We start from the raw sequence: 57,671 nt of genomic DNA, 5'->3' as shown, positions 1-57,671 counted from the left end.
CTGGGGCATCAATCGTGGGCCGAAGAGTTGGAAAACTTATTGAAAGTGTATCCCCAATTCGATGAAACGCCGCATATTCCGATGCCCAACAAATATGAATGGCCCAATGAACATGGCTTATACTGCAAAAGCTATTGCCCCCTACATCCGGATGTACACAAGGTCGTTTTTTCCCTTGTTGATGAGCTGATGGAAGCCTTTGAAGCCACCGCTTTTCATGCTGGTCTGGACGAGGTATTCTACATTGGTGATGATAACTGTCCGCGCTGCAGTGGGCATGATAAAGCCGTTCTTTATGCTAATGAGGTGACTAAGATTCGGAATCATCTGGCCATCAAAAACCGCAAGCTGTGGATGTGGGGTGATCGCTTAATTGATGGTAAAACCACAGGCATGGGTATGTGGGAAGCAAGCATGAATAATACGCACCGTGCCATCGATATGATTCCCAAAGATATATTCATCTGCGACTGGCACTACGAAAGACCCGATAAAACTGCCGTGTATTTTGCCATGAAGGGCTTTAAGGTGGCTACATGCTCTTGGAATAAACCGGATGTATCAGCTGTGCAGGTGGAAGATATGTTAAAATTCAGAGCCGAATCAACGCCTGCTATGCGCGATAATTTCCAGGGTAACATTCTTACCGTATGGTCAGGAGCTGAGAATTTTATCGATAGCTATTACAAGTCTGACGATAATGAACAGCGTCAGATGTTGAAAATGTTTAAAGCCCTTTAAAAATTCCATAAAGCGGTCTTCAGGGAGTTTGATATTACGCAGCTCACCCTACCATTCAGTCATTTTGCCAATTCGTGCTTTTATCACGATGCAATTCTACATACCTTAGTTTCACATTTTTATTACCATTTAAAATCAAATTATCATGAACCCGGAAAGAAATCATAACAAACGCGGCCTGTTAGGCACCTTTTTAATCATTATTGGTGTCATTCTCTTATTGGGTAATCTGGGCTACCTGCCCTATCAGCTGACTGATATATTATTTCGCTGGCCCATGATTTTCGTGGCGATTGGTATTTACAACCTACTAAAGAAGCAATATACAGGCGCAATTATCACCCTTGCCATTGGGGGCTTATACCTATTACCCCACTTTATTGACGACCTGAGCTACCGCGATATTTTCAAGTTCTGGCCGGTCTTCTTAATACTTATCGGAGTTACCTTTTACTTCAAGCGTCGTGAGCTGATGCCTGCTAATCAGCGGGGGGCCAGGGTGGATGAGTACATCGATGAGATGGACATCTTTGGTGGCGGCGTTACCCAGGTGGAGTCCCATAACTTCAAAGGAGGACGCGTAACGGCCATCTTCGGGGGAGGAGAGGTGTATCTCGATCGTTGTCAGCTATCGCCCGATGGTGCGGTACTGGATGTAGCCATGATTTTTGGCGGATCGAAAATAATGGTGCCCCGCGACTGGAATGTTAAAACGGAAGTAGTTTCTATCTTTGGTGGCTTTGCCGATAAACGTAATTTCTTTGCCGACACACCACCAGAGACCTCCAGAACATTAGTTATTAAGGGTCTTGCCCTATTCGGTGGCGGCGAAATACGAAGCCTGTAGAATTGATATAATTACTGAAGGATGAGGGATTATGTTAGATAGCTGTGGTTCATGGGAATAAATAGACTGGGAACATTGACTTTAGGTTCAAGCGGAGATTTTGTAAATTTGTATAGGTGTAAAATTAAAGAAATTCGATAATGCCAAAGATATTTGAATATTTCGGGATTCTTATTTTCTTCTATTCAAATGAGCACGAACCAATTCATGTTCATGCAAAGAAAGGAGAATTTGAAAGTAAAGCAGAGTTCTATATCATTAATGGTGAGATTTCAGAGATAAAGATTACAAATATTTAAGGAGCACGACCACTAAAAGGAAAAGACCTTAAAGATTTTGAGGCTTTTCTTCAGAAATATGTTGACAAAATAGTTGAAAAATGGGTAAACTATTTTGTTTATCATAGGGATGTTGAATTTGAAAAAATTACAAAAAGATTAAAATGAGAATAATTGTTGACTATAAGGATTCAGAATCTGGATTTAACCAGTTGAAAATTGATTCTGCAAAATATCTGTCGGATTATGCAATACGCATAAGGTTTAATGATGGTAATGAAAAACTTGTTGATTTCAAGCCATTTTTATCAAAATCACTTCATCCATCAATTAAAAAATATTTGGACGAAAATATGTTCTCGAACTTTTCATTGACTGATGGAAATTTAAACTGGAACGATTATGACTTAATTTTTCCAATTTCTGATTTATACAATGGCGAAATAGGTTCATAAACCACGAAACCACAACATTTTGTATAGTACATTGGGCGCTATGCCGTATTTTAAACATTTGCGATTTCTTCAACCCCGCCGAAGCGCAGCTTCGACGGTTCGTTAAATTGCGAGTGTCTAACCTGCGCTTCGGCTACTTAAAGGTTAGACGGGCAGGTGCAATCTAATGCCTTACGCAATATACAATTAACCGTTGGCATTCATTTGCCCATTACTTACTGAAATTAAACACTTGTCACAAATACCAATATTTGGTATATTTGTAAAAAAACAAGCTATGAATAAGAATACATCAATAACGTTAGGAAACCATTTTGACGATTTTGTAAAAAGCAGTATTTCGGCTGGACGCTATAAAAATGTAAGTGAAGTAGTTCGAGCTGGTTTAAGATTGCTTGAGGAAGAAGAGAGCAAAGTTATTGCACTAAAAAATGCAATCCAAGAAGGACTAAATAGTCCACTTGTTGAGGACTTTGACTTTGATAACCATCTCAAAAAATTAAAAGAACAAAGAAAGAAAAATGGCTAAAGTAATTTTAAGACAAAAAGCCATTAATGACTTATCAGATATCTGGAGTTACACATCATTTAAATGGTCTGAAAATCAAGCTGACAAATATTATCAATCATTAAAGTTAGCTTGTAAAGAGATTGGCACCAACCCTAATATTGGGAAAAGATATTATGAAATAAGTGGCCAATTATTAGGTTTTAAAAAAGGAAGGCACATTCTCTTTTATCAAGTTGTTTCTGAAAGCAGAATTGAGGTTATCAGAATTCTACATGAACAAATGGACTTGAAGAGTAGATTGAAAGAATAAACTACACCCAACAAACCGCAATAGCCTAGCGCATAAGGCATTCGATGCGTTTTGCAAAGTCCGCTGCTTCGGCAATCAGCGCCAAATCATTGATTTGGCTTTAGAAATGAAAAGATAAAATAATTGGCTCAGAGCAGTTTTGATAGCTTTGGTTCGTTAAAATGCCACTCGCTTCATCTAGCCAACGTTATGGTGCCTTTTGACTAAAAGCTACAATGAAACATAGAAACATTAAAATAGACGGATTTTTATCCAATTTCATAAATTGCTTTTGGGAACATGACAACATTCAGAAGGAAGTTGAATTTACCATATTACCAGATGGTTATTTTGACTTAATTTTCGAAATAAGGAATAACGAGATTTTAAACATTTCATTGACAGGCATATGGACTAATCAAATCAATGTTAGGATTAAAGAAAATACTAAACTGATTGGAATTCAGTTCAAACTAATCGCTTCAGAATACATTTTTAAGGAATCAATAAAGAATATTTTAAATTCAGAAACAATTTTGCCTACTGACTTTTGGGGAGCGAAAAAACTTCCTTTTGATAATCTTGAAAAATTTACTGATACATTAACTAAAACAATACATTACGGACTGAAAAACCTAAAAGAAATCGATAACAGAAAATTCAAATTATTCAATTCGCTTTACGGACAGAAAGGCAATATTAGCGTAAAAGAATTATCTGAAACCGTTTCTTGGAGCAGCAGGCAAATAAACAGATACTTCAACCAACAATTTGGATTTTCGTTAAAAACATTTTTAAATATTCTAAAATGTAAATCATCCTACGGCGACATAGCAAAGGGAAAATTATCACCAACACAAGATTATTACGACCAAGCACATTACATAAAAGAAATCAAAAGATATACCGGAAATACACCAAAAGAACTATATAAAAACGAAAACGACCGATTCTTACAATTATTAACCCTCGGTGAAAAGTAATTTTGCTTATTATTAACTTAAAAAGTTAGCATTATGACTTTCAACAAACTTACACCGAATCTTGAAGTGCAAAATATCAAGAAAACAGTTGATTTTTATGTGAATGTATTAGGGTTTTCACTTGTTATGGCAGTTCCCGAAACTCAAGATGGAATTGAACAATCAATTGCAGATGACAAAAAATACGTTTTTGCAATGGTTTTGAAAGACAAAGTAGAATTAATGTTTCAGGAAACAGAAAGTTTTAAAAATGATTTAAAATTTGCAAAAGGACTTTCTATTGCTGCTTCAATTTCGTTCTATATGGAGGTTAACGAAGTTGACAAATTGTACAATGATTTAAAAAACAAGATTTCGGAGATATCTGAACTTAAAACTGCATGGCACGGTATGAGAGAGTTTTATGTCAAAGATATTAATGGATATATACTTGGCTTTGCTGAAAAAGTGTAATAGATTTCAAAACAGATGAATATAGAATACTATAGAAAAAAAGTTAGAATAAAAACAGCACAACAATTGCAAATTAAGCATCATAAACGGACTAATTTTGTACGGTTCTTTATAAGCATCTTACAAAAGAGAACTGTTCCCTAAAACGTATTGGCGGCTCTACCCGATACTGCCTTTGGCATCAAAACTTCCGGGTTTTATCTTGACTCTTGCATCTTAAATGGTATTTTTGCTCAAAAATTTATTGTGAAAGTACATTCCGATTTCTCTTCGTTTAAAGCCCATAAGCCGGTTATAACCATTGGCATGTTTGATGGTGTTCACACCGGGCATCGCGTGTTGCTGGGGCAATTGGTTGATAAAGCTAAAGCGCTGGGCGGAGAATCAGTGGTGATTACTTTCTGGCCCCATCCCCGGATGGTACTCAAGCAAGATGCCGACAAACTCCGTTTTCTCACTTCACCCGAAGAACGCACCAAACTATTTAGCGAGCTGGGCATCGATCACCTGGTACTCATCCCTTTTTCACTGGAACTGGCAGGCCTGACTGCTGAAGATTTCATCCAGGAGGTGCTGATTGACAAACTAAACATCCATCATTTAATGGTGGGCTATAACCACCGCTTTGGCAAGGGTCGTCAACACAGCTACGAAGAATATCAGGCTTTCGCTAAAAAGTATAACTTTTCCATCTCCATGGTAGAGGCTGTATTAACCGACGGTATGCAAACCAGTTCAACAGATATTCGTAATCACCTGCTGGAAGGCAACATGAAGGCGGCCAACAGAATTCTGGGCTATGAGTATACCGTATCGGGTCGCGTGGTTGGAGGGCAGCGATTGGGTCGTCGCCTGGGCTATCCCACCGCCAATATCGAGGTGGAGGAACCCCACAAGCTAATTCCACCTGATGGCGTGTATGCCGTAAAGGTGCGTGTTGAAGGAAAGCATTACGGTGGCATGCTGAATATCGGCTACCGCCCAACGGTAAGCCATAATGTGGATCAGCGCTCGCTGGAAGTACATATCTTTGACTTTAACCACGATATCTATTCCGAAGAGGTGGAGCTACAGTTTGTACAGCGGGTACGTGCCGAACAGAAATTTAAGAATGTGGAAGCCCTGAAGGAACAGCTGATGCAGGATGAGGCGATCATACGCGCCATCGTAGAACAATTCTAACAGGGTGAACTTTAATTGTAAAATTCAGAATCATTAAACAGTGTTTTTACCACTGATGATGCTACTGATTAATTTGTAGCGCGGAAACTGATCAAGGACTATCTTGATAAACACCGTGATGGGAATGGATAAGATAAGGCCGGGAATACCCCACAAATAACCCCAGAACATAAGCATTACAAGGATAACAATAATATTCACCGAGAAGGTTTTACCCATAAAAACAGGCTCCAAAACACCGCCCATTAAAGCTTGCACGCCGGTAATGGTTAAGATAAATAAAAGAAGAGTGCCACTGGGATCCAACTCCACAAGAGCAAAAATAGTGAGGAGAACCACCGAAATGATGGAGCCAATCATTTGAACAAAATTGATGGCAAAGGCAAACAAGCCCCAAAAAACAGGAAAGCTTACATCGAAAAATAAACAAGCCAAACTGAAGCCAAGACCCGTAAGCAGGCTGATAATAAACTTCACCTGAACGAACTTAATAATATCTTTCTCCACTCGCCGGAAAGCCTTTACCGAAGAGTATTTGATCCTAAAGAGTGTGGAGTTGAGCAACTGCTCGAAATTCATGGCTCCGGAAAGCAGCAATACAACAAAAAAAGCGGTGGTGAGGGTTAGCGACAGCGCATTGCCAATAAAATCGATGGTAATACCAATGTTGCCCAGCATATTATCGCTCTTAAAGTAATGACTAAAGACCGACTCATCCTGCATGCGTGTTACTCCAAAAAAATCTTCTACGGCCACCACCAGATCTACAATCTTGGTTTCAGCCTGCTGAAAAAAATGGTTATCGGCCGATAAAATTTCCTGACTGGATACTTTGATGAGCTCACCCCCGATCTTAAATACAGCTGTGATGATTAGCACCACAAAGGCAATACTTAATACTTTGGGCAATTTCTTGCGCGCAAACCAGCGCATCACGGGCAGGAATAAAAGAGCGATAAACATGGCTAGCACCAAGGGCACAAAAATAAAAGCCAGCACTTTTAACAAATAGAAGATAAAAGGAATCACCAGCATCATTAAGAGTCTATTTGTTGTCTTTAAGTCGTTCATCGGGGCGCGTATAAGCTTGTTGTATATTCTTTATCTGAGTTGGCAAAGATAAGCGATTAAAACGGATGAAAGGCTAGGCTGATAAAATCCACGGAACAAAAAACGGCTGCCCCCAAAGGAAGCAACCGCTTTAAATAGAAATATTGATTGGGTATGAGAGATTTTATTGCAGACCGCGCTGACGCAGCAAGGCTTCAATCTTTGGCTCGCGACCTCGGAAATTCTTATACATCTCCATGGCATCAACAGTACCACCACGCTCCAGTATATTGCTGCGGAACGACTGTGCGGTGGCCTGATCATACAGACTAGTCTCTTTGAAGGCTTCAAAGGCATCGGCATCGAGCACGCCTGACCAGATGTAGCTGTAGTAACCGGCGGTGTATCCACTACTGGCGAAAATGTGCATGAAATAAGTAGACTTATAGCGCGAGATAATCTCGGGGATAAGGCCAATACTCTTCAGGTAATCATCTTCAAACTGATTCACATCAATGCTCTTCACTTCCTTTTGTGTGTGGTAATTCATGTCCAGAAGAGCAGCTGCCAGATACTCGGTAGTGGCAAATCCCTGATTAAAATGACCACTATTTTGAAGCTTTTCAACCAACGCATCGGGAATTACCTCACCCGTTTTATAATGGCGGGCATACTCCTTCATCACAGCAGGATCGCCGGCCCAGTTTTCCATTACCTGCGAGGGCAATTCCACAAAGTCGCGGGGTACAGATGTGCCAGACAGGCTGTTATAGGTACAATCACTCAGCAGCTGGTGCAGTCCATGGCCAAACTCGTGGAAAAGGGTCATGGTTTCATCATAGCTAAGTAAGGCAGGCTGATCGCCCACTGGCTTGGAGAAGTTACACACAATTGTTACCACCGGTGGAATATCTTTACCGCCACGACGGCTCTGCTTACGGAAAGCGCCACACCAGGCACCTTGCTTCTTAGTGGCACGCGGATGCCAGTCCATGTACAAAATACCCTTGTGTGATCCATCGGCTTCAGTCACCTTAAATACTTGCGCATCGGCATGCGGCTTTGGAAAATCACCGGTAATTTCTTCAAACTGCAAGCCGTATAACTTTGTAGCCACAGCAAAAGCACCATCGCGCACATTGTTCAGCTCAAAATAAGGACGTACTTCATTTTCATCCAGGTTATATTTCTCCTTACGCACTTTCTCGGCATAATACCACCAGTCCCACGATGCCAGCTGAAAGCCTCCTTTTTCGCGATCGATAATGGCTTGCATAGCTGCACGTTCTTTCTTGGCCACCGGCAGGGCACGATCCCACAGTTGCTCCAGCAACTCGTATACCTTATCTGAAGTCTTCGCCATGCGCTCCTCCAGCACATAGTCGGCATAACAGTCATAACCCAGTAAATTGGCTTTTTCAATGCGAAGCTTTACAATCTCTTCAATAATCTTTTTATTATCAAACTCATTGTTGTTGTTACCACGCATGTAGTAGCCTTTATACAATTTTTCTCGCAACTCACGCTTATCGGCATAAGATAAGAAGGGCAGCATGCTGGGCTTTTGTGTAGTGAACACCCACTTACCCTCCATGCCCATTTCAGTGGCTGTTTCAGCAGCTCCTAAAATGGCTGACTGGGGCAATCCGGCCAAATCAGCTTCGTCCTCAATTACCAATTTAAAGGCGTTGGTCTCCTTCAATACATTGGTCGAAAACTGATTGAATAGCTCTGATAAACGAGAATTGATCTGACGCAGTGTTGTTTTCTTATCCTCAGCCAAACTCACACCACTGCGCACAAAACCTTTGTAGGTATCATCCAGCAGCATAGCTTGCTCACCGTTCAGCTGCAAAGCATCCTTCTGCTCATAAACAGCCTTCACACGGGCAAATAGAGCAGGATTAAGATTGATATCATCGCTGTGAGCACTCATTTTCTTACCCACTTCGGAAGCGATAGCCATTATCCCCTCAGTACCATCGGCTGACTTTAAAGAGTAATACACCGACATCACTTCTGACAGCATCTTACCGGCATCATCTAAAGCCACAATGGTATTCTCAAAGCTAGGAGCATCAGCATTATTAATAATGGCATCTACCTCCTGCTTATGGGCAGCCATAGCTTTGTCGATAGCCGGCATATAATGCTCCGCCTTTATCTGCTCGAAAGGAGGTACATTATACGGGGTGTTATACTCACTAAAAAAGGGGTTCTCACCCTCTGTGTCTTTCTTATTTGACGTTTGACAGGACGTAACCGCAACTGCCAAAGCCAGGGAAAGCAATACAATTTGTTTCATCGCTCTATAATTATAAATGAATAAATAACTTATCTTTTAAAAAAGGATGCAATATAAATAAAATAGAGGGCTTAGCCATACGCATCCACTGGTTTGAAACATGTCGTATAACAGATAAGACACCTTGCCAAACATGAACAATGTTACCCATCAGATGTTTTTTTACGAAAAGCTGATAAACAGAATGGTTTAATGATGATAGGTACCCATAAAGCTCATTTTTTAGACCATTATTTTTAAGTAATATTGCTTGCTGATTTCGGCTTAAACAGATAATGAAATGGTGAAAATTAAAAGTAAGATCGTTAAACCCGACTGGCTTAAGATACAACTTCCCAATACCGGTGATTACAAATGGATGCACAATACCATACGCGACCATAAACTGCACACAATATGTACGAGTGGTAAATGTCCGAATGCGGCAGAATGCTGGGCGGCAGGCACAGCCACCTTTATGATATTAGGCGATATATGTACCCGTGCCTGTAAATTTTGCAATGTAAAAACCGGTAAACCGGATGCCGTGGATATTAAGGAACCACTCCGCATTGCCCGTTCCATCCAAATAATGAAGCTAAAACATGCCGTGATCACTTCGGTTGATCGTGACGACCTGGAAGATGGCGGTGCCGGAATATGGGCAGCCACCATACGCAAGACCAAGGAGCTAAACCCAAACACCAGTATGGAGGTGCTCATTCCTGACTTTAACGGTTTACATCCCTTGATACAACAAGTGATGGATGCACAACCCGAGGTAATTTCGCACAACCTGGAGACGGTACGACGCCTGACACCCCTCATCCGCACCAAAGCCAAGTATGACCTGAGTCTGAAGGTATTAAAATACATTGCCGATGGTGGTATGGTTGCCAAATCGGGCATTATGTTGGGACTGGGTGAAAAGGAGGAAGAGGTATTTGAAACCATGGATGATCTGCTGGCGGCTGGTGTAACCGTAATGACCATTGGCCAATACCTGCAACCTACAAAAAACCATCTTCCAGTATCGGAATATGTTACCCCCGAGCAGTTTGAAAAATACAAACGCGTAGGACTCGAAAAAGGATTTAAATACGTTGAGAGTGGCCCTTTGGTACGTTCATCATATCATGCCGAGAAACACATTAATGCCTTAAACAAACAACATGAACAACAATAATACACGCTTTCAGGATCTGGGCGTCAGCGATTATAAGAAAGTTTGGGACTACCAGGAGGAGCTGTTTGCCAATGTGGTAGATGTGAAATTGTATAACCGCAATGCGCCCGAAGACCCAAAGCCCATAACCAACCACCTGCTGTTTGTTGAACACCCTCATGTATATACACTGGGGAAGAGTGGTGTACAGAATAACCTGCTGATTAATGAGCAGTTTCTAAAGCAGATCGATGCTACCTTCTATAAGATTAACCGGGGTGGCGACATCACTTATCATGGACCCGGGCAATTGGTGGGGTATCCCATACTCGATTTGGAAGCCCTGAACCTGCAAGTAAGAAGCTATATATTTAAGCTGGAAGAAGCCATTATTCGTACCCTGGAAAATTATGGCATAAAAAGTGAACGACTGGAGGGTGCCACTGGTGTATGGCTCGATACTAAAGGACCTGGTAAATCGCGTAAAATATGCGCCATTGGTGTGAAAGCCAGCCGTTATGTGTCCATGCACGGTTTTGCCCTTAATGTTAATACCGACCTTTCGTACTTCAATCATATTAACCCATGCGGCTTTGTAGATAAAGGTGTTACCTCAATGGAAAAAGAGTTAGGCCACAAACTGAATATGGAAGACATAAAAGCAGAACTGCGAAAAAATTTAAGCGATATTTTTGAACTACAATTAAAGGAGTGAGGGTAAGTAATATAGCCGACTAATTTAAAAGATTTGTATTAATTTTTATTAACAATCATGCATTAGGCTTTTGATTTAAGATAATTTTTCGAAAAATTTATGCTCTAATTGGGCAAAAAAGGGAGATGGAAAAACGGTGGAGCATAAAACCCGAGGGTGATCAGAATACAATTAATCACCTGTCTGAGGTACTAAACATAAATCACGTATTGGCAAACCTTCTTGCTCAAAGAGGCGTTAGCAACTACGATGAGGCAAAGGCGTTTTTTCGACCTAAACTAACCGATTTGCACAACCCCTTCCTGATGAAGGACATGGAAGAGGCGGTGCTTCGCATTGTGAAGGCCTTCGACAATGAGGAACGCATATTGATTTATGGTGATTATGATGTGGATGGCACCACCAGCGTGGCTTTGGTATATTCTTTTCTGAGCCTCCACTACAATCGCATTGACTATTACATCCCCAATCGTTATGAGGAGGGTTATGGTATCTCCTACAAAGGAATTGATTACGCAGCTGATAATGATATTACGCTGGTAATTGCCCTTGATTGTGGCATTAAGGCGGTAGAAAAGATGGATTATGCCCGTACAAAAGGCATAGATTTTATCATCTGCGATCACCACACACCCGGCGAAATACTACCCAAAGCGGCGGCCTGTCTTGATCCGAAACGATCGGATTGTCACTATCCTGAAAAGAACCTGTCGGGTTGCGGAGTAGGTTTTAAGCTGATGCAGGGCTTCTGCCGCTATAAGGACTATAAAGAATCGCAGTTATATGCCCTCATTGACCTGGTAGCCGTCAGCATAGCCTCCGATATTGTGCCCATCACAGGTGAAAACCGTATTCTGGCCTATTACGGACTCGAAAAGTTAAATTCCAACCCTGTTATCGGACTGCGTTCCATCATTAAAATAGCGGGACTGGAAGGACGTGAAATCACCATCAGCGATATTGTATTTAAAATAGGTCCTCGCATCAATGCGGCAGGGCGTATCGATGCCGGCAGCGATGCGGTTGATCTGCTGGTGAGCCGCGACTCAGGTAACGCCGGCCTGATGAGTAAGGACATTGATGAATGCAACGAGACACGCAAAGACCTGGATCGTAGCATTACTGTAGAGGCGCATGATTTAATTGCCAACAATCCGGATTTACTCAATAAAAAATCCACCGTTATATACAACAAAGATTGGCACAAAGGGGTGATTGGTATTGTGGCCTCGCGCCTTACCGAATCCTTCTATCGACCTACCATCGTATTAACCGAATCGAAAGGACTCGCTACCGGTAGCGCACGCTCTGTTGAAGGCTTTGATCTTTACAAGGCCATCGAGTCGTGTAACGACTTACTCGAGAATTTTGGCGGTCATATGTATGCCGCCGGCCTTACGCTTAAGATTGAAAACATACCGGCCTTTCAGGAGCGCTTCGAAAAATTTGTAGAAGCCCATATCCTTCCTGAACAACTGATACCGCAAATAGAAATCGATTCCAAGCTACACCTGAAGGATATTACACCCAAATTCTTCCGAATTCTCAAGCAGTTTCAGCCTTTTGGTCCCGGTAATATGAAACCGGTATTTGTATCGGAGCGCGTTTTTGACTACGGAACAAGTAAATGCGTTGGCAAAGATCGTGATCATTTAAAGCTGGAAATCATAGAGGAACACTCTGCGGCCATTAAACAGGGCATAGCCTTTTCTATGGGGCACATTATCGACAAAGTTAAATCAAACGATCCCTTTGATATATGCTATACGGTAGAAGAGAACGTGTATAACGGTATTACCAGCCTTCAAACAATGGTGAAAGACATTAAGTTTCCCTACTCTGAATAACTAATTATTATTTTGATTGCTTATAAATTAGGCCTCTCATCGGCAGATAGGTTGCCAATTCAACTTTGGGGCTCATTTATATATTTTACTACTTTATTAGTATGAACATCATTTTTTAAGGGGTGCATCAATAAAAAATACATTTTAACACTTTTTTAGATATTATTTTTTAGGGGTATTCTTAAAACATTACCCTATATATAAAATCAAATAATTAATTATTAGCCATTTAAGAGCTGTGAATTTTTAAACAGAAAGTTTTCCGAACCAATATTTTATCTATATTTAGTCCGAGAAAGTTAAGCCCTTTCCCTTAAAATCAGATAAAATCCAGATGAAAAAAGGTTCGGTTATGCCGGACCTTTTTGCGTATAGTAAACATTCCTTATTTAGCGGCGTTTAAAAACAAAGATATTCCCCAATGAAAGAAATCTGGAACGATCGCTATAGTGATAAGGATTATTTCTATGGCATAGCGCCAAACCCTCAGTTTAAATCCTTTATCGATAATAATAAGCCCGGCAAAATACTATTACCGGCTGAAGGCGAAGGCAGAAATGCCGTTTATGCGGCATCAAAAGGCTGGGAAGTAACGGCACTTGACTTTAGCGTTACAGCTAAAACAAAAGCCTTACAATTAGCTAAGATTAACCAAACCTCAATTCAGTATACAATCATTGATGTTTTAAGCTTTCAGGCACCTCCAAAGAGTTTCGACTATATTGCCTGTGTATTTATGCACCTGCCTTTTCATGAACTTACGAAGGTAAATAAGCACCTGCTATCCCTGCTAAAAACCAACGGCAAGTTATTGATCGTTGGGTTTAATAAGCACCAATTACAGCATTGTAGCGGTGGTCCTAAAAATAAAGATTGGTTATTTTCGGCCCAACAATTTGAAAATGAATTTGCATCCTATAAACTTCCCCAATGCACTGATATTACAACAAGTCTATCGGAAGGGAAAGGTCACACCGGGAAGGCCGCAATAACCGTTGTAGAACTCATAAAATAAAAAATCCCGCCATGGCGGGATTTTTTATCTCTTGTAAAATACGTTTACTGAGGATTCACTTCAGCTAAAGCTTCTGTTACATTAATCACATAATCGGCCAGCTTTTCGCACTCCGAAAATAAATCGTTGAAAATAATACCGGCTTCATAAGTATAAACACCATTTTTAAGGTTATCAAGATGTTCGACTTTTAACTGATTGCGGTAGTTATTAATTTCGTCCTCCAGTTGACGCGCCTTGGTCATGTGTATATCTTCATTAATATCATCCAGGTTACTAATCATTACCTGCAGCGAAGCATCTACCAAATCGAACATCAAATCAAGCTTTTTAAGCACCTCGTCGGAAAATTTAATATTGGCATTACGCATGCGGTTGATGGTTTTCGCAAGATTGTAGTTGCAATCACCGATACTCTCTAAATCATCCACAAGCTTAAGCATCGAACGCACTCGTTTACGCCCTACATCGCTTAATTTGCCCTGATTCACCTGCGACAGATAATTGGCAATCTCAACCTCAATATTATCGCAAATACCCTCGTATTTTTCGATACGCGCAAATTGCTTACTGAATTTACTGTCCTTATCCTGAACCATTAGTTTACGAATAAAACCAAACATCTTCTGGCTATGCTTACCAAACCAATGTACTTCTTTACGTGCCTGCATCAGCGACAGCTCGGAAGTAGATAACATACCGGTAGTGATAAATTTAAGACGAAACTCCTCTTCTTCCAGTTCGGAGGAGGGTACCATGCGGATCACAATCTTCTCGAAGAACTTAACAAACCACACAAAAATAAGCACATTCATCACGTTAAAACTGGTGTGAAAAATGGATAGGGCAGTGGGTATAGCCGATACAGACTCGGTTGGCGACACGCCGTTACTCTTCGATACAAAATGAACAATGGCATCTACAAACCAGGGGAAAACCATCAACATCCAGGTAACACCCAAAAGGTTAAAGATAAGATGAACGCGGGCCGCACGTTTGGCCGATACATTACCTACCGAAGCCGCAATATTAGCAGTAATAGTAGTACCAATATTCTCACCCATCACCATGGCTGCCGCCAGATGGAAAGGTATCCACCCCTGATTACACATCACAAAAGTAAGCGCCATGGTAGCACTCGATGATTGAATAACAACCGTTAAAATAGATCCGATAATCAGAAATAAAACCGTTGAGCCAAAGCCAAGGTTGGTGTAATTTTGAAGGAAACTAAGTACCTCTGGGCTTTGTTTTATATCCGGCACTGAACCTTTCAGATACTCAAGTCCCAAAAACAGAAGGGCAAAACCTACTAAAAATTCGCCCCACGAGCGCCGTGTTGAATTTTTGGAAAAAATAAGTGGCAAACCCAAACCAATCATTGGCAAAGCATAGGCACTAATTTTCACTTTAAAGCCCAACAGGGTAATCATCCACCCCGTAATAGTAGTGCCAATATTGGCTCCCATTATTACACCAATGGATTCTACCAAGGACATTAGGCCGGCGTTAACAAAACTCACAACCATCACCGTGGTAGCCGATGAAGACTGAATAATGGTAGTTACCAAAAAGCCGGTTAAAACCCCAAAGAAGCGATTCGATGTCATGGCGGATAAGATCTTACGCATCCGGTCACCTGCCACTTTTTGAAGCGCCTCACTCATCATCTTCATACCGAAGAGAAATAACCCCAAAGATCCGATCAGGGTTAGAAAGTCAAAAAACGAATAATTCATAATAAAATGTCTGTAAAGGCCTTATGCCTTTCCAATTAGAATGTTGTTTATACATCTGCAATTTGAGCCCAAAGATGTAATTTTTTTTTTAGGTCTTAAGCCTTAATTAATATTGTTTTAGTGTTTTTTTAACATTAAAACAGCATTTAGAATATATCTAAATTCACGGCCTTCATTGAAATAGTAAAACATGCATTTCTACTCCTTTACCCCACTATTTTGAACCTCTGACTACCTGTATATTGCACATCTATTTGTTACTTTGTTTTAACAGTTAAATCAATTTTAAGCTCGAAACTGAATATGATAGCAAAAATATCATCGTACTAAAGTGAAATATTAATAGGAATTGACAGTTCGATCTTATTGACAACTGTTTAAAAACTGGCGGAAATAACAAAGAATATGAAACGACCATGCAAATTTGATGATCTAAAATACCACACCTACAGATGATCATATTTAATTGGGAGTTCCATCTGACCATTGAAAAATAAATTTGAACAGATGAAACATCTAGCAACGGTTTTGATTAGCCTAATATTTTTAACATTATTGGGCTGTGTGAGTCCCGAAAAGGAAGACAACGAACGATTAACCTCCTATGTAAATCCATTTATGGGTACCGACGGACCAGGAAATACCTACCCCGGGGCAACCATGCCATTTGGTATGGTTCAGTTAAGTCCTGACATTGGTGTGCCCGGATGGGATCGTATAGCCGGTTATTTCTATCCCGACACCATCATTACCGGTTTTAGTCACCTTCACCTTACGGGCACCGGAGCCGGCGATTTATATGATATTCTGATCAGTCCTATCAACTCGCGAGCCACGAAGACCATTCCTGAAAATGGCAACCGCCCATATAGTACTTTTTCGCATGATAATGAACAAGCCGAACCCGGCTATTATCAAGTCTATTTGCAGGATTATGGCATTAACACGGAACTAACCGCTACACAGCGCACCGGCATTCACCGCTATACCTTTCCGCAGGACGAACAGTCGGGTTTTATCATTGATCTGGGTTATGCCTTAAACTGGGATGCACCTACCGATACGCATCTTAAAATAGTGAATAACACCACTATAGAAGGATACCGCTTTTCAAGCGGATGGGCAGCCGACCAGCGTGTCTTCTTCACCGTGCATTTCTCCAAACCCTTTGAAACGGCTACTCTTTTTGCAAATGATAAAGAGCAGCAAAAAGATGCTGTGAGTGGTAAAAACACCAAGGTGAAAGTTGTGTTTCCTACCCATAAGGACGAACAGGTGCTTGTGAAGGTAGGCTTATCCACAGCAAGCATGGAAGGCTCCCTGCTCAGCCTGCAACGAGAGGCACCCCATAACGACTTTGACCAGTATCGCCAGGCAACTTCAACTACCTGGGAAAACGAACTGAGTAAAATAAAAGTTGAATCAGACAACGAAGAGTGGAAGAAAACTTTTTACACAACTCTTTATCAGTCGATGCTGGCACCCACCCTGCTGAGCGACACCAATGGTGATTATAAGGGGGCGGATGGAAAATACCACCAGGCAGAAGGATACGACAAATACGACACCTTCTCGCTATGGGATACTTTTAGAGCAGCACATCCCCTTTACACTATCATGCATACCAACCGTGTAAGGGATTTTGTAAGCAGCATGCTGAGCCATTATGAGCAAACCGGCCTTACACCCGTATGGTCCATGCAGGGTAACGAAACCAATATGATGATTGGCTACCACGCAATTCCCGTTATTGTGGATGCATACTTTAAAGGCTTACTCAATGATTTTGACAGCGAACTGCTATATGCCGCCTGTCGCTCTAACGCCATGGATGATGCGCATGGCATTAAGGAATACCGCGAACTGGGCTATGTGCCCGTATCTTACGATCACGAAAACTGGTCGGTATCGAAAACCCTGGAATATGCCTACGACGATTGGTGCATTGCCCAACTGGCAAAGGCACTGAACAAAGACGAAGAATACGCCTATTTTATGCAACGCGCTGACAACTGGCAGAATCATTACGACAATACCTCCTCGTTTCTACGTCCTCGTCAGGCCAACGGCACCTTTGTTGCTGACTTTGTGGCGAAAGATTATACCGATCATTTTTGCGAAAGTAATGCCTGGCACTATTTCTGGTTTGTTCCCCACAACCTGCAAGGCCTTATTGATAAAACCGGCGGGGCAGAGCGATTTGAGGAAAAGCTGGACAGCATGTTTACCTATCATCCCAGCGATGATGATGAGTTACCCATTTTCAGTACCGGTATGATTGGCCAGTATGCCCATGGTAACGAGCCGAGCCATCATGTGGCCTATTTATATAACTATTTGGGTAAACCATGGAAGAGTCAGGAACGAGTGCGTGAGATTATGGAGACCCAATATGCACCCATCCCCAATGGGCATTGCGGCAACGAAGACTGCGGACAGATGTCATCGTGGTACATCTTCAGCTCCTTAGGATTTTATCCTGTTAACCCGGCTGACGGCATTTATGTAATCGGCACTCCACTGTGGCACAAGGCGAGCATAGAACTTCCCAAAGGCAAGCAATTTACCATTGAATGCAGCAATGCCTCGAAGGAAAACAAATACATTAAAGAAGTACAGCTGAACGGACAAACATTGCAACGCAGTTACATCCATCATCGGGAAATTATGAATGGCGGTAATCTGAAATTTGTGATGGATAAATACCCCAATAAAAAACTTTGGAACACACCCGAAGCCTTTCCGCAATCGGCACAATAAAAAACAGCAAAGCGGAATAGTGACTCAGACTATTCCGCTTTGCCATTTTCAAAAAACAATTAACACTAACAGCACTGACAAAATAACTACCTGCAACACCAGAAAGCGAACAGGTATTTCAATGCTTTGCAATCGCTTTTTTACCGTAACCAAATTTCGAGTCATCATAGCACCTTGGGTTACGCCAAATTTCTTTGGCCATTAATAACTATTACAACTCCCGATTCACAAAGGGTAGACGAGCAAAAATCAAATAGGTTGCAAAATTACTTCTAGAAAAGTCCTATTGATAAGCGTCTGTCATTTTTAACGCACTGATTAGCCCTTTATTATATCTCAATTAAAAAAAGTATTACTCATAGTATTTGAATTTAAGAGAAAAATCTCTTTATTTGTACTTCATGAAGCAACAATTCTTGCATACTAGCTACTCTTTGTTAACTGCCGGTTCGGCAATTAATCAGGCTTCTTATACGATGATGTATATGATGATGACACGCTAAGTGTCACAACGCATCGCATCTGATAATCAAACAAATATTTAGGACAGACCGGTGCGTTGAGCACAGGTAAGAAGGGTTAAAAAACAGAACATTAACCATAAAAACTAAATATTATGTCTGAATTAAAGTTTGAAACACTGCAACTACATGCCGGTCACGAAGTAGACGACAACACCTTATCGCGCGCAGTACCCATTTACCAAACCAGTTCTTATCTTTTTAAAGATGCGGATCACGCAGCTAATCTATTCGGATTAAAGGAGTTTGGGAACATTTATACCCGCATTCAAAACCCCACTACCGATGTATTTGAGAAACGCATTGCCGCCCTGGAAGGTGGTGTAGGGGCCGTGGCTGTTTCCTCAGGACAGGCTGCTCAATTTATTGCACTTACCAACTTTCTGGAAGCCGGTGATAATTTTGTATCCAGCTCGTACCTTTATGGCGGTACTTACAATCAATTTAAAGTACAATTCAAACGCCTGGGCATTCAGGTTAAATTTGTTGAGGGTGATAACCCTCAGGATTTTGAGGCGGCCATCGATGAAAAAACCAAAGCCATCTATATAGAGACCATCGGCAACCCCCAGTTTAATATACCTGATTTTGAAGCCATTGCCAATATTGCCCAAAAACATGATATCCCATTAGTAGTAGATAATACATTTGGCGCAGGAGGTTACCTTTTCCGACCTCTGGAGCACGGTGCTAACATTGTTGTTGAATCAGCTACCAAATGGATTGGCGGGCATGGTACATCGATTGGTGGTGTAATTGTAGATGGTGGTAATTTTAACTGGGGCAATGGTAAGTTTCCCTCATTTACCGAGCCATCGGAAGGCTATCACGGACTTAAATACTGGGAAGTATTCGGTGCAGACAGTCAGTTTGGGAACATCGCTTTCATTATACGAGCGCGCGTTGAAGGCTTACGCGATTATGGATCAGCACTGAGTCCTTTCAATTCCTTCCTGCTTATTCAGGGGCTGGAAACCCTGTCATTGCGCGTAGATCGCCACGTGAGTAATGCGCTTGCCATCGCCCAATGGCTGGAAAAACACCCCAGCGTAGAGTATGTTAAATATCCGGGCCTTACATCGAGCCCCTACCACCAACTGGCACAGAAATACCTTAAGAAAGGCTTCGGCGGCGTGATGAGTTTTAAAATTAAAGGCGATGCCAAGGCAGCCGATCGTTTTATCGATAGCTTATCTTTGATCAGCCACCTGGCCAATATTGGTGATGCTAAGTCATTGATTATACACCCCAGCTCTACCACCCATGAGCAACTTAGTATTGAAGAACAGAAAGCAGCCGGCGTAGAGCCCGGTCTGTTGCGCCTATCGGTAGGTATTGAGCACATCGATGATATAAAAGCAGATTTAGAAAATGCTTTTTCTAAGCTTTAACACCAAATACAAGGCAAACACTATTAAATTTAAAATAATCCTGCCCCTCATGAATTATAGTAGGGGCAGGATTTACATCATTTTCTTGCTTTGAAACCAGGTGTACCCCATTGTGATGAGCAGGATAAGAATATTAATTGCTTTTCCCATTCCATCCGGTTTTATTCTAAGGGTATCCGATGGTGATTTTTCCTTACTTTTGTCAGGCAAAACATTTACCAATCAGCAGACAAACGAGCGTTTGCAGAAAAAATTAACCATGAAACAAAAACTTAACATCGGCCTGTTTGGCTTTGGTGTAGTAGGGCAGGGGCTGTATGAAGTGCTAAAAACAAGCCCATCCTTTGATTCTGAGATCGCAAAAATATGTGTTAAAAACAAAAAAGAGCGTGCCTTACCCGAGCACTTCTTTTGTTACAATGCCGACGACATATTGGAAGATGATTCCATTAACACGGTTGTTGAGCTAATTGACAATGCCGATGAAGCCTATCGTATTGTAAAGAAAGCCCTGCAGAAGGGGAAACATGTAGTATCGGCCAACAAAAAAATGCTGGCTGAAAATATGGCTGAGATGATTCAGCTGCAAAAGGACAACAAAGTATCTCTACTGTATGAGGCTTCGGCGTGTGGTAGCATACCCGTAATTCGTAACCTGGAGGAATATTACGACAACGACCTCTTACTCTCTGTGACCGGAATATTAAACGGTTCGTCCAACTACATTCTTTCTAAAATTTTTGATCACGACCAATCGTATGAAACAGCATTAAAAGACGCGCAAGACCTGGGCTTTGCCGAGAGTGATCCTACCTTTGATGTGGAAGGCTTCGATTCGCTGTATAAGCTGATCATCCTTACTTTACATAGCTTTGGAACCATTATCCATCCCGATGACGTGCTTACCTACGGCATTTCCAATATATCGGATTTTGATATACAATATGCCCGCGAGAAACGCTACAAAATAAAATTGGTGGCGCAGGTAGAACGATTGGAAGGCAATGACATCACACTATTTGTATTACCTCGCTTTGTACGCAAAGACAAGTATATTTATAGTGTAGAGGACGAATTTAACGGCGTTGTAATCAAAGGAAAAGCCTACGATAAGCAGTTTATGTTTGGAAAAGGTGCCGGTGCTCATCCTACGGGCTCAGCGGTTCTTTCTGATATAACAGCCCTGGCTCATTACTATGCCTATGAGTACAAAAAAATGAAGTATGCTGATGATTTCAATTATTCTAAAGAGCATCAGGTAGAACTATATCTGAGATACTCAGATGACTCCGTACTGAAAAAATTTGATTTTGAATCTATTTCTGAAGAATACAAGGGTCCACAGTATAGCTATAAGATTGGGTATATCCGCCTGTCGAGCTTACTGAAGATCAAAGATCAACTGCGCGATTTAGACATTTTTATGGCCATCACAGGAGCTTCACTAAACTACTAGTATCAGTTCAATATTAATTTTCAACTAAGTTATATTAAGATAATTTTTCGAGCGAATCAATATGCACGGTAGCCTGTATATTGGTTCGCTCTTTTATTATTTGCTCGTAGGCAGTGGCTATCTCATGCGCATGATGAATGGTATAATCAGCTGGTAATCGGATGTGAAGAGTCATCTCAGTATGGTTACCATATTGATGCACTAAAAAATGATGGGGATACAAATCAATGTCAGCCACATCGCCGGCCATGGTTATTATCTCTTTACGCAAATCATCCTCAATAGACTCACCCAGCAAGTGACTCAGGTTGTCTTTTAATATAGAGTAACTCGTGTAAAAGAGAAGTAAAGATACCAGAATACCCAGCACACCATCAATCCACCAATAGTAACGTCCCAGGAAAATACCCACCAGTATAACCAGTGAAGAAATGGCGTCTGAGCGATGATGCCAACCATCGGCCACCATAGATTTTGAATTTGTTTTCTTGCCAATACGAATGGAATACTGTGCCATGAACTCCTTAATAAGCATGGAAACGAAAGTAACGACGAGGGCAAGGGTTCCATAATTCACATCACTTCTGTCCTGCAGCTTCACTACGGATTCCTTTAAAAAGCTGAACCCAATGATGGCCAGCAGCATACTGACGATAACAGAAGCCAGCACTTCGGCACGACCATGACCAAAAGGATGCTGCCGATCCGCAGGCTTGGCCGATACCTTAAGTCCAATAAGCACAGCCACCGATGAAATACTATCACTTAAAGTATGCCAGGCGTCGGCAATAATGGCGACCGAAGAACTAACCATGCCGGCCCAAAACTTAATAATAAAGAGAAATACATTTAAGAAAATTGAGCCGTAAGTGGCCAATATTCCCTTCTTATTTTCCATAGCTAAAGTATCTTTAATAGTTTATTCACTTAGCATTCATTTTTTTTGAGAAATATTTTTGCTCCCCTTAAATCCTTATCTGAATAGATAAAACTGGGGATAATACAATCTTAAAGAACATTTGTTTACTCAGCATTCACATAAAAAAAGTCGGCAATAATACCATCGGTAATCATTTTTTTACCGGCAGCTACGCAGCAGAAACCCTCTACTATTTGCACATTACCAGCTACCTTCTGCCTGTGCAACTGCTGATTAAAATACTGTACTATTTCCTTATTAAAAGATTCAACTAAGCGTAGATCAAAACCATTCTTCACCCTTAAACCAAGCATTATCAACTCATTATACCGATCCACTTCATCCAGTAACTCTTGCTCTTGATATTTAGCACCGTCATTAATCGCTGTACAATAACGTTTTATATCGCGTACATTCCAACTTCGGTTTTGCCCATCGAAAGAATGGGCAGAAGGACCCAACCCCAGGTATTTTTGTCCACTCCAATAGCTACTGTTATGTTTGGATTCACATCCCGGTAATGCAAAATTAGAAATCTCATAATTAATATAACCAGCCCGTTCAAGGGCTTCTACCAGGTATTCAAATTGTTGCACACTTGTTTCTTCGGGTATCTCCTTCAGCTTTCCTTTCTTCAGGTAATCGTAGTATAAGGTCCCTTTCTCAAAAGTAAGATGATAGGCCGATATATGTTGAACACCACTATCAATAGCCTGTTGCACATTGCTTTGCCACTCGTCAAAGGTCATATAAGGCAAGCCATAGATTAAATCAATACTCATATTATCAATTCCATTTTCGCGAGCTATGCGAATAGCATCATGGGCCTGACGAGCATTATGTCGCCGGTTCATTTTTCGTAAATGCGCATCAAAAAAACTCTGCACACCCATACTTAAACGATTGAAGCCCAGCGATACAAGCTGCTTGATATACTGATCAGACACATCATCGGGATTGATCTCTAAAGTCAACTCTTCAATGATATTACCGGAAGTATAGGCGAATAATTTATCGAGAATAATTTTCAGCTCCGAAGCACTCAGTGTAGAAGGCGTTCCACCCCCAAAGTAAAGCGTACGAATATCTTCTTCCTGTAAAAAAGAACGGTTAATACTGATCTCTTTACACAAAGCTTTAATATATTCGCCCTTAAATTGTTGTTCTGTTGTTTTATAAAAATCACAATACGAACACCGTGTGTAACAAAACGGAACATGTATGTAAATGCCTGCCATAACTGGGATTGTTTCACGTGAAACACTGACGAACAGTGTTTTATTAACGGGTTATCAACACTTTTTAAACAGAAAATCTTTGCTTACTAACATTTTATAGTATGTACTATATAAAGAAATATCATAAAACGCTGAGTATAATCACTATCATCACACTTCTGAGTCTTTTAAACACATCAGACATACAGCCGCGTAACATTCGATTATTCCCTCATTTTGACAAGGTGGTGCATTTTCTCATGTATTTCACACTGGCCTTTATTTTCATGCTCGAATATTACATCCATCACCACAAAACCATTAGTAAAATTTCGAAAATACTGATTCTACCATTATTTTATGGTGGACTAATGGAACTATTGCAATTGCTAATAACCGCTAATCGTAGCGGTGAATGGTGGGACATGCTGGCCAATGCCTGTGGAATCATCACAGCTTACTTCGCTGTTCTTCTGTTCAGGAACAGTCCACTGGTACATAAGTGGATGCTATTCCCTTTGAAAAAACCTATGTTTAAAGCTTAATATAATCACCCTTTGTTTCCATATTAGACAAAATACGGGCGATGGTTTCTGTTGAGAAAAAATCATACATCTGCTTACGAATGGCGCTATATTGCTCATGAACAGGACAAGCGTAGCCCTCCTCATTATTACTTTTGCAGGAATGTAAACCAATTAAACAATTGGTGAATACGTCGCTTCCATCAATGATCGATACAATGTCGAATAGTGTGATGTCCTCAGCAGGCCGTCCAATACTGAAACCTCCGTGTGGCCCTTTAGTGCTGTTTAATAACTTTTGTTTGGCCAGGCTCTGAAGAATCTTACCTAGAAAAGGAGTGGGGATATCCAGATCCTTGGAAATTTGCTTGATTCCAATTTTCTTCTCCCCTTCGTCGTTGACAGCCAAATAAATAACTGCCCGAATAGCATATTTGCACGTATTTGATAACATGATCTAATGAGTTTGTCGCTAAGGTAAGAAAATCATTAAAAAACCTTTATCTCTTTTTATGCTTTTTCCATTGTTCATTAAATGTTTTCGGGGCAAAGTCGGGTAATCTTTTTTCGCCCTTCATCACTTGAGAACTAACAAGACGAGCCACTGAGTTTTTTACTACACCACCTTTCATATTCATCAGCTGTCGATTACTCAAAGAGGCGTAAAGCAATTTATTAATAAAACTTTCGGGCAAGGATGCAGTCTTTTGAGCTTGCTGCCGATTATGCAAGAGTAAATGGGTAAGTGGAATATTTACAGGGCACACCGTATTGCATTTCCCACATAAAGAAGAGGCAAAACTCAAATGGTTAAAATCACCAAAATCCTTGAAATGCGGTGTCAGTACAGAACCGATGGGACCACTGTAGGTTGTATTGTAGGTATACCCGCCAATATTTCGATACACCGGACAGGCATTAAGGCAGGCACCACAACGAATACATTTAAGTGCCTCCCGCAGAACCTTATCTGCATACACTGACGAACGTCCATTATCCAGCAGAAAAATGATCATACGCTTTGGACCATCCTTTTCATTGCCTTTGCGCGGACCAAAAAAGAGATTGCTGTAAACCGTTTGCTGCTGACCGGTACCATGAGCAGCTAACAGGGGCCAGAATAAGGCCAGGTCGGAAATGGATGGCAGCACTTTTTCGATACCCGCGATCACAATGTGTAAATTGGGATTGGCACCCGATAAAAAAGCATTCCCTTCATTTTCAGTAACTGCAACAGCTCCTTCAGCGGCACATAAAAAATTAGCTCCGGTAATACCAACATCGGCGTTCAGAAACTTTTTACGCAGCAACTTCCTGACAAAACCCGTCATTTCCTCCGCTGATAAGTCTAAATCGGTATCGAAATGCTTATTGAACAGCTCAGCAATATCTTGTTTGGACTTATGCATGGCAGGCGTTACAATATGATAGGGTTTCTCACCTGCCACCTGCACTATAAATTCACCCAAATCCGTTTCAACCGATTCTATCCCTTCTTTTTCAAGCGCAGCGTTCAAATCAATTTCTTCAGTTACCATGGACTTACTCTTCACAAGCATTTTGGCCTGCTCTCCATGCAGTACATCCACGAGGTGCTCAATCAACTGATCGCCCGTAGCCGCCCAATACACTTCTGCACCATTCTTCTGTGCATTCCTTTCAAAGGTTTCCAACAAATAAGGCAGCTCACCAAGTACTTCGTTTTTCACTTCAGCTGCACAGTACTTGGCTCGCGACAAATCTGAATATCGTTCCTTACCCGCTTCTACAGCCGATTCGTACTTCGACATATTAAATTGTATAATACGCCGATGCCGCAAATCGGCTGATACACGCTGCGCCTCCTTTTTAAAGCGTTTTTTCCGGTTCAAAGCACACCTTATTTAAGGGGTATCTTATCAATTCGTTTCTGATGGCGACCTCCTTCAAAAGACGTATTAACAAACTTATCAACAATGTTGATAGCCTCTTCATGACTAACGTAACGACCTGGTACCGTGCAGATGTTCGCATCATTGTGCAAACGTGCCATCTCTGCTATTTCAACATTCCAACACAGTGCGGCACGAATACCCTGGTGTTTATTAACCGTCATGTTAATACCGTTTCCACTGCCACATATAGCAATTCCTATCTCATACTCTCCCTGCTCAACGGCAGCCGCCATAGGATGGGCATAATCGGCATAATCAGTACTTGCTTCGGAGTCTGTGCCATAGTCTTTTACACGCACTCCTAGTCCTTCAAAGTGCTTTTTTATAAGTTCTTTTACAGGATAACCGGCGTGATCGGCAGCCAATGCGATTGTTTTAAATATCATGCTGTTTTTTTTACAAAGATAAGCATGCTTCACGCATTTAAAAACATGTTAAAAAACCACTTATTAAATGTTTAAAACCTGTGGAAGGGCTGGGATTAAATATTAATAAAAGACATTGCTTATTCAATATTTTTTTCCAATACAATTGCTTAAGTCAATAAATGATGTTGGTAAGCGAAATATTTTAATCCCTTTTTTGAACCGATTTTAACGTCCCTTTAAACATTAACAACCAAAGAATTTATTAAATTTGAATCGTATTAACACATTGTTGAAACAGTTTTAAAAGTGATTACCTTCAATGAATTAACAGATTACAAACATGTTAATAAGGAGTTAGCTACTGTTTATCTAAGGATCATAAGTAAATTAGCAACGATTATTCAATAAAAATACCAACCTTGCTAACAGGATATTATCATTACTATATTTTTTTTAAATTCTTTCTATTATATAAATATGAGTATAAAAGATAGTTGGTTGAAAAAAGGATATGTGGACGAAGTGGTTCCAACTGATATCGACATAAAAAGCGAGATTAATCGCTTGAAGAAGGAGAAGGATGCTATTATAATGGCTCATTTCTATCAAAAGAACGCGATACAGGACATCGCAGACTTTGTTGGGGATAGTCTAGCTCTTGCTCAGGAAGCGGCCAAAACAGACGCTAAAATCATTGTTTTAGCCGGAGTACATTTTATGGGTGAAACAGCGAAGATATTATCACCTGATAAAAAAGTGTTGGTGCCTGACTTGAATGCAGGTTGTAGTTTGGCCGATAGTTGTCCTGCTGATAGTTTTAAACAATTTGTTGAAAAGCATCCTGATCATACCGTATTAACCTATGTGAATACTACGGCTAAAATCAAGGCTTTATCGGATATTGTGGTCACTTCAACCAATGCGAAGACGATTGTTGATAGCCTGCCGAAGGACGAAAAGATTATCTTTGGTCCGGATCGTAACCTTGGAAATTACCTGAACAGTATTACAGGTAGGGAGATGCTTTTATGGGACGGTGCGTGTCATGTGCATGAGAAATTTTCGGTGGAGAAAATTGTTGAGCTTAAAAAAGCCCACCCTGAAGCGAAAGTACTAGCCCATCCTGAATGTAAAAAGCCGCTTTTATTGTTGGCCGATTATGTGGGAAGTACAGCTGCTTTACTAAAATATTCGATAAATGATGATGCCCGTGAGTTTATTGTGGCTACCGAATCCGGTATTATTCATCAGATGCAAAAGGAGAGTCCCAATAAAACATTTATACCGGCACCACCCAATGATTCAACTTGTGCATGCAACGATTGCGAGTATATGAAGCTGAACTCATTGGAAAAACTGTATAACACGTTAAAATATGAATGGCCTACTATTGATGTGGAAGAAGCCATTCGAATTGATGCGGTTAAGCCCATTAATAGAATGTTAGACATATCCCGCGAAGCCGGACTCTAATATAGAAACAACCTTACCCAGAATGGAAAAACTCGAACAACCTGTATCCGTATTATTGGTGGAAGATAACGTTTTGAATCAAAAGCTCATCTTCCTTAACCTTTCCAGGTACGGCTTTAAGATTGATATTGCCAACCATGGGAGGGAAGCCCTGGAGAAATTAGAACATGGCCATTATGACCTGGTACTGATGGATCTGATGATGCCGGTGATGGATGGATTGGAAACTACCCGTGCCATTCGTCATAAGGAGAAGGACAGTAAGACGCACCTGCCTATTGTCGGCCTCACTGCGAATACCTATGATGCTGATCGTGAAAAATGTCTCTCTACAGGAATGGACGAATATATGGCGAAACCTTTCGATTTACAGGAGTTCTTTAAAAATTTAAAAAAGTTAGACATAATCTGATATTTATGAGTTTCGACATTAGGGGAAATGGAGATACGGAGAAGGAATTAGAAAGGGCCTTGAGGCCCCTGTCATTCGATGATTTTAAGGGGCAGGATAAGATTGTCGAAAACCTTGAAATATTTGTGCAAGCTGCCAGAATGCGCGGGGATGCCCTGGATCATGTACTGCTACACGGGCCTCCGGGACTGGGTAAAACGACCTTATCTAATATTATTGCCCATCAGCTGGGGGTAGGCTTTAAATTAACCAGTGGACCCGTGTTGGATAAGCCTGGTGATTTGGCCGGTATTCTTACCAGCTTGGATGAGAATGATGTACTTTTTATTGATGAGATACACCGGCTCAGCCCTGTTGTGGAAGAATATCTCTATAGTGCCATGGAAGATTTTCGCATTGATATTGTAATCGATAAAGGACCGGGTGCGCGCAGTATTCAAATTGACCTTAATCCATTTACGCTGATTGGTGCTACCACACGTAGTGGACTTTTAACCGCGCCACTCCGTGCCCGCTTTGGTATTAATAGTCATTTGGAGTATTATAATTCCGATACCATTGCCCATATCATTGAGCGTTCGGCTGACATACTGGAAGTGCGAATTCACGAGAATGCAGCCAATGAAATTGCCCGGCGTAGCCGGGGTACACCGCGTATTGCCAATGCCCTTTTGCGCCGTGTTCGCGACTTTGCACAGGTAAAAGGCAACGGTATTATCGATATTGATATTAGTCGACTGGCATTAAATGCCCTTAATATTGATACGCACGGATTAGATACCATGGATCATAAAATACTGATGACGCTAATTGATAAGTTTAATGGTGGCCCTGTGGGGGTTAACACCATTGCTACAGCTGTGGGTGAAGATGCCGGTACTATCGAAGAGGTGTATGAGCCTTTCCTGATAATGGAAGGATTTATCAAACGAACACCACGCGGGCGTATGGTAACCGCCAATGCTTATCAGCATCTGGGCTTGGAAAATAATTTGAATCAAGGGACACTTTTTTCTTAACATCTTGGGTAAATTAAAAAAATTAGCCGGCGATACCATTATTTATGGTGCAAGTACAATTGTAGGGCGTCTGCTCAACTGGCTGTTAATGCCTTTCTATATTCGCACCCTGGATCCTGTGCAGTTCGGTGGTGTAGTTAATATTTACAGTTATATAGCAGTCGTTTTGGTTATTCTTACTTTTGGTTTTGAAACCGGCTATTTTCGTTTCGCCAAAAAGACCAATCGCCAGGATTTACTCAGTACCTTGGGCGGTTTTGTTACGATGCTATCGCTGTTTTTTGTATTGCTCGTTTATTTCTTAAAAGATAGTATTGCATCCTTACTTGGCAATGAGCATCTTACATCGGAGTATTTTTTTATTGGGGCGCTCATTGTGTCGCTCGATGCTATAACGAGTATCCCTTTTGCCGATTTGCGCATTCGCAACAAAACGATGCGATATGCTACGCTGAAGTTTGTATCGGTACTTTTGAATATCGTTTTTAATGTATTCTTCCTGGTTATTTGCCCTTATTTATACAAAGAAGGGTATACGCCCGTAAACTACATTTACGATCCCAATAACAAGCTCCTATACGTTTTTATCGCCAATCTTTTAAGTTCATTAATAATTAGTGTGTTTTTGATACCACAGCTGTTTAAAGGACATTTCGTTGTGCGCAAAGAGCTATTAAGAGCTGTACTACGTTATTCTTATCCCGTTATGATAGTGGGTCTCTTTGGCATGCTTATTCAGAATATCGACAAAATACTGATGCCCCATCTGATTGGTGAAAATGCCATGGAGGCGCTGGCGATTTATGGCGCCAATTATAAGATTGGAGTACTTATGGCTCTGTTCATTCAGTCCTACCGTCTTGCTTTTGAACCTTTCTTTTTTAAGGAGGGGAAGGAGAAAGCTTCCACCGAACTTTATGCACGCATTCTTAAGTACTTTGTTATTTTTGGTATGATTGTGTTTGTGGGTGTTTTGGTCTTTATAGATCTCATTAACGTATTGCTGTTACCCGAGTATTACGAAGGCAATCGCATTATCCCATTGATTCTATTAGGGCAGTTGTTTTTTGGTATTTATTACTCACTATCGCTATGGTATAAATTAACCGATAAAACACATTTTGGGGCTATAATAAGTGGTATTGGTGCTGTTCTCGCCATTGTTGCTAACCTTATTTTTGTGCCTTCCATGGGCTATATGGGTGCTGCTCTTAGTAGTCTTCTGTGTTTCCTGTTGATGACTATCATCTCTTATTTTCTGGGTCAGAAATATTATCCGGTCAATTACCCCGTTGCCAATATTATTTTCCACATTGTCAGCGGTATGGCCGTGGTTGTTATAAGTCAGTTATATACATCAGATAATCAATTATTTCATTTCGGTTTTAAAGGCACTATATTTGTAGCCTATTTTGTATTCCTTTATTTCACCGAACGGAAAGAGTTTAATAAGATTCTATCATGACGCAAGTACAAATTATTAATAAAAGTAAACATCAATTACCCAGTTACAGTACCGAGCACTCTGCAGGCATGGATCTGCGGGCTAATATCGATGGCCCTGTAGTTTTAAAGCCCCTTCAAAGAGTACTGATCCCAACAGGAATTTATATTCAGCTGCCCGATGGTCATGAGGCACAGATAAGACCCAGAAGCGGTCTTGCTGCTAAATTTGGTGTGACGGTTCTTAACACGCCGGGAACCATCGATGCCGATTATCGAGGTGAGATCAAAGTTATTTTGGTGAACCTTTCAAATGAAGACTTCACTATTAGCGATGGAGAGCGCATTTGCCAGATGGTGATTGCCCGTTATACCAAAGTATCGCTCAATGAAGTTGAGATTCTTGAGGAGAGTGTGCGTGGTAGTGGTGGCTTTGGTCACACCGGAACCAACTAAAAAAAATTAAAGCAAGAATGACATATAAAATATATCGCTATCTATCGTTTGTGCTAGCGCTGAGCATAGTAAGCTGTGCCACGCTCAAAAAGACAGATAGTCCTGCTGTTACAAGCGAGCAAATAAAAAAGGTACAGTTGACGGATTTGCAAAAGCGCAAATTCGATTATTTTTTCTATGAGGCCAGTCGAGAAAAGATGAAAGGAAATCTTGAAAAGTCTGCGATGTACCTCAGTGAGTGCCTAAAGATTGACGCTACCAGTAGTGCCGCCATGTATGAGTTAGCCAATATTCTGGTGGCTGGTAAAGAAGGTGTAAAAGCCCAGGGACTGCTTGAGAGAGCTGTTCAGATTGAGCCCACTAATATTTGGTATAAACTAATGCTGGCCGAATTGTATCAGCAAAATAAGCTCGGCGTTAAGGCGATTGCTTTATATGAGCAAATTGTAGCTGAGCATCCTGATAATGAAGAGTATCTCTACGGTTTGGCGCAGGTCTATCAGCGCAATGGTGAACTGGATAAGGCCATTGATGCCTACAACAGGCTGGAAAAGAAAATGGGCTTAAATGAAGTGATCGTGCTCGAAAAGCAACAGCTTTTTCTGAAAGCGGGGAAAAACAAACCTGCTTTGCAGGAGTTGAACAAGCTGGTTGAGAAATACCCCGAGGAAGCGCGTTACTATGGTTTTATCGCCGATTACTACCTGTATCTGGAAGATCATGAAAAGGCACGAGAATACTATAACATGGTGTTGCAAAAGGATCCGGATAACAGCATGGCCTACTTCAGTTTAGGTAATTTGGCGATTCAGCAGAATGATACAAGCAATTTCATCACCTACTACGAGCAGGCCTTAGCTGTAAAGCATACGCCTTTCGAGTTAAAATTCCAAAGGATTCTACCTTTTCTAATGGATAACGCAGCATTGGTAAAAAACGCAGATTTCCTTGAAGATTTTTTCGATGTAATCATTGACGCACACCCTTATGAAGCCATGGCCTACGTTTACAAAGGTAATTTTTATCGGGCCTTAAATGATAGCCCTAATGCTCTTGAAGCTTATCGTAAGGCCATTTCTTTAGAAGAGAAGAATGAATTGATATGGCAGGATTATCTGCTTTTAATGATTGACACGCAGGACTTTAAAAAGATATATGGTAATGCGCGTATTGCCTTAGAGCATTTTCCTAATAATGCCTTTTTTTATCTGCTAGCAGGCAGTTCCGCAGGTCAGCTTAATGAACATGAGGAAGCGCTTGACTTATTGGAGAAAGGTTTAAATAAAGTTGGTGAGAACCGTGCCCTTGAAGCACAACTGTATGCCAATATAGGAGATATAGCCTATGCTGCAGGGCAGACGAGTCGAGCCTTTGATTCATACGATAAGTCACTGGCCATTGACGAGCTGAATATTGTTGTGCTCAACAATTATAGTTATTATCTAACGCTTGAAAACAAAGATTTGGATAAAGCAGAGCGCATGAGTAGCAAATGTATCGAAATGGAGCCTGGTAATGCTACATACCTCGATACTTATGCCTGGGTACTTTTCAAGCGTGAGCGATATTTTGAGGCCAAGTATATTATTGAACGTGCCCTTGATAATGGTGGTGATAGTAGTGCTGTAATCGTTGAGCATTATGGTGATATACTATACAAAAATGGAGATCTCGAAGCTGCACTCGAACAATGGAATAAAGCGCTGGACATGGGCGCCGATAGTACTTTATTACGACAGAAGATTGAACAACAAACGTACCTCGAAAAGTGAAATTAAATAGCTATTTACTCGCTCTTATTCTGGTAATCCTTGGCATTAGCTGCCGGTCAACCCGTGATGTCTATACCGCAAAGGGCGAATTAAAGAACATTCCAGATGCTAAGCTCATTAGCTCTGTTGAAGAGGGTTATCTTGACTTTAATACGCTCTTTCTGAAGAAGTTTAAAGCAGAACTTACTTTTAATGGCGAAAAAAAATCGTTTAAAGGTAATATGTTTATCAATCGCGATTCTTCCATAACAGTTTCTATTAATCCGCTGATGGGAATAGAATTGTTTCGGGTCAGGTTATCGCCTGGAAATGTTGAAATTATTGACCGTACCAAGAAACAATATTCGCAAGGGGATTATAAAATTCTGTGGGAAAAATTTCTCATTGAGCTGGACTATTACACCTTGCAGCACATCTTAACCAATCAGTTATTTCCTTATCCAATCGGTGACTTTGATAAAACCATTAAGCGTTATAAGCACTATGTTGGACAGGATGCTTATCAGTTACAATCCCTTAAGGAAGGACGTTATAACCGCATCTATAAAAAGGACAAAACAGATAATGTTGTATTTCACCAGTTTTCAATTCTTCCTGATGTGTTTCGCATTCGAGATGTTAGCATCCGAGATTTTGAAGTTAATAGTCAGGTAAGTATTGCCTATGAAGATTTTCAGCTGCGAAATAATGCCTTATTTCCATCGAAAATAGTGATAGATGGCAAGCGGGGATGGGATAGCTTTAGCCTTGGAATAAGTTTCGAACATATTGATATTGATGGAGAACATTCATTGGGTTTTAAAATATCTAATAAGTATAAAAAAACACAGTTTTAATGGTCGCACGTAAGGTCGTCATATTGTTTTTTACTGTTGTACTCTTTTCTAAGCCGGTCATTTCTCAATCACTAGACGAGTTGCAGGCACAGAAAGCCAGCATTGAAAAGCGCATTGAAGATGCTAATAACTTAATTGCCTCCTATGCCAAAAGTAAAACAGCAAATATGCGCAATGTAAACGTGCTCAACAGGCAAATTGCCGATCGTGAAAAGCTCATTGGCCTTTACGAAGACGAAATTGGTCTATTGAAAGGCGATATTACTGTGCTAGAGGCTGAAATAAGTGATAATGAACATCAGTTGGAGCAGCTTAAGGAGCAGTACGTAAAGCTTATTCAAACCACCTATAATAACAAAAAGCGTTATAATGAGTTATCGTTTTTTTTGGGGGCAAAAAGTTTTAATGAGTTTTATCGCCGTTATATTATGCTGAAGGAGTACAATAAATTCAGGTATAATCAAGGCCTTTTGATCGATGAAAAGAGGCTGGAATTGAAAGATAGTTACGGGTTACTCAACACTAAGCTTAAAGTGCAGAATAACGCCCTTAAAAAGATTCTTAATGAGCGGGAACGTTTAGTCGGCGACAAAGCATCGCTCAACGCTAATATTCAAGAATTAAAACGTAAAGAAAGTCGGCTCAAGCGTGACATACAACGTCAAAAAAAGACCTTGCAAAAGCTTGAAACCACCATCGTTAATCTAATTGCTGAATTATCCAAAGAAACTGTAGAAGCTTCTGATTTTCATCTGGCTAAGGGTCAGTTAATTAATCCTGTTGAAAATGGTGTTATTGTAAGTAAGTTTGGAGAACATGCGCACCCTGTTTTGAAATACGTAAAGGTAAAGAATAATGGGGTGGATATTCAAAGTTCAAATAATATTGCTGCTAAGGCCGTTTTTAGTGGAAAAGTGTCGCGTATCGTTTCAATACCCGGCTATAATAAAGCTGTTCTGATTCGTCATGGAAGATTTTTGACTGTTTATGCTAACCTCGACTCCGTTCGTGTAAAAAAAGGAGAAAATGTAACTAAAAATTCTCTAATTGGTACAATCTATAATGGTCAGGGTGAAAATTCTGGTGTGCTGCACTTTGAAATTTGGGAAGAAAGTAAGAAATTAAACCCCGAACATTGGTTGATGAAATGATTATGGCAGTAGAAACACAACATTTTTTTATTTCTTTCGTACAATTAATCGTTTGAAAGGGGAATGTTGGGTATGTCAGGCTTGCACATAAAAGGGATTTAAATGGAATTGACTGTGAATAGGATAGAATTTAGCTCCGAGACAAAAAACATCAATATTGTTGAAAAACTTATTGATGATTTATGTTTGGAATATAATCTACATAATGATATATACGGTAAACTTCTATTGGCCGTAGTTGAAGGTGTTAACAACGCCATTGTTCACGGTAATAAGCTTGACAGAGATAAGAAGGTTGTTGTCTTATATAGGATTGATAATAAAGCGATTGAGTTTACTATTATTGACGAAGGCACTGGTTTTGATTACACAAATATACCAGACCCTACAAAACCTGAAAATCTGGAAAAAACGCATGGTCGAGGTATATTTTTAATGCATCACTTAGCTGATGATATAGAATTTGAGAATGAAGGTAGTCGGGTTACTATGTTTTTTTATATTCCTGAATGATAGAATTTTGCGCTGAAGATGTAAGGCTTCCTGAGGTTTGTAATCAACAAACGAAAGCCTGGATAGAACGGGTTGTATCCTCTTTCGATAAGAAGGTAGGAATACTTACTTATGTCTTCTGCTCTGATGCTTATATTTTAGAAGTAAATAGAAATTATCTTCAACATAATTATTACACAGATATCATTACTTTTGATTACTGCAAGAATCAAACAATTGCTGGTGATCTAGTAATTAGTGTGGATACGGTACGGAGTAATTCACAACTTTTTAACCGTCCCTTTGAGGAAGAATTGCATCGTGTCATTATTCATGGCATCCTCCACCTGCTCGGTTTTAAGGATGCCACCGAAGAAGAAAAGTTAGAAATGCGTCGTCAGGAAGATCGCGCATTATCAATCTTATCAACTTTTCATTAAATTTGCTGTTTATCTTACAGTAAATCAATAATCAAATATATGAAATTTAGTTACGATGTCATCGTCGTAGGAGGTGGGCATGCCGGCTGCGAAGCTGCTGCCGCCGCCGCAAACCTGGGCAGTAAAGTGCTGTTAATTACGATGGACATGGGTCGTTTTGCTCAAATGTCCTGTAATCCTGCCATTGGAGGTATTGCTAAGGGGCAGATTGTTAGGGAGATAGATGCCTTGGGTGGCTATACGGGTATCATTACTGATAAATCCTCAATCCAGTTCAGAATGTTGAATCGTTCGAAAGGACCGGCCATGTGGAGTCCACGAGCGCAGTGCGACCGTATGGTATTTTCATCCGAATGGCGCACACAGTTGGAAAATATTCCGAATGTGGATTTCTGGCAGGATGCTGTTACGGAATTTGTCTTCGAAGATAACATAATTAAGGGCCTTAGGACGGCAAATAATGTTACCTTCTTAACGGAGGCACTTGTGCTGACAACTGGAACCTTCCTAAATGGGCTAATGCACGTTGGCTCAGTGCAATCGGAGGGTGGGCGAGTAGCTGAACCAGCGTCAAAAGGACTTTCGGAGCAACTTTTGAGTATGGGTTTCACTGTTGGCCGCATGAAAACCGGAACACCGGTTCGTATTGACGAACGCAGTATAGATTTTAGTAAGCTAGAAGAGCAGAAGGGGGATGACGGAGATTTTTATTTCAGTTATTTGCCTTCAGAAAATAATGGTTTAAAAAAACGTAGCTGCTATATTACTTATACGAACCCAACTGTTCATAAAATTTTAGAACAAGGTTTGGATGAGTCACCCATGTATAATGGTACGATACAAAGTTTGGGTCCACGTTATTGTCCGAGCATCGAAACCAAGATTGTTACTTTCGCTGACCGAGATCGTCATCAATTATTTTTAGAGCCAGAAGGAGAAACGACTATAGAATATTATCTGAATGGATTCAGTTCATCTTTGCCTCTAAAGAATCAAATTGAAGCTTTGCGTCATGTTCCTGGTCTTGAGAATGTTAGGGTCTTTAGGCCAGGCTATGCTATTGAATATGATTTCTTTGAACCTACACAGCTTAAACACAGCCTGGAAACTAAGAGGATTCAAAATTTATTTTTCGCCGGCCAGATAAACGGCACCACAGGGTACGAAGAGGCTGCTGCTCAGGGACTTATGGCTGGTATTAATGCTCATCAAAAGAGGATTGGGGCTGAAGCTTTCGTTCTATCCCGCGATGAAGCGTATATAGGTGTCTTAATTGATGATTTGGTTACCAAAGGTGTGGATGAGCCCTATCGCATGTTCACTTCCCGTGCAGAGTATCGTATTTTGTTGCGGCAAGATGATGCTGATGTGCGTTTAACACCAAAGAGCTTTGAATTGGGCCTAGCCGGTGAAGATCGTCTTGTGCATCTTAATCAGAAGATTGCCTTGCGAGATCGTCTTATCGTTTTCCTTAAAAATTTTAGTGTTAAGCCCGCATTGATTAATGACTGGTTGGAAACCAAGGGTACAAGTCCATTAAGGCAAGGAGTGAAGTTGGTAGATATTCTTATGCGGCCACAAATTCGGATAGCCGATTTATTGGAGGGTGTTGCTCCTTTTGCAGAATTTGTAAATGAGCTCTGTACCGATCGAGTGGAGGAAATTCTGGAATCTGCTGAAATCATTCTGAAATATTCTGGCTATATCAATCGGGAGCGTATGTTGGCAGATAAGCTTAAGCGCCTCGAGCATCTAAAGATTCAAGAGCGTTTTGATTATGCGTCTATAAAATCATTATCAACAGAAGCCCGCCAAAAATTAACAAAGATCCAACCCGAGACCATTGGGCAGGCGAGCCGGATTTCTGGAGTCTCGCCAAGTGACATCAATGTGCTTCTGGTGCTGTTGGGTCGCTAATGTTCCACGTGAAACAAATTGAAATGATTATTGAAGGAAATATTGTAGATGTACACCAAAGGGATATTTATCCGGCTGCTGTACATATCGAAGAGGGACGAATTGTGAAAATTATTCGAACTTCAAAGGAGTACAAAAATTTTATTTTGCCTGGTCTCGTGGATAGTCACGTGCATATCGAAAGTAGCATGTTAATTCCGTCACGTTTTGCTGCCTTGGTTGTTCCACGTGGAACGGTAGCTATTGTGTCAGATCCCCATGAGATTGCCAATGTGAATGGGGTAGGAGGTGTGGAGTATATGATGCGCGATGCTGAAAAGGTTCCACTTAAATGTTTCTTTGGAGTACCTTCTTGCGTGCCGGCCACGGATTTTGAAACTTCAGGAGGGAGGATTGAGCCGGCGGATGTGGAGTACTTATTGAAGGGAGGTGCCTGTTTTTTAGCAGAGATGATGAATTTTCCCGGGGTGGTTCATGGCGATTCTGTGGTGAAGGCAAAGTTAGATTTGGCCAAACAGTTTAGGGTTCCCATCGACGGACATGCTCCTGGATTGTTAGGAGATGATTTAAAAAGTTATGCCCAGGCAGGAATTACTACCGATCACGAGTCTGCTACTCTTGAAGAGGCTCAGGAAAAAATTGCATTGGGTATTAAAACTCAAATTAGAGAGGGGAGTGCCGCACGTAATTTCGAGGCCTTGCATCCTCTGATTCAGTCGCAACCTTACGATACTATGCTGTGTACTGATGATAGTCATCCTGATCTTATATTGGATCAAGGTCATATCGACCGGCTGATTCGTTTGGGTTTATCTAAAGGTTATTCCATATTTGATTTATATCAAGCGGCTGTGCTCAATCCGGTTGCCCACTATAATTTGCCGGTGGGCTTATTGCAGGAAGGTGATCCTGCTGATTTTATTGTGGTAGATACCCTTGAGGATTTTAGAGTATTGTCTACTTATATTGATGGTAAAAAAGTGGCAGAACATGGTGAAGCTAACTTTAACTTACCGGCAGTAGAGCCGATCAATAACTTTAATTGTACGCTTCCTCTAGCTCAGGATCTGCAAATTATAGCCCCAAAAGATAATCCTCAGGTGCAAATTTTGGTAGCAGAGGATGGTGATTTATTAACAGATGCTGAAATTTGGAAGCCTAAAATTCGAATGGGAGAGGTGATTTTGGCTGATCCAGAACAGGATATTGCCAAGATTATTGTGCTTAATCGCTATAAAAAAGCTGCTCCAGTTGTTGGTTTTATTAAGAATTTTGGACTGAAAAAGGGCGCTTTCGCCGGTTCTGTTGCTCACGATAGTCATAATATTGTAGCCATAGGTGTTGATGATGACTCTTTATTAAGGGTTATTGCGGCAGTTATAAATGCGCAGGGAGGGATTGCAGCAGCCAACCAACAAGACGAGATGTTGCTGGAATTGCCTATAGCCGGACTGATGTCGGCTAGTGATGGTAACCTTGTGGCTGAGCGATATAAGGAATTGAATGCTTTTGTGAGGGAGATGGGATGTACGCTCAAAGCTCCATTTATGACCATGGCTTTTATGTCCTTATTGGTTATTCCTACTCTTAAGATTGGTGACCAAGGGCTGTTTGATGTCTCAACTTTTAAGTTTACAAGCTTATTTATTGATGAATAATTTACTTGATGATCGTCAGGAAAGAATCAAACTATTAGTACAGGCAATGCCGGATATGCCCGGTGTATATCAGTACTTTAATGATGAAGGTCGTATCATCTATATTGGTAAGGCTAAAAATTTAAAAAAGCGGGTAGGGTCGTATTTTAATAAGCAGCACGAGGATGGTAAGACGCGTATATTGGTGCGAAAGATCGCCGATATTAAGCATCTTGTTGTGGATACGGAAGAAGATGCCTTGCTTCTTGAGAATAATCTGATCAAGAAGTATCAGCCTCGATATAATATTTTGCTTAAAGATGATAAGTCTTTTCCTTATATCGTTATTAAGAATGAACCCTATCCGCGTGTGTTTCAAACGCGCCGATTGGTACGCGATGGAAGTACCTATTATGGTCCGTATACCTCGGTGGGGATGGTGCGTACCCTAATAGAATTGTTTCGTCAGATCTATCCTTTGCGTACCTGTAAGCACGCTTTAATCCATGAAAATATTAGGGCTGGTAAGTTTCGAGAGTGTCTGGAATTTCATATTGGTAAGTGTAAAGCTCCGTGTGTGGGCCGCTTTGATGAGGAAAAATACCTGGAAAATATAGCTTCGATAAAGGATATTTTGAATGGAAATATCACATCGGTTCTTAAATATATGCACCAAGTGATGATGAATTACGCCGATTCCTTGGAGTTTGAGCGTGCGGAAGAGGTGAAAAATAAGATAAATATACTGAAAGGTTACCAAAGTAAGTCCACTGTGGTTAATCCAAAAATCACCAATGTGGATGTTTTTAGCATTATTTCAGACGAAAAAGCCGCTTTCGTTAACTTCTTGAGGGTAATTAATGGGGCAGTTATTCAGTCTCACACCATGGAATTTCGAAAGAAATTAGCTGAATCAGACGAAGAAATTCTTCTTTTGGCGCTCTCAGAAATGCAAAATAGGCTGCAATTTTTGGCTCGTGAGGTCTTGGTTCCGCTGCAATTGGATATTGAATTAGAGCGTACAAAGTTACTTATTCCGAAGATTGGGGATAAGAAAATGCTGATGGAGCTATCCGAGCGGAATGTAAAATACTACCGATTGGATAAGTTAAAGCAGCAGTCATTGCACAAAAAGGAGCCACGAGAAGAGCGATTACTAAAAGTAATGCAGGCCGATTTGCGACTTAAAAACTTACCGCGACATATTGAATGCTTTGATAATTCCAATATACAGGGTACGAATCCTGTGGCTGCGTGTGTGGTTTTTCGTAACGGAAAGCCTTACAAAAAAGATTATCGCCATTTTAATATTAAGACTGTGGAGGGGCCCAATGATTTTGCCTCTATGGAGGAGGTGGTGTATAGACGTTATAAACGCTTAAAAGATGAGGGAGCTGACTTGCCCCAGCTGGTGGTTATTGATGGTGGAAAGGGACAGTTGGGATCGGCAGTGAGAATATTACGGGAACTGGACTTGCACGAGAAGATCGCTGTGATAGGTATTGCGAAGCGGCTGGAAGAAATCTTTTATCCCGGAGATCCCATTCCTTTATATCTTGACAAAAATTCAGAGACGCTAAAAGTTATTCAGCATTTGCGTAACGAAGCGCATCGCTTTGGTATTACTTTCCACCGGCAGAAACGATCGATAAATTTTATCAATTCAGCGCTTAATGAAATTCCTGGTGTAGGCGACAAGACGATTGAGCAATTGTTCAAACATTTTAAGTCATTTAACAAAATTAAAGGCGCTACACTAGCGGATTTAAAAGATGCCGTAGGAGTGGATAAGGCTAGGCGAGTCTATTCGTATTTTAATGAAGGTAACAATGTGTAGTTGTCACTTAATCAATGATTTGTGGAGTTTTGTTAATTTTGTAGATGTTGCTCTTTTAGGAGAAAAAGCCGCGTTCAATTCGTTGAAGATCTTCTTGGCTTAATTGGCTGTATTGTATTTGCGATATTATATCTTTAATTAAATAGGAGCTGTGTTGAATTCCTAACATTTTGTGAGAAATATTTTCGAGCAGGAAATTTAGATTTTTGTCTGAAGAAAGGAGATTGCAATCGGTGATGCGTCCCTTTTCCACCTGCAGAAATGCTTTGATGCGTGCATTATTTGTAAGGCGATAAGTCCTGTTTAAGCTAAAGTTGGGACTGTAGCCATAGTTCCATTCCCAAGTGGTGTATTTAGTTTCTGTATAGGCCTTAATTTGTGCTTCTGCATCCTTGTTTAATTCAAGTTTACTGCTGGTTTTATAGTAGGCTAGTAAATAATTAAAGATGTATTGCGTAAAGGAGGGATAATCTATTTTGCTTTGCAGGTGATCATAGATGTTGGTTACTTCACTTCTTACCGACTTAACGGCCTTATCTTTAATGCTTAGTGGGTTTGTTTTTAATGCCTCGTTTAAGGTGTTCAGATCGGCCTTAAAGAGGAGGGTTCCGTGGTGCATCACACGGTTTTTATATACATGGGAGGCGTTGCCCGATATTTTCTTTCCGTCAATTTGGATGTCGTGGCGTTTTCCGAAGGTGGCCTCTATGCCCAATTCACGCAGGGCCATCAGAATAGGTTCAGAGTACCGGGCGAAGTTTACCAGTTGACCTTTTTCGCCAGTTTTAATAAAGCAAAAATTAAGGTTGTAGGGATCGTGATAAACGGTGCCCCCACCGGATAAACGACGATAAACCGGGAGGTTTTTCCTTTGTATAAAGTCGTAGTTGATTTCACCCAGGGTATTTTGGTGTTTGCCCACAATGATAGAAGGTTCATTGGTGTATAAAAAGAATACATCCTCCTGGGTATGACGAAGCAGGTATTCTTCGGTGGCCAGGTTATAGGCGGGGTTTGTATGTTTACTCAAAAGTCCTTTCATCGAAGTAAGTTATATGATTGTTCGTTCTCCAAATAACCCCTAAGGGCTTATTTTGTTTCCAATAGACCAATTGGTCGGTTATTTATTATTACATTCTTTACATTTTAAAGATAAGTTGTATTTTCGTTTTTAAAATTTAAGTTATGCGTTTGGTAATACAAAGGGTTAAAAATGCCTCTGTTAGTGTAGATGGGAAGCTTAAGTCAGCTATTTCCGAGGGTTTAATGATCCTATTGGGGATTGAACAGGATGATGATGCGACAGACATTGAGTGGCTGGTGAAAAAGCTTACCGGACTTCGAATCTTCGATGATGAGAAAGGTATGATGAACCGGTCTGTTCAGGACATTCAGGGTGCTTTTTTAGTCATTAGTCAGTTTACCCTGCATGCACGTACTAAAAAGGGAAACAGACCCTCATATGTAGATGCAGCAGGGCCTGATGTGGCCATTCCTCTGTACAAAGATTTTGTACGAATGCTGCGTGAGGCAAGCGGCCTGGAGGTGGCTACAGGTGAATTTGGTGCCAATATGCAGGTGAGTCTTGTTAACGATGGTCCTGTTACTATAATAATTGATTCTAAAAGAAGAGAATAATGGAGTTATCGGAAGTGCAGAAGGAAGTAGATCGATGGATTAAGACCTATGGGGTGCGCTATTTCAGCGAGCTAACTAATATGGCTATTCTTACTGAGGAAGTGGGTGAGTTGGCCCGTGTGGTAGCCCGTAAATACGGCGATCAATCTTCAAAGGAAAGCGATTTACATCATGATTTGGCCGATGAGATGGCCGATGTGCTTTGGGTACTTGTGTGTATGGCTAATCAAACGGGAGTTGATCTGGAGGCTGCTTTTGCTAAAAACATGGCTAAAAAAACCGATCGTGATGCTTCCCGTCATCTGAATAATAAGAAATTAAAATAATAATTAAACAGGCCGGCATCCTGGTGTTGGCGGCATTAACTTTAGGATTATGGAAGGACTGATGGACAAATATCCGTTTACTATTTCTGAAGCTGCCATGGCGGCGGCTATAGGGCAGGCAAAAAGTGATGTGGATGCCCTGAAAGGCGATACTGATGTATTGAAACTATTATTTAGTTGTATTGATTTAACATCCCTGTATACAGAGGATTCTGCTGATAGTATTCGCGAATTTGTGGAAAAAGTAAATGATTTACCCATGCATTTTAAAGATATGCCGCAGGTGGCTGCCATGTGTGTCTATCCGGTATTTGCTCCGGTGCTTAAAACAGGCCTTAAAGATGCACAGATTGGACGTGCTGTGGTGGCAGCCGGTTTTCCTTCATCGCAAACTTTTTTGGATGTAAAAAGGCTGGAAACACAACGCGCTATTGATTTTGGTGCCAATGAGATTGATATTGTAATATCAGTGGGCGAACTTTTAGATGGTAACTATGAGTTTGTGGGAGAGGAGATTAATAGTATAAAAGGGGTGATGGGAGATGCTCACCTGAAGGTAATTCTGGAATCGGGTACCTTGAAGCCTGAAGAAGTGTGGACGGCAAGTATGATTGCCATAGAGAATGGTGCTGATTTTATCAAGACATCAACCGGTAAGCAACAGCCCGCTGCCACTTTTGAAGCCGCTTATGTGATGCTGTCGGCCATAAAAAAGTACTACGATGAAACCGGTAAAAAGATTGGTTTTAAGCCGGCCGGTGGTATTTCAAATGCCGAAGAGGCGCTGGTGTATTACAAATTGGTAAAGACGATATGTGGTGATGAATGGCTCAATAATAAGTTGTTCCGTATTGGGGCCAGTCGTCTGGCTAATAATCTGTTGTCGGACATTGCCGAGGCCGAAAATGGCTATCGCAAGGAGATTAAATACTTCTAAGAAACAAACTGAGGGGCGTATTATTAGTAATGCACCCCTATTTTTTTCTTTTTAGAGTGTAATCAACCATCGTCAGTAAGGCTTTCTTAGCTGCTGAGTCATCGTAATTGGCCAGGTTATTTTTGGCTTTTTCAGCATATATCTCCATCTGTTCATTGGCATATTCAATGCCGCCGTTGGCCTTTACGAAAGCGATTATTTCCTGTACTTTCTTCTCGTTTTTATGATGACGGCGAATCAGACGCAAAATGCGTTTTTGCTCTTTTTTGTTCGCCTTATTCAAGGCATAAATCAGGGGTAAAGTAAGTTTCTTTTCTTTGATGTCGTTGCCGGTAGGTTTGCCAATCAAGCCGTTTTGTTCGTAGTCAAATAAGTCATCACGTATTTGAAAGGCTACGCCCAGGTTCTCACCAAACTCGGCCATATTGCTCAGCTGCTCGCCTTGTGTACCTACCGATAGGGCACCGGCCTTGGTGCAGGCGGCAATGAGGGTAGCTGTTTTTTTACGAATAATTTCGTAGTAAACTTCTTCGGTAATATCCAGTTTCCTCGATTTCTCAATTTGCAGGAGCTCACCTTCGGCCATTTCGCTCACAGCGTTGGACACCACTTTTAGCACATCAATTTGGCCGGTATCCAAGGAAAGGCTCAGTCCTTTCGAAAGGAAAAAGTCGCCTACCAGCACCGCTACCTTCGATTTCCACAGGGCATTGATGCTGAAAAAACCGCGACGCTGATAGGTTTCGTCCACCACATCATCATGAATGAGCGTAGCCGTATGTAACAGCTCTATTAGTGTGGCGGATATATAACTGGCTTCGCTCACTTCACCATTTAATTTAGCTGACAGAAACACCAGCATGGGACGCATTTGTTTGCCCTTGCGACGCAGCACATAATTGGTAATGATATCCAGAAGGGGAATTTTGGATTTAAGTTGTTCCTTAAAAAAAGGTTCAAACGCTTTCATTTCCTCCTTAATCGGCGCTTTGATGAGTGCTGTATCAGCCATATTTTTTCTTTTCGGTGCGTGTTGCGTTTCGTTTATTTCTGACAGGCGCCAAATTTAATGATTATTCAGCATTTAGTTCAACATATTGATATAATCTAAATATTTAAATATTTTTGCCCTTCAATAATGTTAATATACCAAGATAGTTATATATTTGCATTTGTAAGTATTTTATTAGACAATTGCTTAGTTATGAAGATAAAAGATTTAGATACCGAGATGTTGGATCGGGCTGCCGGTATGCTTAAAGCCATTGCTCACCCCATGCGCATTGCTATTTTAAGTCATTTGGAAGATGGAAATAAGTTAACGGTAACGGAAATACATAAGCTGTTGGATATTGAGCAGTCAACCACCTCGCATCACTTGGGTATTTTAAAGGATAAAGGGGTGCTGGCCAGCGAAAGGCATGGTAAAAATACTTTTTACTACCTGAAGCACAATAGCTTGCGTAACATTGTAGATTGTGTAAGTAAGTGTACAATTGTAAAGTGAAATATTAGAGGATGTTATTGAAAGGCTGATTAAAGCGGTCTTTTTTACGAAGGGGATATGGGAAAAATACGATTGACAAAAGAATTTAGGTTTGAGATGGCGCATGCCCTCTGGAATTACGATGGCCTGTGTAAAAACCTGCACGGTCATTCTTATATATTGAATGTAACGGTTATAGGAGAGCCTGTGAAGGATGAGAGCAATCCTAAGTTGGGCATGGTGATGGATTTTGGTGATTTGAAGCAGATTGTGAATGAAGAAATTGTGGATAAGCTGGATCATGCAGTGGTGCTAAATAAAAAAGCACCGGCAGCGCAGTTACTTGCCCTGCCGCAGATGGCAGAACGCTACGAGTTAGTGGATTATCAGCCTACCTGTGAGAATATGCTGTTTGACTTTGCCGAACGTATCAAAAAACGTTTGCCGGCCACCATACAGTTATTTAGTTTAAAGCTGAACGAGACAGCCACCAGTTATGCAGAGTGGTATGCAAGTGATAATTGATTAGCTATTGATTGTTAATCATTAGCTTCAAAAAAGGGGGGAAATGAATAAATCATTTCTCCTTTTTTATTTTATCCCAAGCTGTAAATGAACGACTCGCTAAAAGTTGGTAGCTGTTAGGTTTCGTCAAGTCATAAATAAGCCTTCCACTATCGGGTATCAGCTAACAGCTTTTTATATCTTAGCAAAAAAATCAGAAGAAAGCCATGGCAGACGAAAAGAAAGATTTGTATTTACTGGACGCTTATGCTCTTATATTCAGGGCTTATTATGCGTTTATTCGTAACCCACGCATCAATTCAAAGGGGTTTAATACCTCTGCCGTTTTCGGCTTCACCAATTCCTTACTTGAGATACTAACCAAAGAAAATCCTTCGCACATCGCGGTGGTTTTTGACCCTTCCGGACCTAATTTTCGACACCAGGAATTTCCCGAGTATAAAGCTAATCGTGAGGCCACACCCGAAGATATTAAGCTTTCAGTTCCTTATATCAAACAACTGATTGAAGCCCTTAATATTCCTGTAATTGTGAAGGATGGGTTTGAGGCCGATGACGTGATAGGTACTCTCTCAGCAAAGGCTTCATCGGCGGGTTATACCACTTATATGGTGACGCCCGATAAGGACTATGCCCAGCTGGTGAAGGAGAATGTGTTCATGTATAAGCCACGAAGCAAAGGCGGTGGTATCGATATATGGGGTATCGATCAGGTGAAGGATAAGTTTGAGGTGGAATCGCCCATGCAGGTGATCGATATATTGGCTTTGTGGGGCGATGCAGCTGATAACATACCGGGTTGTCCGGGTGTGGGTGAGAAAAGAGCCAAAGATTTGATCAAAAACTTTGGTAGCATAGCAGGTATCTACGAGCATATAGATGAGCTGAAGGGTAAGCAGAAAGAGAATATGGTGAATTTCCGCGAGCAGGTGGAACTGTCTTATCGACTGGCTACCATACGACTGGATGTACCTGTGGAGTTGGAGCCCGATCGCTTAAAAATGGAGAAGCCCAACATGGAGGCCATCCACCAGCTTTTTGACGAGCTTGAATTCAAAAATCTGGCAGCTCGTGTTACGCAGTTGTTTGGTACGGCACCTGTGCAGGGCGATTTGTTTGGAGCGCCGGTAACAGCTTCTGAGTCTGTTGCTGAAGAAGCCTTCACTTCTCATCAAGCATTAAAGGATGTAGTGCATCATTACTACCTGGTTGATAATGAACAAAAGCTGGCTTCTTTACGTGCTGAGTTAAGCACGAAACCTCAATTTTGCTTCGATACGGAGACCACTTCGGTACATGCCATGGAGGCGGAGCTTGTAGGCATGTCATTCTCCTGGAAAGCGCATGAGGCCTACTATGTGCCGGTGATGGATAAGGGTCAGGTTAATAAGGATATTATTGCTTCATTTAAAGCCGTATTTGAGGATGATAGCATTACTAAAATAGGGCAGAATCTGAAGTACGATATGCTGGTGCTAAAGAATTACGGCATTGATGTAAAAGGACCGTATTTCGATACCATGGTGGCGCATCATCTGCTGTATCCGGGACTGAAAAACGGGATGGATTTTATGGCCGAAACCTACCTTAATTATTCACCCATTGCCTATGAGACGATTGTAGGACCCAAAGGAAAGAAGCAAAAGAATATGCGCGATATAGCGCAGGATAACGTACTGGATTACGCGGCTGAAGATGCTGATGTGACCCTTCAGTTGGCGGATAAGTTTCAGAAGGAGTTGAAGGAAAGTGCAGTAGAGAAATTGTTTTACGATATTGAAATGCCGCTGGTGAAAGTGTTGGCCGACATGGAGTTTGAAGGCGTGATGCTGGATGATGCTGCCCTGGCTGATTTCGCACAGAAACTAAGGGAGCAAATTATTGCCTTGGAGAAAAGCATTGAGGAACTTGCCGGGCGTAGCTTTAATATTGCCAGCCCAAAGCAGGTGGGTGAGATCTTATTTGAGCACCTGAAGATTGATGCGAAGGCCAAAAAGACCAAGAGTGGTCAGTATAGCACCAACGAAGAAACTCTTCAGAAGCTGAAGGATAAGCACGAGATTATACCGGCCATATTGGATTATCGCGGCTTGGTCAAGCTCCTGAATACCTACGTGGAGGCTTTGCCCAAACTCATTAATGAGAAAACCGGTAAGATACACACAAGTTATAGCCAGGCCACTGTGGTGACAGGGCGCCTGAGCAGTAATAATCCCAACCTGCAGAATATACCCATCCGTGATGAGAACGGGAAGGAGATACGAAAGGCCTTTACCGCTTCCGATGAGGAACACCTGTTTCTGTCAGCTGACTACTCCCAGGTGGAGTTGCGTTTAATGGCGCATTTTAGCAAGGATCAGGACTTGATTGCGGCCTTTCAACGGGGCGAGGATATTCACGCGGCTACTGCGGCCAAAATATTTAAGGTGCCTTTGGAGGAAGTTACTTCTGATATGCGCCGGAAGGCCAAAACGGCCAACTTTGGTATTATCTACGGTATCTCGGCTTTTGGCCTGGCCGAGCGCCTAACCATACCGCGCAAGGAAGCCAAAGAGATTATTGATGGTTACTTCGAGAGTTTTCCGGGGGTGAAGCAGTTTATGGATGACTGTATTGCCAAGGCACGCGAGAAAAACTACGTGGAGACTCTTTATGGACGTAAGCGCAATCTGAGCGATATCAACTCAAAAAATGGGGTAGTGCGCGGTATGGCGGAACGAAACGCCATTAATGCGCCCATTCAGGGCACGGCTGCCGATATTATTAAGCAGGCTATGGTGAATATTCAGAAGCGATTTGAGGCTGAAGAATTAGCTTCTAAAATGATTCTACAGGTGCACGATGAATTGAACTTTGATGTGCTGAAAAATGAGTTGGAGCAGGTGAAGACCATCGTAAAGGAAGAAATGGAAAATGCCATTGAGCTTTCTGTTCCCTTCGAGGTAGAAATGGGCGTGGGAATCAACTGGCTGGAAGCGCATTAACAGTTAGGCTGTTCATGACTCGTTTTGATTCTGCTTAAGGAGTAGGAATAAGATATACAAAATCGCATCCCTTGGATAATTCCAGACAGGGATGCGATTTTTTTTTTATGACTTAAAAAGAAAGCTCCCTATCGTTTGAAAGGTAGCTTTTTATGATAGCTAAGGCAGCGCCATAGCCATTCCAAAGGGCCATATCTAAAATGCTTTAACCAAAGGGGTGATATAAATAATATGAGTGCCCATATAATTAGGGTGATAAGCATTTGCTGAAGGCGTGTTACTTTTCCAAACAGGGCGAGACCATGTCCGTAAAATAGCAGGCTGGCAATTAAGGACATCAGTATGTAATTACTGAATGCCATTCGTCCCACTGCAGATAAAGTACGCTTAAAGCTTGTAAAGGAGCGGGATTGTGTCACTAACATTATTAGGGCTACATATCCCAGGGCTACCATCACACTCGCAAAATAATTGGGCAGATAGCCAAAAAACAGGGCATACTCAAAGCTCCACTGTCGGGTAATGAGCTCCCACACTCCATAAGTACTCAGGCCATAACCACCTATTAAACCTATTGCGGCCATCCGTATGTAATAGGCCTTCGATTTGCAAGCCTGCAGCACGCCCGTTTTAAAGAGCGCCATGCCCAATAGCATAAGGGCGCTGATACGCCAAAAAAAGCTGCTAAAGAAGAGGAAGGTCTGCATCATCAGGGCGTGTTGACCGCGCACCTGCATCTGCTCGGAAAAGCGTCCTCGCATGGCTTGTAGCTCCCAATCGATATTTTCCTTATTGGGTTGCCAAAATTCCCGTGTGCCTTCCAGCTGTGCTTCGGGCCAGTAGGACATGGTAGCGCCTGAAAATATATTGAACAAGGCCGGAAGGATAAATAGAAAGGAAGCCAATATTAATAAGCCTCGGGGTTTCATCTTGCGAAACAGATACACAAAGGCTCCACACAGGCTGTAGGTCACCAGTATATCGCCATACCAAATAAGATAGGCATGTAGCATGCCAAAAATAAATAACCAGAAAAGGCGGTAGTATTGAAGAAGTCCGGGTGCCTTGCCCTCTTGCTTTCTTCGTTCGTACATAAGGATGATGCCTGCACCAAAGAGCAGGGAGAAGATGCTGAGGAACTTTTCGCTCGCCAGTATATGGCTGAGTATCCAAACCCAAAGGTTCAGGCCGTTTAAATCGCCGTATGCTGTTGGGTTGATATAGGCCGTAAAAATCATTGAAAAACTTTGAATATTCAGAATAAGAATGCCCAAAACGGCCACACCACGCAGCATGTCAATAGATAAAATGCGTTCAGTAGTATAGCTTGTTGTTAGATTGTTTGTTTTCATTGTATTAGGATTGGTGATGTTTCATGCCTTTACTTATAGTTTCGGTATTTGTTGTTTGGAAATAAGAAAGGAAGTTAATATTTTGCATTCTGATAATCAATATATTGTATAGTCAAATAATTACGATGTTTGTTGTATAAGTCCATTTATCTTGCCTTTAGACACAAGTACCATGAAAAACCTGACTTTTTTAATCTTGGCTATTTTCTCATCTCTTTTGCTTACTCATGCCCAAGAGCCCTATTATTTCAGCAATGATACATCGCATTTTATCAAGGTGGATGGTGAGGATATTCGTGCTTATCTGGCTAAGAATCTAAGTTATCCAATTTCTGTTGCTAAGAGTAAAAGAATTGGCACCATGATAGGATGTGTACGCGTTACGCCAAATGCCGAATTGGTGGATGTTTTTGTAGTTAATTCTGTCGCATCGTCATTGGATGCTATTTTTATTTCGACTCTAAAGCATGCCTTTAAAAAACGGCAAACTTCCGTAAACGAATTGCGTGATACTACTGATTTTTTTATTCAGGTCAAATACACTTTAGGGAAAGAACGCGGAGACCCTTATGATTTTCATGTGGAGCCTAATAAGGGTATATATAATTTGAGCAAAGAAATAATTCTGGTCCTTTACATTCCGGTTGCTGGGTGGCTTATGAGTGATGAGGAAGTCTTTACACCCATTAATAGTTTGTATCAGGCCGGCAACTATAAAAAGTGTATCCATTATTTAGATGAGTTAATACGGCGTAATCCTTTTAATGAAGACATCGTTTTTATGAGAGCCAATGCCTATGCACGCTTGGGTAAAATGAAAGAGGCCAAAGCAGATTACAATTATCTCCGTTATTTTCTGAGAAGTGCCAAGCATGAAAGGCTGGATACCTTGTTTGACATGTAGTTGGAGTGCCGGATGATGAAACGGTTTATGCTAAGGTAACTGATTTAATTTAGGTGTATTGTCGCTATCTAATCCTAACTTAAAAGAAAAGCGCCTACCAATCGGTAAGCGCTTTTTCAATTATTGATGATGTTTTTTTAGCTTTTCTTAGTGCGCGAAGGGCGGTCGCCGGCGTGGCTGGCCACCGTGCCGTTGAGTAGTCCCGTGTACTGCTCTTTGTCTTTCAACAGGCGGGCTGCTTCGTCTAATTCAATATCCTTTTGTAATCCGGCCTTAATGGCACCTTTTTGGTAGTAGTAACGCTTGGTTATTTCCAATACCATTAATTCTTTTATTTCATCTTCAAACTGGCGCATATCCTTTTCTATATCCAGCTTCAAATGCTCTTCCAGCAGGGCAAAGTCATCTTTCGATTTTTCGTAGTATCCTTCGCGCTTGGCGGTTTTCACCAGGTCTTTAAACTTCTCCTGCGATAAAGACTCGTATCTGAAATCGTCCTTGGCCTTCACAAAATCAATAAAACGATCGTACTCTTCTTTCGAGACGATAAAATCTTCAGGCGCTGCTATGCTCTTGTTACGCAATACAAAATCTGTAGCGAAGTCAAATATCATCTGCTGCACCACCAGGGCAAAGGTTACGTTGGCGTATTTGGGCGATTTAATCATAATATCGGGCGATATGCCACCACCATCAAACACCGTGCGACCATTTTTTGTTTGGTACTCACTAATCAGGGAGTCGGCCACAAAACCTACGGCACCATCCTCATCGCGGTGGGTGTAATCCAGGGCTTGTATGCAACGTCCTGAAGGGATGTAATACTTGGCGGTGGTAACCTTTAGCTTGGCATTGTACGACAGGTTGCGCGTGGTTTGTACAAGTCCCTTACCAAAGGAGCGTTGTCCCAGAATAACAGCACGATCCAAATCCTGTAGTGCACCCGATACAATCTCTGATGCCGATGCCGATCCGCGACTGATCAAAACTGCCAGAGGCATTACCGTATCGATGGGCTGGCGCATGGCCTTGTAGGTTTTGTCCCACTGCTTTACCTTACCGCGTGTGCTCACCACTTCGGAGCCCGAGGGCACAAACAGGTTCACAATCTTAACGGCTTCGTCGAGCAAGCCACCCGGGTTAGCCCGCAGATCCAACACCACGCTTTTGGCGCCCTGTTTATCGCGCAGGTCAAGAAAGGCTTTCTCTATCTCGCGGCTACAGTCCTGCGTAAAGTTATTGAGTTGTATAATACCCGTCTCATCATTGATCATGCCGTAGTAGGGCACCGGGTTAATGCTTATTTTCTTACGTGTAAGCTCATAGCTGATGGGTTTTTTCTCACCGGGACGTTCTACCTTTATTTTCAGGGAGGTATTGGCCGGTCCCTTGAGCATCTCACTCACATCGGGTGTTTTCTTACCCACCATGTTTTTACCGTCGATCTCCAGTATTTTATCACCGGCTTTTAGTCCGGCATTAGAAGCCGGGAAACCCTCGTAGGGCTCGGCAATTACCACGTAATCACCACGCTGAGATATGAGGGAGCCTATGCCGCCGTATTCACCGGTGGTCATAAAACGAAAATCCTCCATGTCCGATTCGGGAATATAAGTGGTGTAAGGATCCAGAGACTCCAGCATATTATCGATGCCGGTGGAGATGAGTTTTTCTGGATCGGTCTCATCCACATAGTAGCTGTTCAGCTCGCGAAACAGGGTGTAGAAAATATCGAGGTTCTTAACAACATCGAAGTTACGCTTATCATCGTTAAAACTGTAAATACCCAGCAGCATCACCACAACAAGCGAAAGGCCTGTTATCCATCTAAGCCTGGGACTTCTCAAAAAATTATTCATATCCAGCAATTAAAAGTTATACCTGTGTTATTGTTAGGCGCTTGGTTGCTATGCCGCCTGCCTGAAAAGTGCGGGAAACAAAGTTAATATTTCATCTAAAAGTATCAAGATGCTTGTTAGATGGAGACCGGGACTTTAACGTATTATTAACCAAATAGCAGGGGAGATGGTTCATCTGCTTGCTTAAGCATTTGTTGTGTTTAGAAATCACCTTTGGCGTTACCCATAAATTTAAATTTGTAGGTTAAAGTATAGATGGGTTGACCAAATATGGACATTTTATAGCCCTGTATCTTATCGCCCTCAGCTCTGAAGAATATGTTATAGGCATTCTGTCTGCCCAATACATTATACACGGCAAAGGTCCATGAGCTGTGGTTTAGTTTTTTGGCAACCAGGTTACCATTGAGGGTGGCGGCCATATCAAGGCGAATATAATCGGGCATGCGCATGGCGTTGCGATTGGCGTAATACACCTTTTCGGCGCCACCAAATTGATAATAAGCCACCGGTGCCGTAAACGGTCGTCCGGTGCTGTAAAAAAAGTTACCCGACACATTCAGGCGACGGCTGAATTTATAGTTGGCCACCACTTTAAAATCGTGGGGCTTGTCGTAATTGGCAGGGAAATAGGTTCCGTTATTCACTTGTTCCTCCCTAAACTGGCTATTCATCCGATGCTTAATGCGCGAATAGGTGTAGTTTACCCAGCCACTTAGCTTGCCCCGTTTTTTCTGTATCATCATTTCGATGCCGTAGGCTTTACCTTGTCCATTGAGCACGTCAGTCTCCAGGTGTTCGTTCATCACCAGTTGGGCACCACCCTTGTAGTCTATGATGTTATCGAGTTTTTTGTAGTAAGCTTCCAAGGAGGCCTCAATGCTGTTGTTGCGCAGTTTTTTATAGTAGCCAATGGAAAACTGGTCGCCACGCTGTGGTTTCAGGTATTGATCGCTTAGTTTCCAAATATCGGTGGGTGCCATGGCTGCTGTGTTCGATATCATTTGAATGTACTGATACATGCGGTTATAGCCCAGCTTGAGTGAACTGGTGCCACTGAGCCTGATGTTGGACGACAGACGTAGCTCAGGACCTGCGTAAAAGGAGATGGGGCCATTGCCATGATCAGTGGTGTCTGTCATATTTTCCACTGTACGCGGTTGACCGGGCGTGTAGTTGAACTGTGTTTTTGGGCCAAAATTGGTGTAGAATGAATATCGCAGGCCTGCTGATAAGGACATGAAGTGCGTGAGGTCAAACTCATCGCTGATGTAAAGTGCTGCTTCCAGTGCCTGTTCCTTCTCAAGTTTTTTATGGGCGATGAGGGAGGAGGGTGAGGCGGGTGTTTGTTTGCCCGGCCATAGATCATACCAGGTGGCATTAAGACCAAAATCGATCTTATGATTTTTTGCTGATAGGTAGGAGAAATCAGCTTTGGCACCGTATTGATTCAGTCGGTAATCGATGTAGTGCAGCAGGCTGGAGTCGGTGCGCGACTCGGTGGTGTAATTGTAGTTGCTGACTGTGCCTGTAAAAGTAGAAAATAGCTTGGGATTAAAAATATGCTTCCATTTAATGGTGGCTGCAAGGGTGTTGTACTCAAAGGCATCTTCGGTGTAATAGTCAAAATCGTCGTAGCTGTAATAGCCCGATAGGTAAAGACTGTTTTGTTCATTGAGATCCCATGAAAAACTGCCCTGAAGATCGTAAAAGCCAGCCGAGCTGTTTTTGAGCTTGGCATCGTCCAGCAGCTTAAGTACCCAATCGGAGTAGGTGGTGCGGGCTGCCAGGATAAACGAGCTTTTGTCTTTTTTCAGAGGTGTTTCCAGGGTAAGGCGCCCCGATACCGGACTGATACCGCCGTTGAGGCGTGTTTTCTTGCGGTTGCCTTCCTTCACGCTCATGTCCATCACTGAGGATACACGACCGCCATATTTGGCCGGTATGCCGTTTTTGTACAGGGTAATATCTTTGATGATATCGCTGTTAAAGCCCGAGAAGAAACCAAAAAAATGGGAGGTGTTGATGATGGGTGCATCATTCAGTAGAATCAGGTTTTGATCCGTGCTGCCGCCGCGCACATTGAATCCGCTGGAAGCTTCACCCACACTCTGCACACCCGGCAACAGAAGGGTGGATTTAATCACATCAGCTTCGCCCATGCCAAGGGGCAGCTGTTTCAATGTCTTCATGGTAATTTTCTCCATGCCCATGTGCAGGTTACGCACAGGGTCTTCGCTTCGGGCGGTTATGGTCACCTCTTTCAATGAGGTAGGTTTGCTCTTCATGCTTACATCGAGCACGCCATCCGAATGAATAACAATGTTGCGATAGGTAGTGCGCATGCCCACCGATCGGTACTGTACCCTGTATCTTCCTTTGGGCATGGAAAAGGAATAGTGGCCGTAGGGATTGGTGACGGTACCGTTTTTCAGGTCATCAATATAAATTACAGTGCCAATGAGTGGCTCACCGCTTTCTATGTCAGTAATTTTACCACTTAAGGTAGCTTTCTTACTACTGGGGTTCGCCGCTTTGTTACCGATGGTAAATACCAGGTACTCATCGCTGATGGTCTTCTCTGTCAGATCCTCTTTCTTAGGAGCTTCATAAACAATGGAGTCGGTGTTAAAGGCAGTTTTGTAGCTCAGTAAATCCAAATACTGTTGGGCGTAATTGGTTTTTACCTTGTAGTTCTTGGTGAAGATGACATCCGTATTGCGCAGTGTGTAATCCAGGTGGCTCTTTTTTGCCAGCCAGTCGATAGTTTTGCGCACCTGCATTTTTTCAAAGGCAACCTTAAAATGGAGTGTGTCCGTCCAGCTGTCTGCATAAAAGAATCGGTAGTTTGAATGCTTTTCCAGTTGGATGATGATCGACTCAAAAGTGGCGGAATCCTTATGAAAGGTTATATGCTGTCCAAAGGTCTTTGCACAGAGTAAGGTCAGTAGGAAGGTTAAAAGGCGTTTCATTGGGTGAGGCTTAGATTGTCAATAAACTGCATGAGGTTAATCAGTTCAGACTCGCTCATATTTTTATACGAGTGACGGATTTTGTGGCACTCTCGCTTTACAGCTTTTTTATGCAGATGCAATACCTTGAACAGTTGTTTGCGTTTGCTGATGTCGTGGTACTTGCCCTCATAAAATAGGTAGCGCTGCGTTTTTTTTAAGTAGGTGGTGAGGCTTTCATCGCTACTTTTAATGGCGTAATGCTTTAGAAGAAGTGTAGTATTATCAGATTTGTAAATGCACTGATAATAACCGGCTTTTAGATTTTCGTAAGCCTCCTTGTAATGAATAAGTCGAAAATTTATATGATCAAAGCTAATATCGAAAGAATCAACTTCTGATTGTTTTAGTTGGATATAGATATTGGAGAGTTCATAAAATTCAGGATTTACTATCAGCAAATCCTTGTATATGTCGTAAAGTAACTTTTTGTTGGGATAAGTCCTGCCTTCCATATACAGGGTGCCTTCTCCCTGACGGTCGTTTAGGTAGGGATTTTCGTGCGTGGGGTAGTGGTAAGGTTTATATTCACGACCGTTGATGTACTTGAGACTTTGGTCGAAATAATTATGATAGCAAGCTAATGCCGAGTCTCTATCCGCCTGAGCATAGCAAGGCTTGCTTTTTTGTGCCAGAAGAGTTAGGAAGATGCCCTGATGAATGAACAGGCTAAACAGAATAAGCGGGGTAAGGCTTTTCATCGATATGGGCTTTTGGGTTTGTATAACAAAAATATTAAAATATTACAATTCAACATCTTCACTGTAATATTTCTTTTGCATAATATCGAAAATGTGACATTTTTTTTGCAGTTTTGGATTACCAACAATGCACCTTTGACTTAATCTAACACCTAATGACACAGAAAACCCTTCTGACTCTCTTTGTACTGGCCGGTCTGTGGTCGTGCCTCGAACCCTATGAGGTGAATTTGAGTGATTATGAGGATTTATTGGTTGTGGATGCACTGATAACGGATGAGAACAAGTCGCATTATGTGCGCCTTTCGCGATCGCTAAGTAACAGTGGCGATTGGCCGACCATGGAATCGGGTGCCTTTGTGTCCATTAGCGATCAAAAAGGCAATGAAGAAGTGCTGACCGAGACCGCTGCCGGTATC

General features: G+C 41.5%; 52 protein-coding genes (2 of these 52 cut by a window edge). 38 read left to right on the top strand and 14 right to left on the bottom strand.

The features are described from left to right. The 9 genes from ACRD7A_RS12655 to ACRD7A_RS12615 all read left to right on the top strand — a co-directional run. A protein-coding gene (locus ACRD7A_RS12655; RefSeq protein WP_430811448.1) for a family 20 glycosylhydrolase crosses the window boundary here: on the top strand, positions 1 to 741 show its 3' portion. It extends 318 nt beyond the left edge of the window; only the last 741 of its 1,059 coding nucleotides appear in the window; its start codon lies beyond the left edge, outside the window; it ends in the stop codon at positions 739 to 741. A 145-nt stretch (positions 742 to 886) separates the two neighbouring features. Beyond that, a complete protein-coding gene (locus tag ACRD7A_RS12650) occupies positions 887 to 1,588 on the top strand; it encodes a LiaF transmembrane domain-containing protein (protein ID WP_430811447.1) in 702 nt (233 codons plus the stop codon). Positions 1,589 to 1,728: 140 nt separating this feature from the next. Next, positions 1,729 to 1,887 (top strand): DUF4160 domain-containing protein, encoded by a 159-nt coding sequence (locus tag ACRD7A_RS12645; protein ID WP_430811446.1) that lies wholly within the window; start codon positions 1,729 to 1,731, stop codon positions 1,885 to 1,887. A gap of 143 nt (positions 1,888 to 2,030) precedes the next feature. Beyond that, a complete protein-coding gene (locus ACRD7A_RS12640; RefSeq protein ID WP_430811445.1) occupies positions 2,031 to 2,321 on the top strand; it encodes a DUF2442 domain-containing protein in 291 nt (96 codons plus the stop codon). 277 nt (positions 2,322 to 2,598) lie between these two features. Continuing rightward, complete coding sequence (locus ACRD7A_RS12635; protein ID WP_430811444.1) at positions 2,599 to 2,850, top strand: type II toxin-antitoxin system ParD family antitoxin; 252 nt, start codon at positions 2,599 to 2,601, stop codon at positions 2,848 to 2,850. Next, positions 2,843 to 3,142: a type II toxin-antitoxin system RelE/ParE family toxin gene (locus tag ACRD7A_RS12630; RefSeq protein WP_430811443.1), complete on the top strand. Its 300-nt coding sequence runs from the start codon at positions 2,843 to 2,845 to the stop codon at positions 3,140 to 3,142. Before ACRD7A_RS12635 ends, ACRD7A_RS12630 begins: the two co-directional genes overlap by 8 nt. Before the next feature lie 215 nt (positions 3,143 to 3,357). Next, the gene (locus ACRD7A_RS12625; protein WP_430811442.1) at positions 3,358 to 4,104 is read left to right on the top strand and encodes a DUF6597 domain-containing transcriptional factor; all 747 of its coding nucleotides are present in this window, start codon (positions 3,358 to 3,360) and stop codon (positions 4,102 to 4,104) included. 33 nt (positions 4,105 to 4,137) lie between these two features. After that, positions 4,138 to 4,557, top strand: a complete 420-nt coding sequence (locus ACRD7A_RS12620; protein WP_430811441.1) for a VOC family protein — start codon at positions 4,138 to 4,140, stop codon at positions 4,555 to 4,557. A 246-nt stretch (positions 4,558 to 4,803) separates the two neighbouring features. Then, positions 4,804 to 5,739 carry a bifunctional riboflavin kinase/FAD synthetase gene (locus ACRD7A_RS12615; RefSeq protein ID WP_430811440.1) on the top strand — a complete coding sequence of 312 codons (936 nt, stop codon included), beginning with the start codon at positions 4,804 to 4,806 and terminating at the stop codon, positions 5,737 to 5,739. Positions 5,740 to 5,772: 33 nt separating this feature from the next. Here ACRD7A_RS12615 and ACRD7A_RS12610 read toward each other — a convergent pair whose 3' ends face one another. Then, positions 5,773 to 6,810, bottom strand: a complete 1,038-nt coding sequence (locus ACRD7A_RS12610) for an AI-2E family transporter (protein WP_430811439.1) — start codon at positions 6,808 to 6,810, stop codon at positions 5,773 to 5,775. A gap of 163 nt (positions 6,811 to 6,973) precedes the next feature. Further along, complete coding sequence (locus ACRD7A_RS12605) at positions 6,974 to 9,094, bottom strand: M3 family metallopeptidase (protein WP_430811438.1); 2,121 nt, start codon at positions 9,092 to 9,094, stop codon at positions 6,974 to 6,976. 280 nt (positions 9,095 to 9,374) lie between these two features. Here ACRD7A_RS12605 and lipA point away from each other — a divergent pair, with 280 nt between their 5' ends. The 4 genes from lipA (at position 9,375) to ACRD7A_RS12585 (ending at position 13,815) form a co-directional block, all read left to right on the top strand. Continuing rightward, the gene (gene lipA / locus ACRD7A_RS12600; RefSeq protein ID WP_430811437.1) at positions 9,375 to 10,259 is read left to right on the top strand and encodes a lipoyl synthase; all 885 of its coding nucleotides are present in this window, start codon (positions 9,375 to 9,377) and stop codon (positions 10,257 to 10,259) included. Then, the gene (gene lipB / locus ACRD7A_RS12595; RefSeq protein ID WP_430811436.1) at positions 10,246 to 10,953 is read left to right on the top strand and encodes a lipoyl(octanoyl) transferase LipB; all 708 of its coding nucleotides are present in this window, start codon (positions 10,246 to 10,248) and stop codon (positions 10,951 to 10,953) included. The genes lipA and lipB overlap by 14 nt, the downstream gene beginning before the upstream one ends. Positions 10,954 to 11,078: 125 nt before the next feature. Continuing rightward, entirely contained in the window at positions 11,079 to 12,800 is a 1,722-nt protein-coding gene (gene recJ / locus ACRD7A_RS12590; protein ID WP_430811435.1) for a single-stranded-DNA-specific exonuclease RecJ, read from the top strand. 421 nt (positions 12,801 to 13,221) lie between these two features. Further along, a complete protein-coding gene (locus tag ACRD7A_RS12585) occupies positions 13,222 to 13,815 on the top strand; it encodes a class I SAM-dependent methyltransferase (RefSeq protein ID WP_430811434.1) in 594 nt (197 codons plus the stop codon). Positions 13,816 to 13,859: 44 nt separating this feature from the next. Here ACRD7A_RS12585 and ACRD7A_RS12580 read toward each other — a convergent pair whose 3' ends face one another. Further along, positions 13,860 to 15,554, bottom strand: coding sequence for a Na/Pi cotransporter family protein (locus ACRD7A_RS12580; protein WP_430811433.1), 1,695 nt, complete (start codon positions 15,552 to 15,554; stop codon positions 13,860 to 13,862). 507 nt (positions 15,555 to 16,061) lie between these two features. Here ACRD7A_RS12580 and ACRD7A_RS12575 point away from each other — a divergent pair. The 3 genes from ACRD7A_RS12575 (at position 16,062) to ACRD7A_RS12565 (ending at position 21,682) form a co-directional block, all read left to right on the top strand. Next, positions 16,062 to 18,314 carry a GH92 family glycosyl hydrolase gene (locus tag ACRD7A_RS12575; RefSeq protein ID WP_430811432.1) on the top strand — a complete coding sequence of 751 codons (2,253 nt, stop codon included), beginning with the start codon at positions 16,062 to 16,064 and terminating at the stop codon, positions 18,312 to 18,314. Positions 18,315 to 18,930: 616 nt separating this feature from the next. Continuing rightward, the gene (locus tag ACRD7A_RS12570) at positions 18,931 to 20,226 is read left to right on the top strand and encodes an O-acetylhomoserine aminocarboxypropyltransferase/cysteine synthase family protein (RefSeq protein WP_430811431.1); all 1,296 of its coding nucleotides are present in this window, start codon (positions 18,931 to 18,933) and stop codon (positions 20,224 to 20,226) included. Between the two features lie 115 nt (positions 20,227 to 20,341). After that, a complete protein-coding gene (locus ACRD7A_RS12565) occupies positions 20,342 to 21,682 on the top strand; it encodes a homoserine dehydrogenase (RefSeq protein WP_430811430.1) in 1,341 nt (446 codons plus the stop codon). A gap of 34 nt (positions 21,683 to 21,716) precedes the next feature. Here ACRD7A_RS12565 and ACRD7A_RS12560 read toward each other — a convergent pair whose 3' ends face one another. Together ACRD7A_RS12560 and hemW are read right to left on the bottom strand one after the other, a co-directional pair. Beyond that, positions 21,717 to 22,580, bottom strand: a complete 864-nt coding sequence (locus ACRD7A_RS12560; protein WP_430811429.1) for a cation diffusion facilitator family transporter — start codon at positions 22,578 to 22,580, stop codon at positions 21,717 to 21,719. A gap of 125 nt (positions 22,581 to 22,705) precedes the next feature. Then, entirely contained in the window at positions 22,706 to 23,839 is a 1,134-nt protein-coding gene (gene hemW, locus ACRD7A_RS12555) for a radical SAM family heme chaperone HemW (protein WP_430811428.1), read from the bottom strand. Between the two features lie 101 nt (positions 23,840 to 23,940). Here hemW and ACRD7A_RS12550 point away from each other — a divergent pair, with 101 nt between their 5' ends. Further along, positions 23,941 to 24,363: a VanZ family protein gene (locus tag ACRD7A_RS12550; RefSeq protein ID WP_489672205.1), complete on the top strand. Its 423-nt coding sequence runs from the start codon at positions 23,941 to 23,943 to the stop codon at positions 24,361 to 24,363. Here the strand turns inward: ACRD7A_RS12550 and ACRD7A_RS12545 are convergent. From ACRD7A_RS12545 to rpiB, 3 genes are read right to left on the bottom strand one after another with little or no spacing between them, the layout of a single operon-like run. Further along, complete coding sequence (locus ACRD7A_RS12545) at positions 24,353 to 24,796, bottom strand: RrF2 family transcriptional regulator (RefSeq protein ID WP_430811427.1); 444 nt, start codon at positions 24,794 to 24,796, stop codon at positions 24,353 to 24,355. The genes ACRD7A_RS12550 and ACRD7A_RS12545 overlap by 11 nt on opposite strands. A gap of 46 nt (positions 24,797 to 24,842) precedes the next feature. Then, positions 24,843 to 26,213, bottom strand: a complete 1,371-nt coding sequence (locus ACRD7A_RS12540) for a lactate utilization protein B (protein ID WP_430811426.1) — start codon at positions 26,211 to 26,213, stop codon at positions 24,843 to 24,845. An 8-nt stretch (positions 26,214 to 26,221) separates the two neighbouring features. Further along, positions 26,222 to 26,662, bottom strand: coding sequence for a ribose 5-phosphate isomerase B (rpiB, locus tag ACRD7A_RS12535; RefSeq protein WP_430811425.1), 441 nt, complete (start codon positions 26,660 to 26,662; stop codon positions 26,222 to 26,224). 459 nt (positions 26,663 to 27,121) lie between these two features. Here rpiB and nadA point away from each other — a divergent pair, with 459 nt between their 5' ends. The 13 genes from nadA (at position 27,122) to uvrC (ending at position 41,529) form a co-directional block, all read left to right on the top strand. Next, the gene (gene nadA, locus ACRD7A_RS12530; protein WP_430811424.1) at positions 27,122 to 28,117 is read left to right on the top strand and encodes a quinolinate synthase NadA; all 996 of its coding nucleotides are present in this window, start codon (positions 27,122 to 27,124) and stop codon (positions 28,115 to 28,117) included. Between the two features lie 22 nt (positions 28,118 to 28,139). Next, positions 28,140 to 28,529 (top strand): response regulator, encoded by a 390-nt coding sequence (locus tag ACRD7A_RS12525; RefSeq protein WP_430811423.1) that lies wholly within the window; start codon positions 28,140 to 28,142, stop codon positions 28,527 to 28,529. Between the two features lie 5 nt (positions 28,530 to 28,534). Beyond that, complete coding sequence (ruvB, locus tag ACRD7A_RS12520; protein WP_430811422.1) at positions 28,535 to 29,548, top strand: Holliday junction branch migration DNA helicase RuvB; 1,014 nt, start codon at positions 28,535 to 28,537, stop codon at positions 29,546 to 29,548. 4 nt (positions 29,549 to 29,552) lie between these two features. Further along, positions 29,553 to 31,013 (top strand): lipopolysaccharide biosynthesis protein, encoded by a 1,461-nt coding sequence (locus tag ACRD7A_RS12515; RefSeq protein WP_430811421.1) that lies wholly within the window; start codon positions 29,553 to 29,555, stop codon positions 31,011 to 31,013. Next, a complete protein-coding gene (gene dut / locus ACRD7A_RS12510; RefSeq protein WP_430811420.1) occupies positions 31,010 to 31,447 on the top strand; it encodes a dUTP diphosphatase in 438 nt (145 codons plus the stop codon). Before ACRD7A_RS12515 ends, dut begins: the two co-directional genes overlap by 4 nt. A gap of 17 nt (positions 31,448 to 31,464) precedes the next feature. Next, positions 31,465 to 33,219, top strand: a complete 1,755-nt coding sequence (locus ACRD7A_RS12505) for a tetratricopeptide repeat protein (RefSeq protein WP_430811419.1) — start codon at positions 31,465 to 31,467, stop codon at positions 33,217 to 33,219. Beyond that, a complete protein-coding gene (gene lolB1 / locus ACRD7A_RS12500; protein WP_430811418.1) occupies positions 33,216 to 34,055 on the top strand; it encodes a lipoprotein insertase outer membrane protein LolB1 in 840 nt (279 codons plus the stop codon). The genes ACRD7A_RS12505 and lolB1 overlap by 4 nt, the downstream gene beginning before the upstream one ends. Further along, entirely contained in the window at positions 34,055 to 35,206 is a 1,152-nt protein-coding gene (locus ACRD7A_RS12495; protein WP_430811417.1) for a murein hydrolase activator EnvC family protein, read from the top strand. The genes lolB1 and ACRD7A_RS12495 overlap by 1 nt, the downstream gene beginning before the upstream one ends. Before the next feature lie 114 nt (positions 35,207 to 35,320). Continuing rightward, a complete protein-coding gene (locus ACRD7A_RS12490; protein WP_430817948.1) occupies positions 35,321 to 35,719 on the top strand; it encodes an ATP-binding protein in 399 nt (132 codons plus the stop codon). Then, complete coding sequence (ybeY, locus tag ACRD7A_RS12485; RefSeq protein WP_430811415.1) at positions 35,716 to 36,138, top strand: rRNA maturation RNase YbeY; 423 nt, start codon at positions 35,716 to 35,718, stop codon at positions 36,136 to 36,138. The genes ACRD7A_RS12490 and ybeY overlap by 4 nt, the downstream gene beginning before the upstream one ends. 39 nt (positions 36,139 to 36,177) lie before the next feature. Further along, positions 36,178 to 38,055, top strand: a complete 1,878-nt coding sequence (gene mnmG, locus ACRD7A_RS12480; RefSeq protein WP_430811414.1) for a tRNA uridine-5-carboxymethylaminomethyl(34) synthesis enzyme MnmG — start codon at positions 36,178 to 36,180, stop codon at positions 38,053 to 38,055. A 23-nt stretch (positions 38,056 to 38,078) separates the two neighbouring features. Beyond that, the gene (gene ade / locus ACRD7A_RS12475) at positions 38,079 to 39,713 is read left to right on the top strand and encodes an adenine deaminase (RefSeq protein WP_430811413.1); all 1,635 of its coding nucleotides are present in this window, start codon (positions 38,079 to 38,081) and stop codon (positions 39,711 to 39,713) included. After that, the gene (uvrC, locus tag ACRD7A_RS12470; RefSeq protein ID WP_430811412.1) at positions 39,706 to 41,529 is read left to right on the top strand and encodes an excinuclease ABC subunit UvrC; all 1,824 of its coding nucleotides are present in this window, start codon (positions 39,706 to 39,708) and stop codon (positions 41,527 to 41,529) included. The genes ade and uvrC overlap by 8 nt, the downstream gene beginning before the upstream one ends. Positions 41,530 to 41,584: 55 nt before the next feature. On the opposite strand, the gene lplA is transcribed toward uvrC, so the two are convergent. Then, a complete protein-coding gene (gene lplA, locus ACRD7A_RS12465; protein WP_430811411.1) occupies positions 41,585 to 42,571 on the bottom strand; it encodes a lipoate--protein ligase in 987 nt (328 codons plus the stop codon). 143 nt (positions 42,572 to 42,714) lie between these two features. On the opposite strand from lplA, the gene dtd reads away from it, so the two are divergent. Genes dtd through deoC form a run of 3 tightly spaced genes read left to right on the top strand, consistent with a single transcriptional unit; the run spans position 42,715 to position 44,430 of the window. Next, entirely contained in the window at positions 42,715 to 43,167 is a 453-nt protein-coding gene (gene dtd, locus ACRD7A_RS12460; RefSeq protein ID WP_430811410.1) for a D-aminoacyl-tRNA deacylase, read from the top strand. Continuing rightward, entirely contained in the window at positions 43,167 to 43,493 is a 327-nt protein-coding gene (locus tag ACRD7A_RS12455; RefSeq protein WP_430811409.1) for a nucleotide pyrophosphohydrolase, read from the top strand. Before dtd ends, ACRD7A_RS12455 begins: the two co-directional genes overlap by 1 nt. 49 nt (positions 43,494 to 43,542) lie before the next feature. Beyond that, positions 43,543 to 44,430, top strand: a complete 888-nt coding sequence (gene deoC / locus ACRD7A_RS12450; RefSeq protein ID WP_430811408.1) for a deoxyribose-phosphate aldolase — start codon at positions 43,543 to 43,545, stop codon at positions 44,428 to 44,430. Positions 44,431 to 44,467: 37 nt separating this feature from the next. On the opposite strand, the gene ACRD7A_RS12445 is transcribed toward deoC, so the two are convergent. Next, a complete protein-coding gene (locus ACRD7A_RS12445; RefSeq protein ID WP_430811407.1) occupies positions 44,468 to 45,442 on the bottom strand; it encodes a polyprenyl synthetase family protein in 975 nt (324 codons plus the stop codon). A gap of 192 nt (positions 45,443 to 45,634) precedes the next feature. Between ACRD7A_RS12445 and ACRD7A_RS12440 the strand changes: the two genes are divergently transcribed. From ACRD7A_RS12440 to polA, 3 genes are all read left to right on the top strand, one after another. Continuing rightward, positions 45,635 to 45,937 carry an ArsR/SmtB family transcription factor gene (locus tag ACRD7A_RS12440; protein ID WP_430811406.1) on the top strand — a complete coding sequence of 101 codons (303 nt, stop codon included), beginning with the start codon at positions 45,635 to 45,637 and terminating at the stop codon, positions 45,935 to 45,937. 57 nt (positions 45,938 to 45,994) lie between these two features. Next, positions 45,995 to 46,441: a 6-pyruvoyl trahydropterin synthase family protein gene (locus tag ACRD7A_RS12435; RefSeq protein ID WP_430811405.1), complete on the top strand. Its 447-nt coding sequence runs from the start codon at positions 45,995 to 45,997 to the stop codon at positions 46,439 to 46,441. Between the two features lie 206 nt (positions 46,442 to 46,647). Beyond that, on the top strand, positions 46,648 to 49,425 hold the full coding sequence (gene polA / locus ACRD7A_RS12430; RefSeq protein WP_430811404.1) for a DNA polymerase I: 2,778 nt from the start codon (positions 46,648 to 46,650) through the stop codon (positions 49,423 to 49,425). 128 nt (positions 49,426 to 49,553) lie between these two features. Here polA and ACRD7A_RS12425 read toward each other — a convergent pair whose 3' ends face one another. After that, a complete protein-coding gene (locus ACRD7A_RS12425; protein ID WP_430811403.1) occupies positions 49,554 to 50,777 on the bottom strand; it encodes a DUF418 domain-containing protein in 1,224 nt (407 codons plus the stop codon). A gap of 172 nt (positions 50,778 to 50,949) precedes the next feature. On the opposite strand from ACRD7A_RS12425, the gene ACRD7A_RS12420 reads away from it, so the two are divergent. After that, positions 50,950 to 51,681 (top strand): tetratricopeptide repeat protein, encoded by a 732-nt coding sequence (locus ACRD7A_RS12420; protein ID WP_430811402.1) that lies wholly within the window; start codon positions 50,950 to 50,952, stop codon positions 51,679 to 51,681. A 137-nt stretch (positions 51,682 to 51,818) separates the two neighbouring features. Here ACRD7A_RS12420 and ACRD7A_RS12415 read toward each other — a convergent pair whose 3' ends face one another. From ACRD7A_RS12415 to ACRD7A_RS12405, 3 genes are all read right to left on the bottom strand, one after another. Further along, positions 51,819 to 53,540 (bottom strand): S41 family peptidase, encoded by a 1,722-nt coding sequence (locus ACRD7A_RS12415; RefSeq protein ID WP_430811401.1) that lies wholly within the window; start codon positions 53,538 to 53,540, stop codon positions 51,819 to 51,821. A gap of 200 nt (positions 53,541 to 53,740) precedes the next feature. Further along, on the bottom strand, positions 53,741 to 56,512 hold the full coding sequence (locus ACRD7A_RS12410) for a TonB-dependent receptor (protein ID WP_430811400.1): 2,772 nt from the start codon (positions 56,510 to 56,512) through the stop codon (positions 53,741 to 53,743). Beyond that, the gene (locus tag ACRD7A_RS12405; RefSeq protein ID WP_430811399.1) at positions 56,509 to 57,252 is read right to left on the bottom strand and encodes a hypothetical protein; all 744 of its coding nucleotides are present in this window, start codon (positions 57,250 to 57,252) and stop codon (positions 56,509 to 56,511) included. Before ACRD7A_RS12405 ends, ACRD7A_RS12410 begins: the two co-directional genes overlap by 4 nt. 155 nt (positions 57,253 to 57,407) lie before the next feature. Here ACRD7A_RS12405 and ACRD7A_RS12400 point away from each other — a divergent pair, with 155 nt between their 5' ends. Next, a protein-coding gene (locus ACRD7A_RS12400) for a DUF4249 domain-containing protein (protein WP_430811398.1) crosses the window boundary here: on the top strand, positions 57,408 to 57,671 show its beginning. It continues 939 nt past the right edge of the window; the window shows 264 of its 1,203 coding nt (coding positions 1–264); the start codon lies at positions 57,408 to 57,410; its stop codon lies off the right edge, out of view.

Origin of the sequence: Carboxylicivirga longa, assembly GCF_050589825.1 — a bacterium.
In the GTDB taxonomy this organism is placed as follows: Bacteria; Bacteroidota; Bacteroidia; order Bacteroidales; family Marinilabiliaceae; genus Carboxylicivirga; species Carboxylicivirga longa.
This window is presented reverse-complemented; position numbering and strand designations above follow the sequence as displayed.

What these genes read in the sequence shown, in the direction of transcription:
- ACRD7A_RS12650 (WP_430811447.1), top strand. Translation starts at nt 887, where the DNA reads ATGAACCCGGAAAGAAATCATAACAAACGCGGCCTGTTAGGCACCTTT.
- ACRD7A_RS12645 (WP_430811446.1), top strand. Translation starts at nt 1,729, where the DNA reads ATGCCAAAGATATTTGAATATTTCGGGATTCTTATTTTCTTCTATTCA.
- ACRD7A_RS12640 (WP_430811445.1), top strand. Translation starts at nt 2,031, where the DNA reads ATGAGAATAATTGTTGACTATAAGGATTCAGAATCTGGATTTAACCAG.
- ACRD7A_RS12635 (WP_430811444.1), top strand. Translation starts at nt 2,599, where the DNA reads ATGAATAAGAATACATCAATAACGTTAGGAAACCATTTTGACGATTTT.
- ACRD7A_RS12630 (WP_430811443.1), top strand. Translation starts at nt 2,843, where the DNA reads ATGGCTAAAGTAATTTTAAGACAAAAAGCCATTAATGACTTATCAGAT.
- ACRD7A_RS12625 (WP_430811442.1), top strand. Translation starts at nt 3,358, where the DNA reads ATGAAACATAGAAACATTAAAATAGACGGATTTTTATCCAATTTCATA.
- ACRD7A_RS12620 (WP_430811441.1), top strand. Translation starts at nt 4,138, where the DNA reads ATGACTTTCAACAAACTTACACCGAATCTTGAAGTGCAAAATATCAAG.
- ACRD7A_RS12610 (WP_430811439.1), bottom strand. Translation starts at nt 6,810, where the DNA reads ATGAACGACTTAAAGACAACAAATAGACTCTTAATGATGCTGGTGATT.
- ACRD7A_RS12605 (WP_430811438.1), bottom strand. Translation starts at nt 9,094, where the DNA reads ATGAAACAAATTGTATTGCTTTCCCTGGCTTTGGCAGTTGCGGTTACG.
- lipA (WP_430811437.1), top strand. Translation starts at nt 9,375, where the DNA reads ATGGTGAAAATTAAAAGTAAGATCGTTAAACCCGACTGGCTTAAGATA.
- lipB (WP_430811436.1), top strand. Translation starts at nt 10,246, where the DNA reads ATGAACAACAATAATACACGCTTTCAGGATCTGGGCGTCAGCGATTAT.
- recJ (WP_430811435.1), top strand. Translation starts at nt 11,079, where the DNA reads ATGGAAAAACGGTGGAGCATAAAACCCGAGGGTGATCAGAATACAATT.
- ACRD7A_RS12585 (WP_430811434.1), top strand. Translation starts at nt 13,222, where the DNA reads ATGAAAGAAATCTGGAACGATCGCTATAGTGATAAGGATTATTTCTAT.
- ACRD7A_RS12580 (WP_430811433.1), bottom strand. Translation starts at nt 15,554, where the DNA reads ATGAATTATTCGTTTTTTGACTTTCTAACCCTGATCGGATCTTTGGGG.
- ACRD7A_RS12575 (WP_430811432.1), top strand. Translation starts at nt 16,062, where the DNA reads ATGAAACATCTAGCAACGGTTTTGATTAGCCTAATATTTTTAACATTA.
- ACRD7A_RS12570 (WP_430811431.1), top strand. Translation starts at nt 18,931, where the DNA reads ATGTCTGAATTAAAGTTTGAAACACTGCAACTACATGCCGGTCACGAA.
- ACRD7A_RS12565 (WP_430811430.1), top strand. Translation starts at nt 20,342, where the DNA reads ATGAGCAGGATAAGAATATTAATTGCTTTTCCCATTCCATCCGGTTTT.
- ACRD7A_RS12560 (WP_430811429.1), bottom strand. Translation starts at nt 22,580, where the DNA reads ATGGAAAATAAGAAGGGAATATTGGCCACTTACGGCTCAATTTTCTTA.
- hemW (WP_430811428.1), bottom strand. Translation starts at nt 23,839, where the DNA reads ATGGCAGGCATTTACATACATGTTCCGTTTTGTTACACACGGTGTTCG.
- ACRD7A_RS12550 (WP_489672205.1), top strand. Translation starts at nt 23,941, where the DNA reads ATGTACTATATAAAGAAATATCATAAAACGCTGAGTATAATCACTATC.
- ACRD7A_RS12545 (WP_430811427.1), bottom strand. Translation starts at nt 24,796, where the DNA reads ATGTTATCAAATACGTGCAAATATGCTATTCGGGCAGTTATTTATTTG.
- rpiB (WP_430811425.1), bottom strand. Translation starts at nt 26,662, where the DNA reads ATGATATTTAAAACAATCGCATTGGCTGCCGATCACGCCGGTTATCCT.
- nadA (WP_430811424.1), top strand. Translation starts at nt 27,122, where the DNA reads ATGAGTATAAAAGATAGTTGGTTGAAAAAAGGATATGTGGACGAAGTG.
- ACRD7A_RS12525 (WP_430811423.1), top strand. Translation starts at nt 28,140, where the DNA reads ATGGAAAAACTCGAACAACCTGTATCCGTATTATTGGTGGAAGATAAC.
- ruvB (WP_430811422.1), top strand. Translation starts at nt 28,535, where the DNA reads ATGAGTTTCGACATTAGGGGAAATGGAGATACGGAGAAGGAATTAGAA.
- dut (WP_430811420.1), top strand. Translation starts at nt 31,010, where the DNA reads ATGACGCAAGTACAAATTATTAATAAAAGTAAACATCAATTACCCAGT.
- ACRD7A_RS12505 (WP_430811419.1), top strand. Translation starts at nt 31,465, where the DNA reads ATGACATATAAAATATATCGCTATCTATCGTTTGTGCTAGCGCTGAGC.
- ACRD7A_RS12495 (WP_430811417.1), top strand. Translation starts at nt 34,055, where the DNA reads ATGGTCGCACGTAAGGTCGTCATATTGTTTTTTACTGTTGTACTCTTT.
- ybeY (WP_430811415.1), top strand. Translation starts at nt 35,716, where the DNA reads ATGATAGAATTTTGCGCTGAAGATGTAAGGCTTCCTGAGGTTTGTAAT.
- mnmG (WP_430811414.1), top strand. Translation starts at nt 36,178, where the DNA reads ATGAAATTTAGTTACGATGTCATCGTCGTAGGAGGTGGGCATGCCGGC.
- ade (WP_430811413.1), top strand. Translation starts at nt 38,079, where the DNA reads ATGATTATTGAAGGAAATATTGTAGATGTACACCAAAGGGATATTTAT.
- uvrC (WP_430811412.1), top strand. Translation starts at nt 39,706, where the DNA reads ATGAATAATTTACTTGATGATCGTCAGGAAAGAATCAAACTATTAGTA.
- lplA (WP_430811411.1), bottom strand. Translation starts at nt 42,571, where the DNA reads ATGAAAGGACTTTTGAGTAAACATACAAACCCCGCCTATAACCTGGCC.
- dtd (WP_430811410.1), top strand. Translation starts at nt 42,715, where the DNA reads ATGCGTTTGGTAATACAAAGGGTTAAAAATGCCTCTGTTAGTGTAGAT.
- ACRD7A_RS12455 (WP_430811409.1), top strand. Translation starts at nt 43,167, where the DNA reads ATGGAGTTATCGGAAGTGCAGAAGGAAGTAGATCGATGGATTAAGACC.
- deoC (WP_430811408.1), top strand. Translation starts at nt 43,543, where the DNA reads ATGGAAGGACTGATGGACAAATATCCGTTTACTATTTCTGAAGCTGCC.
- ACRD7A_RS12445 (WP_430811407.1), bottom strand. Translation starts at nt 45,442, where the DNA reads ATGGCTGATACAGCACTCATCAAAGCGCCGATTAAGGAGGAAATGAAA.
- ACRD7A_RS12440 (WP_430811406.1), top strand. Translation starts at nt 45,635, where the DNA reads ATGAAGATAAAAGATTTAGATACCGAGATGTTGGATCGGGCTGCCGGT.
- ACRD7A_RS12435 (WP_430811405.1), top strand. Translation starts at nt 45,995, where the DNA reads ATGGGAAAAATACGATTGACAAAAGAATTTAGGTTTGAGATGGCGCAT.
- polA (WP_430811404.1), top strand. Translation starts at nt 46,648, where the DNA reads ATGGCAGACGAAAAGAAAGATTTGTATTTACTGGACGCTTATGCTCTT.
- ACRD7A_RS12425 (WP_430811403.1), bottom strand. Translation starts at nt 50,777, where the DNA reads ATGAAAACAAACAATCTAACAACAAGCTATACTACTGAACGCATTTTA.
- ACRD7A_RS12420 (WP_430811402.1), top strand. Translation starts at nt 50,950, where the DNA reads ATGAAAAACCTGACTTTTTTAATCTTGGCTATTTTCTCATCTCTTTTG.
- ACRD7A_RS12415 (WP_430811401.1), bottom strand. Translation starts at nt 53,540, where the DNA reads ATGAATAATTTTTTGAGAAGTCCCAGGCTTAGATGGATAACAGGCCTT.
- ACRD7A_RS12410 (WP_430811400.1), bottom strand. Translation starts at nt 56,512, where the DNA reads ATGAAACGCCTTTTAACCTTCCTACTGACCTTACTCTGTGCAAAGACC.
- ACRD7A_RS12405 (WP_430811399.1), bottom strand. Translation starts at nt 57,252, where the DNA reads ATGAAAAGCCTTACCCCGCTTATTCTGTTTAGCCTGTTCATTCATCAG.